The organism is Dyella sp. AD56 (genome assembly GCF_002878475.1).
Classification (GTDB): domain Bacteria; phylum Pseudomonadota; class Gammaproteobacteria; order Xanthomonadales; family Rhodanobacteraceae; genus Dyella.
The window spans coordinates 1-57671 of sequence record NZ_NRDP01000022.1 but is presented as its reverse complement, the minus strand read 5'-3'; the positions used below and the strand labels follow the sequence as shown (position 1 = coordinate 57671).

The 57671-nt window shown below is 62.8% G+C and carries 46 protein-coding genes (1 of these 46 running past the window's edge); 16 read left to right on the top strand and 30 right to left on the bottom strand.

The window, feature by feature from the left end:
• Positions 1–438, bottom strand: the 5' portion of a protein-coding gene (locus DyAD56_RS14125) for a plasmid replication/partition related protein (protein ID WP_102303409.1). 402 nt of this gene lie to the left of the window's left edge; the window shows 438 of its 840 coding nt (coding positions 1–438); it begins with the start codon at positions 436–438; its stop codon lies off the left edge, out of view.
• Between the two features lie 164 nt (positions 439–602).
• On the opposite strand from DyAD56_RS14125, the gene DyAD56_RS14120 reads away from it, so the two are divergent.
• On the top strand, positions 603–1538 hold the full coding sequence (locus DyAD56_RS14120) for a peptidylprolyl isomerase (protein WP_102303408.1): 936 nt from the start codon (positions 603–605) through the stop codon (positions 1536–1538).
• 52 nt (positions 1539–1590) lie between these two features.
• Here the strand turns inward: DyAD56_RS14120 and DyAD56_RS14115 are convergent, their stop codons facing one another.
• Positions 1591–2361, bottom strand: coding sequence for a DUF4349 domain-containing protein (locus DyAD56_RS14115; RefSeq protein ID WP_233202462.1), 771 nt, complete (start codon positions 2359–2361; stop codon positions 1591–1593).
• 163 nt (positions 2362–2524) lie between these two features.
• Here DyAD56_RS14115 and DyAD56_RS14110 point away from each other — a divergent pair, with 163 nt between their 5' ends.
• The 3 genes from DyAD56_RS14110 (at position 2525) to DyAD56_RS14100 (ending at position 6891) form a co-directional block, all read left to right on the top strand.
• Positions 2525–4699: an AsmA family protein gene (locus tag DyAD56_RS14110; protein WP_343125307.1), complete on the top strand. Its 2175-nt coding sequence runs from the start codon at positions 2525–2527 to the stop codon at positions 4697–4699.
• Between the two features lie 55 nt (positions 4700–4754).
• On the top strand, positions 4755–5678 hold the full coding sequence (locus DyAD56_RS14105) for a DMT family transporter (RefSeq protein WP_102303406.1): 924 nt from the start codon (positions 4755–4757) through the stop codon (positions 5676–5678).
• A 97-nt stretch (positions 5679–5775) separates the two neighbouring features.
• The gene (locus DyAD56_RS14100; RefSeq protein WP_102303405.1) at positions 5776–6891 is read left to right on the top strand and encodes a calcium:proton antiporter; all 1116 of its coding nucleotides are present in this window, start codon (positions 5776–5778) and stop codon (positions 6889–6891) included.
• Here DyAD56_RS14100 and DyAD56_RS14095 read toward each other — a convergent pair.
• Positions 6888–7787, bottom strand: a complete 900-nt coding sequence (locus tag DyAD56_RS14095; RefSeq protein ID WP_102303404.1) for a LysR family transcriptional regulator — start codon at positions 7785–7787, stop codon at positions 6888–6890. The two genes, DyAD56_RS14100 and DyAD56_RS14095, sit on opposite strands and share 4 nt — an antisense overlap.
• Before the next feature lie 172 nt (positions 7788–7959).
• Between DyAD56_RS14095 and DyAD56_RS14090 the strand changes: the two genes are divergently transcribed.
• The gene (locus tag DyAD56_RS14090) at positions 7960–8601 is read left to right on the top strand and encodes an NAD(P)-dependent oxidoreductase (RefSeq protein WP_102303403.1); all 642 of its coding nucleotides are present in this window, start codon (positions 7960–7962) and stop codon (positions 8599–8601) included.
• Between the two features lie 55 nt (positions 8602–8656).
• Here the strand turns inward: DyAD56_RS14090 and DyAD56_RS14085 are convergent, their stop codons facing one another.
• The 4 genes from DyAD56_RS14085 to DyAD56_RS14070 all read right to left on the bottom strand — a co-directional run bounded on the left by DyAD56_RS14085 (position 8657) and on the right by DyAD56_RS14070 (position 12445).
• Entirely contained in the window at positions 8657–9277 is a 621-nt protein-coding gene (locus DyAD56_RS14085; protein ID WP_102303402.1) for a cytochrome c, read from the bottom strand.
• Between the two features lie 11 nt (positions 9278–9288).
• Complete coding sequence (locus DyAD56_RS14080) at positions 9289–10275, bottom strand: copper resistance protein B (RefSeq protein WP_102303401.1); 987 nt, start codon at positions 10273–10275, stop codon at positions 9289–9291.
• A complete protein-coding gene (locus DyAD56_RS14075) occupies positions 10272–12005 on the bottom strand; it encodes a copper resistance system multicopper oxidase (RefSeq protein ID WP_102303400.1) in 1734 nt (577 codons plus the stop codon). Before DyAD56_RS14075 ends, DyAD56_RS14080 begins: the two co-directional genes overlap by 4 nt.
• A gap of 83 nt (positions 12006–12088) precedes the next feature.
• Complete coding sequence (locus DyAD56_RS14070) at positions 12089–12445, bottom strand: hypothetical protein (RefSeq protein WP_102303399.1); 357 nt, start codon at positions 12443–12445, stop codon at positions 12089–12091.
• A gap of 607 nt (positions 12446–13052) precedes the next feature.
• Between DyAD56_RS14070 and rlmJ the strand changes: the two genes are divergently transcribed.
• The 3 genes from rlmJ to DyAD56_RS14055 all read left to right on the top strand — a co-directional run bounded on the left by rlmJ (position 13053) and on the right by DyAD56_RS14055 (position 15494).
• Entirely contained in the window at positions 13053–13934 is an 882-nt protein-coding gene (rlmJ, locus tag DyAD56_RS14065) for a 23S rRNA (adenine(2030)-N(6))-methyltransferase RlmJ (RefSeq protein ID WP_102303398.1), read from the top strand.
• An 83-nt stretch (positions 13935–14017) separates the two neighbouring features.
• Positions 14018–14536 carry a Slp family lipoprotein gene (locus DyAD56_RS14060; protein WP_102303397.1) on the top strand — a complete coding sequence of 173 codons (519 nt, stop codon included), beginning with the start codon at positions 14018–14020 and terminating at the stop codon, positions 14534–14536.
• Between the two features lie 49 nt (positions 14537–14585).
• On the top strand, positions 14586–15494 hold the full coding sequence (locus DyAD56_RS14055; protein WP_102303396.1) for a cation diffusion facilitator family transporter: 909 nt from the start codon (positions 14586–14588) through the stop codon (positions 15492–15494).
• Here DyAD56_RS14055 and DyAD56_RS14050 read toward each other — a convergent pair.
• Positions 15491–15889 (bottom strand): VOC family protein, encoded by a 399-nt coding sequence (locus DyAD56_RS14050; RefSeq protein WP_102303395.1) that lies wholly within the window; start codon positions 15887–15889, stop codon positions 15491–15493. The genes DyAD56_RS14055 and DyAD56_RS14050 overlap by 4 nt on opposite strands.
• Positions 15886–16275: an MmcQ/YjbR family DNA-binding protein gene (locus DyAD56_RS14045; RefSeq protein WP_102303394.1), complete on the bottom strand. Its 390-nt coding sequence runs from the start codon at positions 16273–16275 to the stop codon at positions 15886–15888. The genes DyAD56_RS14050 and DyAD56_RS14045 overlap by 4 nt, the downstream gene beginning before the upstream one ends.
• Before the next feature lie 180 nt (positions 16276–16455).
• Here DyAD56_RS14045 and DyAD56_RS14040 point away from each other — a divergent pair, with 180 nt between their 5' ends.
• Together DyAD56_RS14040 and mfd are read left to right on the top strand one after the other, a co-directional pair.
• Entirely contained in the window at positions 16456–17067 is a 612-nt protein-coding gene (locus DyAD56_RS14040; protein ID WP_102303485.1) for a GNAT family N-acetyltransferase, read from the top strand.
• A 117-nt stretch (positions 17068–17184) separates the two neighbouring features.
• Entirely contained in the window at positions 17185–20640 is a 3456-nt protein-coding gene (gene mfd / locus DyAD56_RS14035) for a transcription-repair coupling factor (RefSeq protein ID WP_102303393.1), read from the top strand.
• A 129-nt stretch (positions 20641–20769) separates the two neighbouring features.
• Here mfd and DyAD56_RS14030 read toward each other — a convergent pair whose 3' ends face one another.
• From DyAD56_RS14030 to DyAD56_RS13995, 8 genes are all read right to left on the bottom strand, one after another.
• Complete coding sequence (locus tag DyAD56_RS14030) at positions 20770–21267, bottom strand: DUF3761 domain-containing protein (protein ID WP_102303392.1); 498 nt, start codon at positions 21265–21267, stop codon at positions 20770–20772.
• A gap of 254 nt (positions 21268–21521) precedes the next feature.
• A complete protein-coding gene (locus tag DyAD56_RS14025) occupies positions 21522–21917 on the bottom strand; it encodes an RcnB family protein (RefSeq protein WP_233202432.1) in 396 nt (131 codons plus the stop codon).
• A 253-nt stretch (positions 21918–22170) separates the two neighbouring features.
• Positions 22171–23682, bottom strand: a complete 1512-nt coding sequence (locus tag DyAD56_RS14020; protein WP_158241350.1) for a chemotaxis protein CheW — start codon at positions 23680–23682, stop codon at positions 22171–22173.
• A 14-nt stretch (positions 23683–23696) separates the two neighbouring features.
• Complete coding sequence (locus DyAD56_RS14015; protein WP_102303390.1) at positions 23697–24173, bottom strand: chemotaxis protein CheD; 477 nt, start codon at positions 24171–24173, stop codon at positions 23697–23699.
• The gene (locus DyAD56_RS14010; RefSeq protein ID WP_102303389.1) at positions 24166–24999 is read right to left on the bottom strand and encodes a protein-glutamate O-methyltransferase CheR; all 834 of its coding nucleotides are present in this window, start codon (positions 24997–24999) and stop codon (positions 24166–24168) included. Before DyAD56_RS14010 ends, DyAD56_RS14015 begins: the two co-directional genes overlap by 8 nt.
• A gap of 10 nt (positions 25000–25009) precedes the next feature.
• Positions 25010–26707 carry a methyl-accepting chemotaxis protein gene (locus DyAD56_RS14005; RefSeq protein WP_233202431.1) on the bottom strand — a complete coding sequence of 566 codons (1698 nt, stop codon included), beginning with the start codon at positions 26705–26707 and terminating at the stop codon, positions 25010–25012.
• A 458-nt stretch (positions 26708–27165) separates the two neighbouring features.
• Positions 27166–28440, bottom strand: coding sequence for an alpha/beta hydrolase (locus DyAD56_RS14000; protein ID WP_102303388.1), 1275 nt, complete (start codon positions 28438–28440; stop codon positions 27166–27168).
• Between the two features lie 70 nt (positions 28441–28510).
• The gene (locus DyAD56_RS13995; protein WP_199178977.1) at positions 28511–30154 is read right to left on the bottom strand and encodes a serine hydrolase; all 1644 of its coding nucleotides are present in this window, start codon (positions 30152–30154) and stop codon (positions 28511–28513) included.
• Between the two features lie 138 nt (positions 30155–30292).
• Here DyAD56_RS13995 and DyAD56_RS13990 point away from each other — a divergent pair, with 138 nt between their 5' ends.
• A complete protein-coding gene (locus DyAD56_RS13990; RefSeq protein WP_102303387.1) occupies positions 30293–31084 on the top strand; it encodes a phosphatase PAP2 family protein in 792 nt (263 codons plus the stop codon).
• Here DyAD56_RS13990 and DyAD56_RS13985 read toward each other — a convergent pair.
• The 12 genes from DyAD56_RS13985 to DyAD56_RS13930 all read right to left on the bottom strand — a co-directional run bounded on the left by DyAD56_RS13985 (position 31070) and on the right by DyAD56_RS13930 (position 45872).
• The gene (locus tag DyAD56_RS13985) at positions 31070–31255 is read right to left on the bottom strand and encodes an Ivy family c-type lysozyme inhibitor (protein ID WP_158241349.1); all 186 of its coding nucleotides are present in this window, start codon (positions 31253–31255) and stop codon (positions 31070–31072) included. The genes DyAD56_RS13990 and DyAD56_RS13985 overlap by 15 nt on opposite strands.
• A gap of 23 nt (positions 31256–31278) precedes the next feature.
• Positions 31279–33546, bottom strand: a complete 2268-nt coding sequence (locus DyAD56_RS13980) for a thiamine pyrophosphate-dependent enzyme (protein ID WP_102303385.1) — start codon at positions 33544–33546, stop codon at positions 31279–31281.
• A 112-nt stretch (positions 33547–33658) separates the two neighbouring features.
• On the bottom strand, positions 33659–34153 hold the full coding sequence (locus DyAD56_RS13975) for a hypothetical protein (protein WP_199178976.1): 495 nt from the start codon (positions 34151–34153) through the stop codon (positions 33659–33661).
• Positions 34150–34689, bottom strand: coding sequence for a GNAT family N-acetyltransferase (locus tag DyAD56_RS13970; RefSeq protein WP_102303383.1), 540 nt, complete (start codon positions 34687–34689; stop codon positions 34150–34152). Before DyAD56_RS13970 ends, DyAD56_RS13975 begins: the two co-directional genes overlap by 4 nt.
• Positions 34690–34775: 86 nt before the next feature.
• Positions 34776–35945 carry an acyl-CoA dehydrogenase family protein gene (locus tag DyAD56_RS13965; RefSeq protein ID WP_102303382.1) on the bottom strand — a complete coding sequence of 390 codons (1170 nt, stop codon included), beginning with the start codon at positions 35943–35945 and terminating at the stop codon, positions 34776–34778.
• Between the two features lie 152 nt (positions 35946–36097).
• Positions 36098–37711, bottom strand: a complete 1614-nt coding sequence (locus tag DyAD56_RS13960; protein WP_102303381.1) for an FAD-dependent oxidoreductase — start codon at positions 37709–37711, stop codon at positions 36098–36100.
• A 42-nt stretch (positions 37712–37753) separates the two neighbouring features.
• Positions 37754–38971, bottom strand: coding sequence for a mandelate racemase/muconate lactonizing enzyme family protein (locus tag DyAD56_RS13955; RefSeq protein ID WP_102303380.1), 1218 nt, complete (start codon positions 38969–38971; stop codon positions 37754–37756).
• Positions 38968–40266 carry an MFS transporter gene (locus DyAD56_RS13950; protein ID WP_102303379.1) on the bottom strand — a complete coding sequence of 433 codons (1299 nt, stop codon included), beginning with the start codon at positions 40264–40266 and terminating at the stop codon, positions 38968–38970. The genes DyAD56_RS13955 and DyAD56_RS13950 overlap by 4 nt, the downstream gene beginning before the upstream one ends.
• Positions 40267–40271: 5 nt before the next feature.
• Positions 40272–41696, bottom strand: a complete 1425-nt coding sequence (aldA, locus tag DyAD56_RS13945; protein ID WP_102303378.1) for an aldehyde dehydrogenase — start codon at positions 41694–41696, stop codon at positions 40272–40274.
• A 98-nt stretch (positions 41697–41794) separates the two neighbouring features.
• A complete protein-coding gene (locus DyAD56_RS13940; RefSeq protein WP_102303377.1) occupies positions 41795–42784 on the bottom strand; it encodes a LysR substrate-binding domain-containing protein in 990 nt (329 codons plus the stop codon).
• Positions 42785–42943: 159 nt separating this feature from the next.
• A complete protein-coding gene (locus tag DyAD56_RS13935; RefSeq protein ID WP_199178975.1) occupies positions 42944–44116 on the bottom strand; it encodes a porin in 1173 nt (390 codons plus the stop codon).
• Between the two features lie 142 nt (positions 44117–44258).
• Positions 44259–45872: a GMC family oxidoreductase N-terminal domain-containing protein gene (locus DyAD56_RS13930; protein ID WP_102303376.1), complete on the bottom strand. Its 1614-nt coding sequence runs from the start codon at positions 45870–45872 to the stop codon at positions 44259–44261.
• Positions 45873–46368: 496 nt separating this feature from the next.
• Here DyAD56_RS13930 and DyAD56_RS13925 point away from each other — a divergent pair, with 496 nt between their 5' ends.
• From DyAD56_RS13925 to DyAD56_RS13905, 5 genes are all read left to right on the top strand, one after another.
• A complete protein-coding gene (locus tag DyAD56_RS13925; protein ID WP_102303375.1) occupies positions 46369–47244 on the top strand; it encodes a DMT family transporter in 876 nt (291 codons plus the stop codon).
• Between the two features lie 300 nt (positions 47245–47544).
• Positions 47545–48780, top strand: coding sequence for an efflux RND transporter periplasmic adaptor subunit (locus tag DyAD56_RS13920; RefSeq protein WP_102303374.1), 1236 nt, complete (start codon positions 47545–47547; stop codon positions 48778–48780).
• Between the two features lie 19 nt (positions 48781–48799).
• On the top strand, positions 48800–51907 hold the full coding sequence (locus DyAD56_RS13915) for an efflux RND transporter permease subunit (protein WP_102303373.1): 3108 nt from the start codon (positions 48800–48802) through the stop codon (positions 51905–51907).
• On the top strand, positions 51904–55191 hold the full coding sequence (locus DyAD56_RS13910) for an efflux RND transporter permease subunit (RefSeq protein WP_102303372.1): 3288 nt from the start codon (positions 51904–51906) through the stop codon (positions 55189–55191). Before DyAD56_RS13915 ends, DyAD56_RS13910 begins: the two co-directional genes overlap by 4 nt.
• Positions 55164–56672 carry an efflux transporter outer membrane subunit gene (locus DyAD56_RS13905; RefSeq protein ID WP_233202430.1) on the top strand — a complete coding sequence of 503 codons (1509 nt, stop codon included), beginning with the start codon at positions 55164–55166 and terminating at the stop codon, positions 56670–56672. Before DyAD56_RS13910 ends, DyAD56_RS13905 begins: the two co-directional genes overlap by 28 nt.
• Positions 56673–57395: 723 nt before the next feature.
• Here the strand turns inward: DyAD56_RS13905 and DyAD56_RS24320 are convergent.
• A partial coding sequence (locus tag DyAD56_RS24320; RefSeq protein ID WP_233202429.1) for a hypothetical protein occupies positions 57396–57671 on the bottom strand: 276 nt, incomplete at its 5' end.

Below are 57671 nucleotides of genomic sequence, written 5' to 3'. Positions count from 1 at the left end.
CTTGCCTTTCGCAACGGACGGTGCGTCGGCGGGCTCCTGCACGGCAACGTCAGGCGCTGCGTCGGTTGCGGGCGCAGGTGCTGCATCGTCCTGCGCAGGCTTGGCCCGCGTGCGGCGCTCCGCCAGGATCTCACGCTTGCGCAGCGCCAATACGCCGCGCTGGAAGTCGGACACGCTACGCCGCCCCAGGTGCTGCTCGATCATCCACAGGTGGACGTCTTCCATGGACTGGAAGCGCGTGTTCTGTACCGTGTTGAACGGCAAGTCGTGCGTCTTGCAGATGCCATAGCGGTTATGACCGTCCACCAGCACATTGCCCCACAACACCAGCGAATCGCGGCAGCCTTCGGCGAGCAGGCTGCGCTCCAGCGCCTCGTGCTCGTCGGGAGTGAGCGGGTCGATGTAGGCCTTGAGTTCTTCGTTGACGACGATGTCCATAGAGTCAGGCAAATACGGCAAAGGGGCGGCATTGTAGAGAACCTGCGCCTTTGTTTCGCGGCTTGTGTTGGCGGCCCGAACGTGCGCAGCGCCTCTACCGTCCGGCAGGGGCAGCCACTGGCGGGCTCTGCTACCTTGCAAGCTTTCCGACACGGGGAGATTCCATGCTGCTGCGCCGTTGCCTTGCCCTTGCACTCGCCGTCGCACTGCCCGCCACGGTGGCCGCGGACGAAACAAAGCCCGCACATACGCCATCGCCCAAGGAGCTTCTCGCCAAGTCCCAGCCGCAGGAATGGCGCACGCCCGATCCCCAGAATCTGCTGGTGATGCAGCTCCCGCAGGGCCGCGTGCTGATTGAACTGGCGCCTGACTACGCGCCGTTGCACGCCGCCAACATCCGCACCATGGCGCACGAGCACTATTACGACGGACTCGTCATCGAGCGCGTGCAGGACAATTTCGTCACCCAGTGGGGGGATGCCGCCAACGAGGACGATAGCCACACCAGCAAGCTCAAGCCGCTGGGTTCCGCCAAGGACAGGTTGCCACCCGAATACACGCGCCCGTACGACGCGAAGCTGCCCTTCACTGCCTTGAAGGACGGCGACTTCTACGCGCCGGAAGTGGGCTTCTCCGAAGGCTTCCCGGTGGGGCGCGACAAGGCCCATCAGCAGCAATGGCTGACGCATTGCTACGGCATGGTCGGCGTCGGTCGGGACATTGACCCGGAAACCGGCAGTGGCAGCGAGCTCTATGCCGTGATCGGCCAGGCTCCGCGCGCGCTGGATCGCAACATCGCCGTGGTCGGCCGCGTGCTGCAGGGCATGGAATATCTGTCGGGCCTGCCACGCGGCACCGGCCCGCTGGGCTTTTACGAGAAGCCCGAGCAGCGCATCACCATCCGCTCGGTCCGCCTTGCCGCGGATCTGCCCGCCAGCGAGCGCCCGAATGTCGAGGTGCTACGCACCGACAGCGCAACCTTCTCCGCCCTGGTGGACGCCAAGCGCAATCGCCTCGACGATTTCTATCGCATCCCGGCCGGCAAAGTGGACGTGTGCAGCGTGAACATCCCGGCGCGCGACGCCAAGGCAACGCATTGACGCCTGGACGTCGCCGCTGCAACGGCGGCGACGTTCTTATGAGAACACTTGCTTAGACCGCGCCACGCTCGCGCGACTTGCGCGTCACTTTGCGCCATACCCAGCGCCACGCGAGCGCCAGCACGAAGACCAGCGGAAGGAAGGGAATGGCATAGGCCAGCATCGACAAGGCTGCACGTATGCCTTCCACCAACTGGTCAGTCCAGTCACCCAATGACAAGCCGAAACGCTGGCTGCGCGTCTTGTCGGTGAAATCCATCTGCAGCAGATTGGTGTCGATGCGCCGCTGCTGCTGGGCCGCGGTGTTCTGGAGTTCCTCGCGCTGCACCTGAATCTGCGCGCGTTCGTGGCTGAGCACGATGAGGTCGCTGGTCGATATGTCCTTGCGCTGAGCCAGTTGCTCGACTTGCACGGAATAGGTTTCCAGCAGCTTCCGCTTCTGCTCGGTGTCGTTGACTGCATCGGCGAGATCCTCTGCCCGCGTCTGCCGCCACGCCAACTTGCCGTTCTGGCTGGCCATGCTGCTGAGTGGTTCTACGCCTGACGGCACCACACGCACGGCCAGCGTTCCGTCGTGCTCGCTCTGCTCGAAGCGCAACACGTCGCAAGCGCCGAAACGCGCCGAATCGCAGGCTTGTCGCACGGCCGCCATGCGCGTCGCCATCTGCCCCTCCGGCAGTTCAATGCGCAGGTGATGTTCATAAGCCAGCTTCGCGCCGGCTTTTGCCTTCTCTCCGCCAATCCCCTGAGGCCCCGCTTCCTGCTTGTTCGAACATCCGGCAACCAGCAACACCAAGGCGGCGGCCAGCATCCCATGCTTCATCACGCGCATATTCCTTCCCTGTTTTCTCCAGTCCTGCGCAAAGTAACGCAAATCCTGCCGATATCCGCGCGATGTGCGTGGATATCGTGAACAAGCGCTACGCCCCTACACCCCAAGACCACGCCTTCTTCACCTCTTCGGCCGGCAGGATGCCCCCGACGCCATGAGGGAGCGACGCATGCGGCGGGTTTGGAAAATCGTGTCATGGACTATCGGCGTCTGCCTGGCGCTGATCGTGGTACTGCTGATCGTCATCGCCACCTTCGACTGGAATCGACTCAAACCCACCATCAATGCCCGCGCCAGCGAAACCCTGGGGCGGCCGTTCGCCATCAATGGTGACCTCAGCGTGCATTGGCAGCGTGAGCCACGCGCCAGTGGCATGGAAAGCTGGGTGCCGTGGCCGGAGTTCGTTGCGCAGGACATCCGCATTGGTAATCCCGACTGGGCCAGCCAGCCGCTGTTTGCACGATTGGACGCGCTCCACTTTCGCATTTCGCCATTGCCGCTGATCGCGCATCGGGTGGAAATCCCGGTGCTGTATCTCTCGCAACCCACGATTGACCTGGAGCGCAACAAGCAGGGTCAGGCCAACTGGGACTTCACCCTGCCCGACAGCGGCTCGCCCTCCGCCTGGCAACTCGACCTGCACGCTATAGGCTTCGATCGCGGCCACGTCACGCTCAGCGACGCTGTCAGCAAGAGCGAGCTCCAGGTCACGATCGAGATGCTGCAGCATGCCATTGCCTATGGCGACATCGTGGCCCAGCAATCCACCGACGCACGCGAACAAGCCCGTCGTACCGTAGGCGCTGCGGCGAAAACAGAGCTCGCCAAGGATGCGGACAAGGATGGCAACGAGCCCGGCCATACCAACGCCACCTATCAGTTCGTCTGGCAAGCGGTGGGCAAATACCAGGGTGCGACGGTCGACGGCAACGGCAAGACCGGTGGCGTGCTGGCCCTGCAGCAGTCGGACCAACCGTTCCCACTGCAGGCTGACGTGCATGTCGGCGACACGCACATCGCCATGGTGGGCACGCTCACCGATCCCCTGCATCTGGCCGCACTCGATATTCGCCTGTGGTTCTCCGGCACCAGCATGGCCAAGCTCTATCCACTCATCGGCGTGACTCTGCCCGATACGCCGCCCTATGCGACGGAAGGCCATCTGAAGGCGAACCTGAAGCGCGGCGCCAGCCACTTCTCGTACGACCATTTCCGCGGACGCGTGGGCGGCAGCGACCTGTCCGGCGATCTCACCTTCGATACCGGCGGCGCGCGCCCCAAGCTGTCGGGCAGCGTGACATCGCAATTGCTGCGTTTCGCCGATCTCGCACCACTGATCGGCGCGGACTCCAACGCACAGAAGCAGCAGCGTGGCGATGCCACGTCCCAGCCAGCCGACAAAGTACTGCCGGTCGAGCCGTTCCGCACCGATCGCTGGCAGGCGATGGATGCGGATGTCACCTTCCGCGCTGGCCGCATCGTGCGTGATGCCGCGCTACCCATCAATGCGCTGTCGACGCACGTGATCATGGAGAACGGCGTACTCACGCTGGACCCGCTCGACTTCGACCTCGCCGGCGGCAAGGTGGCCAGCAATCTGCATCTGGACGGGAGCGCCACGCCGCTGAAGGGCACCATTCGCCTCAAAGCGCGTCATCTCAAGCTGAAGGAGCTGTTTCCCACTTTCGAGCCGATGCGGACCAGCTTTGGCGAAATCAACGGCGACGCGGCGCTCGATGCGCGCGGCAACTCCGTGAGCGAATTGATGGGCACCTCCACCGGCGAGCTGAAGCTGCTGATGAACGACGGCGCGATCAGCAAGACCTTGCTGGAAACCGCAGGCCTCAACGTGGCGAACGTGGTGATCGCCAAGCTGTTCGGCGACAAGACGGTGAAGATCAACTGCGCGGCATCGGACCTGGCGGCGACCAACGGGCTCTACGAAACCAAGCTGTTTGTGTTCGACACTGAAGACGCCACTATCCGCGTAAACGGCAACGTCAACTTCGCCACCGAAAAGCTCGACCTGGATGTGCGGCCCGAGTCGAAAGGCTTGCGTATCCTGTCGCTGCGCTCACCGCTTTACGTGAAGGGCACCCTCAAGAATCCCGACGTTGGCGTGCAACCCGGACCGCTGATCCTGCGTGGCGGCGGCGCGCTTGCGTTGGGCATATTCGCTGCGCCGGTTGCCGCCCTGCTGCCGCTGGTGGCCGCCAGCAAAGGTGCCCCGGACAACACGTGCACCACGGTGCTCGAGCAGATGCGCGGATCGTCCAAGGCACGGCCCGCGCCGGTCCCGGTGAAAACCAAAGCGACCCCGGCCCACTGAACCCTGGCTGCAACGCTAGAATGTTGGGCTCATCTCCCTCCCCCGACATCCACGCATGCAACCGGTAACCAAGGCCCGCTGGCAGATCCATTTCTGCGTCCTGTTCTGGGGCTTCACCGCCATCCTGGGCAAGCTGATCACCCTGCCCGCGCTGCAGTTGGTGTGGTGGCGTACTTTGCTGGTGGCGGGCGCGCTGTTGCTGAGCCCGAAGGTATGGCGCGGCCTGAAGGCGATGCCTGCGAAGCTGCGCTGGAGCTATGCGGGCATCGGCGTGCTGGTATCGCTGCACTGGCTGACTTTCTACGCCGCCATCAAGCTCGCCAATGCCTCGGTCGGCGCCACCTGCATCGCCTTGGGCCCGGTGTTCCTGTCGCTGGTGGAGCCCTGGATCGCCGGTCGCAAGTTTGACCCGCGCGAGCTGTTGATCGGCGTTGCCGTGGTGCCCGGCGTGGCCATGGTGGTCGGCGGAGTGCCCATGGACATGCGCATGGGCATCGTCGTGGGTACGGCCTCGGCCCTGCTGGTGGCGCTGTTCGGCGCCTTCAACAAACGGCTGGTGGAACACGGCGACCCACTCACCGTGACCTGTATCGAGCTGGGCACCGGCACGCTGTTCCTTACCCTGCTGGCGCCATTGCTGCCCGGCCCCGCTTTCGTGCTCCCCAGCACCCATGACGCCATCTTGCTGCTGGTGCTGTCGTTCGGCTGCACCCTGCTGCCGTTTGCCCTGGCGCTGGTGGCCCTGCGCCATATGAGCGCCTTCGGGACGCAGATGGTGACCAACCTGGAGCCGATCTACGCCATCGTGCTGGCCATCCTGCTGCTGGGCGAGCAGCGCCAGTTGGACGGCTGGTTCTATGGGGGCGTGGCGGTGATCCTGGCCGCCGTCTTCGTTCACCCGTTGCTCACGCGCAAACAGACACCGCCGTCACAACCGGAACTCCTAGGCACCGCGGAAAGCCACAGTGTGGTTGAATAAAGCGCTGTCGCGGCGAAGTACGCCCCTTCCCACGACACCGGCTGACTAGCGCGCGACGCCGTGCGTCGCTTCGGGATGGTCCGGGGAGGTGCTTGCGATGATATCGGGCGGTCTGCCAAAGCTATTGCGGCGCGAGTGGTTCCTCGCTGTCAGCGTCGTTACTTCCATCGCGTTCCTACTGTTCGGTCCACGCCTGCTCAGCGGGCTGGACCAGCCGCTATGGCTCGCCATCCTTTTCGCATGGCTGTTCGCCGTCATCCTCGGCTCCGCGCTGGCCGTGGTGCGCCATGCGGAACACTTGGGCGAACGCCTGGGCGAGCCTTACGGCACCTTGGTGCTGACGCTGTCGATCACCGCCATCGAGGTGATCAGCATCACCGCGATCATGCTGCACGGCGAGAACAACCCCACACTGGCGCGCGACACGCTATTCGCGGTCACCATGATCGTGCTCAACGGCATGGTTGGCCTGTCCTTGCTGGCCGGTGGCTGGCGGCATCGCGAGCAGCAGTACAACCTGCAGGGTGCCAATGCATACCTTGGGGTGGTCATTCCGCTGGGCATCCTCGCGTTGGTGATGCCCCGCTTCGCCGCGCACGGACTGACCGTACTCACGTTTCCGCAAGAGGTGTTTCTCGCCGTGATCTGCGCCGGCTTGTACCTCGCCTTCCTCGGGCTGCAGACACGACGTCATCGCGCCTATTTCGCCGCAGACAGTGGAGACGAGGAGGAGACGGCGCGTGTACTACACGGTGGCGTAGCGCGCAGCCTGTTGCACGCGGCGCTATTGCTGGCCTACATGGCACCGGTGGTCTATCTGGCCGAGAAGCTGGCCCACCCTGTGGATTACGTGGTGGAAACACTGCACAAACCCGCTGCACTCGCGGGGTTGGTGATGGCCGTGCTGGTTGCCACACCCGAAGGCGTCGGCGCCGTGCGAGCGGCGCGCCGCAATCATATGCAGCGCTCAGTAAACATCTTCCTTGGCTCAGTGCTTTCCACCATCGGGCTGACCATTCCCGCCATCCTGATAATCAGCCATGTCACAGCGCATCCCATTGAGCTGGGGCTGCAACACACGGATCTCGCGATGTTCGTGCTGACCCTTGGCTTGAGTCTCGTCACGTTCTCCAGCGGCCACACCAACGTGCTGCAGGGTGGCGTGCACCTGATTCTTTTCTTCGCCTATTTGTTCTACATGTTTCAGGGCTAAGAGGCGGCGGTGGCAACCGTCTTGCGCATGTGATCGATGAATGCACGCACCTTGGCCGGCGGTTGGCGCCCTGGATACACCGCGTAAATACCGCAATCCGGCAGGCTGTATTGCGCCATCAGCACGACGAGGCGCCCGTCGCGGATGTCATCCGTCACGAGGTAATCCGGCAGCACGCTGACACCGGTGCCGTGGCGTACCAGCGCATGTGTCGCGGTAACGTTGTTCGTCTGTGCCACCGGGCGCATGCGCACCGTGCGGCGGGAGCCATCCGGTGCAGTGAAAGTCCAGCGCAGTGGTGTTGCCAGCAGAGCCAATGCCACCCAGTCGTGCGAGGCGAGATCGGTAATCAGGCGCGGCTCGCCACGTCGCGCGAGATAGCCGGGCGAGGCCACCATCAACTGGCGAAAACTGCCCAAGCGTGCGGAACGTAGATTGGAGTCGCGCAGCCAACCCATACGAATGGCCATGTCGAAGCGCTCGGCGATCAAGTCACTCATGTGATCAGTAAGCACCAGGTCGGCTTGTATCTCAGGATGCACGCGTAGGAATTCTGCCAGCGCCGGAGCCACCACTGCCGTACCGTAATCACCGGTCGCCGTGAGCCGCAGCGTGCCACTGGGTTTCTCCTGGCCTTGCCCCACTTGTGCGATCGCCGCCTCCGCCTCGGCCAGGATACGCACGCAGGCAGCATGGAACGCCGAACCGGCCTCGGTCAGCGCCATACGGCGCGTGCTGCGCGAAAGTAGCGTCACGCCCAGTTCGCTTTCCAGGCGGGCGATGTGCTGGCTCACCATGGCCTTGGTCATGCCCAACACTTCCGCAGCGGCCGTGAATGAGCCTGCTCGCACCAGCGCCACGAACACGGACAAGCGGTTGAGATTGACGTCAGCCATGGGACCATCCTCACTGTTAATCTAAACTTTACAGTGAATTCCCTTTTGGTGCGTTTATCCGCACCTTCCGCAGGCGCATCATGGCTTCCGTTCCCTGGTGCTGGCAGATCTTTCACGCGCTACGCGTCATCGTCCGCCGCACTCCCCTTATCCCCGCTGGAGAGCAACATCCATGAAGATCGCCCTGTTCGGCGCGACCGGCCATGTCGGCCACGCCATCCTCGATGAAGCCCTGGCACGTGGTGCCGACGTCACCGCCATCGTTCGCGACCCGTCGCGACTGGCCAACCCCGATCCGCGCGTGAAGGTCGTTACCGGCGACATCGGCGAGCCGGATTCGTGGCTGGATGCCGTGCGTGGCGCGGACGTTGTCATCGTCAGCATCTCGGCCCGCCGCGACGGTTCGAACGACGCCATCCCGGCCAAGGCCACTGCGGTGCTGGATAACTTGTCCAAGCTCGGCGTGAAGCGCCTGGTGTGGGTGGGTGGCGCCGGCTCACTGGAAACCGCGCCCGGTGTGCGCGTGGTGGACGACCCGAATTTCCCCGAAGCCTGGAAGGCCGAGGCGCTGGGACAGGCCAAGGCGCTCGACGTGTTCCGCCAGCACAAGAGCGACGTGGAATGGACCTATATCAGCCCGGCCGCCCTGCTTGAAGACGGCCCGCGCACCGGCAAGTACCGCGTCGGCGGCGACCAGTTGCTGGTGGACGCCAACGGCAAGAGTCACATCAGCGTGTCCGACTACGCTGTAGCCCTGTTGGACCGCGTCGAGAAGAACGACGCACGCAAGCAGCGCATCACGGTCGCTTACTGATCTAGCGGTGCGGATGGCGACATGCCATCCGCACCGCTTCGTTCAATGCGCGCCGTCAGTGCGCGTGATCATGGTCGTGGCCATCGGCTTCCATGTGGTCATGATCGTGATCCGCCGGCTCGCCCTGCGGATCGCCGTGGTGGTGATGCTCGTGATCACCATGACCGTCGTCAGCCTCCCTGCCGGCCATCGCTTCGAACGCGGCCTGATCCATCGTGGGCAACTGCTTGACGAATGCCACCATGTCCCAGATGGCCGCATCGTCATGACTGCGTCCCCAGGCCGGCATGGCGGTGAGTTTCACACCGTGCTTGATGACCCAGAACGCCTCGGCCGGATCGTGCACCCCGTGCTTGGAGAGATTTGGCGGCTGCGGGTAGAGTCCCTCGCGCAATTCCGTTTGCGTCATTCCCGGTGCGAGATGGCAAGACGTGCACATTTCCGCGTAATGCTCCGCACCGCGACGGATGCGCTGCGGATCGTCGAGATCAGGCACCGTGATGCCTCCCGCATGACGCTCGATGGAGCGGTCGCGCAAGGTTTCGACGACACGCTCAGTCAACGCCCAGTGCGGTCGATCCGCCGCAATGTCGTAGCTTCCGGACACCACAAACGCCGCCGCTGCCGCGGCGGCCAGCACGAGCACAAGCAACACAATAGCTATGGTCTTCTTCATGGCACTCCCCTTCAAAGCCAGATACGCACACCAGCGACCCAGGTCGTTTCCCGTGCGTGCACTTCTGGCACGCCGGGCATGTCGTTGAAACTGCCGAAGCGACGCGTCCAGTTCACACCCACGTAAGGCGCAAACTTGCGGCTGAACTCGTAGCGCAGGCGCATCCCCGCCTCCACGTTCGACAGCCCGGACGAGATGCCGCGTCGCGGATCGTCCTTGCCGTAGAAGTTCAGCTCCACTTGTGGCGTCAGGATCAATCGCTGCGTGAACCGCATGTCGTAGCTGGTTTCCAGCCGCAGCGCGGTGCGCCCTTCCTCACCGACGTAGAACGTCGCCTGTGTTTCGAACCAGTAAGGCGCAAGACCTTCCACGCCGGCTGCAAGCCATTGCCGATCAGGCCCTTGTCCGAAGTCGTGCCGCGCACCCAGTTGCCAATCCCAGAAGCTCGCGAAGGCGTGACTCCACAGTGCCTCCACGCGGCCATCCTGTGTGCCGCTGCTGTCGCGCTCGCCTTCGGTCTTCAGCCACAGGCGGTTGATCGCGTTGCCGTACCAGCCTTCGGCTTCCCAGCTGGTCGCATAGTCACCGGAGGTACTGCGGCTGCGCTCCAGGCGATCGAGCGTGAACATGCCGAGTGATGCGTTGTCGTCCATCTGCATCATCGCGTTCATCTGCGCTGGCGTCATGTCGTGGGGAACGGATTGCGGCGACGGCGGTGGCACGTGGTCGTTCGGGGGCAAGACTTTTGCCTCTGTCCCCGCCATACCGGGCATGCTGCTCATGTCGTGGCCGGAGTGATCCATGGTGGCGTGCTGCGCATCCTCTTTCGTGGGTGCGGCATCATGCTGATCATGCGTAGGTGCCGGTGTGTCAGTGGCCGGCGGCATCACCATGCCGGGCATGTTCTGCATGTTCTGCATATCCATGCTCTGCGCGAACACGGCCATGGGAAGCACGCCAAGGCATGCGGAAATCCAAAGCGAAAGCGATCGGCTCATGCCACCACCACCTCGCGGAACATGCCCGCCTCCATGTGGTAAAGCAGATGGCAGTGATAGGCCCAGCGCCCAAGCGCGTCCGCGCTCACGCGATAGGCCACTTGCTGCGCCGGTTGCACCATCACCGTGTGCTTGCGCGCCTGGAAGTCGCCATTTGGCGATTCGAGCTCGCTCCACATGCCGTGCAGGTGGATGGGGTGCGTCATCATCGTGTCGTTCACCAACACGATGCGCACGTGTTCGCCATGGCGTAGGCGCAGTGGTTCGGCACCCGAATAGCGCTTGCCATCGAACGACCAGAGATAGCGCTCCATGTTGCCGGTAAGCCGCAGCGTGAGCTCGCGATCCACGTTAGGCGAAATAGGCGCATCGACGGCATGCAGGTCCGCATAGGTAAGTACGCGGCGCCCGTTGTCGCGCAAGCCGACGCCCGGATCGTCGAGATTGGTGCGTGGCGTAGGCACGCGCATGTCCACTTCGGGCCCCGTCCTCAAGGGTTCGGTCGGGGTGTCGTGGTGCGACATCGACATGGCCATGCCTGGCATCGCCATCATGTCCATGCCGGACATGTCGTGTCCCATGGCGGCGTGATCCATCGTGCCCATCATGTCGGCCATGCTGAGCAAGGGTCGGCGATCCAGCGTTGGTACGTCCGCCACCATGCCGGCGTGCGGCGCCAGCGTGGCCCGCGCATAGCCGGTGCGATCCATGCTCTGCGCAAAGATGGTCCATGCGCGATCCGCCGACGGTTGCACGATCACGTCATACGTCTCGGCCGTGCCGATGCGAAACTCCTCCACGGTCACCGGCTCGATGGCTTGCCCGTCCGCCGCGACCACGGTCATTTTGAGGCCGGGAATGCGCACATCGAAGAAGGTCATCGACGAGCCATTGATGAAACGCAGGCGGATCTTTTCACCCGCCTTGAACAGGCCTGTCCAGTTGCCGGCTGGCGTACAACCGTTCACCAGGTGCGTATAGGCCACGGAAGAAACATCTGCCAGGTCGGTAGGATCCATGCGCATCTGGTTCCACATGCGCCGATCGGCAAGAGCCTTGGAAACGCCTTCGTTCCCGGCATCGCGCATGAAATCACCCACCGTGCGCTTGCCATAGTTGTAGTAGCCGCTCTGCTTCTTCAGATTGGCGTAGATGGTTTCCGGATCGAGATCGGTCCAGTCATTGAGCATCACGACGTAGTCGCGATCCGTCGGATAGCGCTCGCCCTCGCGCGGCTCAATCACGATCGGGCCGTACAAGCCGGTCTGTTCCTGGAAACGCGAATGACTGTGGTACCAGTAGGTGCCCGACTGGTTCACGGTGAATTGGTAGGTGTATTCACCACCCGCCGGAATACCATCGAAACTCAAGCCTGGCACGCCATCCATATCCGCCGGCAACACGATGCCGTGCCAATGGATGGAGCTGGCCACGTTGAGCCGATTGCGCACACGCAGTGTCACCGTCTCGCCCTGCCGCCAACGCAGCAGCGGCGCCGGCAATTGGCCGTTCACTACGGTCGCCATGCGCTTGCGTCCCGTGAAATCGACCGGTAGTTCACCAATCTCCAGATCGATATGGCTACCGCTCAACTCCGCACGCGGCCCAGCCGCCTGCGCCAGTGCATTGCCGCGCCACAACCCCAGCCCGGCAGCCACGCCACCCAGCACCAATCCTTGTACGAAACGCCGACGCGGCAGCTGAAAGCCGTGCGGTTCCTGCTTGTTCATTGCCTTGACTCCGCTATGCGCGCCCGCGACGCAGACGCATCTAGTCGGCCGACAAACGTCGGCCCGTTGCTATCAACGGAGAATCAGACGACCGGAGGCCGCAAAGGCGGTTCGTAGGCAGGCTGCGGGGTATGTTCCCGGCGCACTTGAACATGACCGCCATCCGCCTGCACGTGCAACACATGCGGCACTATCGATGCGGGCACGCTAGCCGGCGCATGCGTGCAACAGCTATCCGCACTGAGCGTCGACGCATGGGTTGCACCATGGTCCGGTACGGCGTGCTGCATGGCCATCATGCTCATCGCGTCTGCCGCAGGGCAGCAGTCGTCATGACGCGGCATGGACCACGCCACGCTGGACAGCGTCAGCCACGCGCACAGAGCCAGCACCATCAAGGTGCGGCAACGGCGCAGGTGGCGGAACAGGTGGCGGGTCATGAGGTCGAGGATAGTCGTGTGGTGGCGGGGGCTCAACTCTGGAGGTGGCTCCACGCGGTTTGAGGGAGGTTGTCCTGCGAGTGCGATGTGTAGCTCCGCTGCACGAGCCGTCGGCTCGGCGCTTTTGATCGTCGGGCCCCCTGTGCAGCGGTGAGGGGTGGACGATCAGGCCCGCAGGGGGATCGGCAAGGATGCCGATCCCTTTTCGTCGGGGCAGGAGCCCCGTCGAAAAGCCCGGCCGCCCATCACGAACTGGCCGGCTTCGCCGGCCAGCGCCAAGTGGGGGTTCCCTTCTCTTTGGTTACTTTCTCTTAGGCAAGCAAGAGAAAGTGACTCGGCCTCCGGCAGGAGGTCGAAAGCCCGCCGCAGGCGAGCCAGATCGCCGTAGCGCTAAAACCAAACACCGAGGCTCTGGACCCCGGCCTGCGCCGGGGTGACGGCTAAAGGTGAAGCGGTACCGCGAGCACCCGCCCCTCACCCCAACCCTCTCCCCGAAGGGCGAGGGAGTAAAACGGAGGGCCCGTGCCACGCGCCTCCCCGAGAAAAGAAAAACAGAAGCAAGGGACCCCCTCCCCTATAATGTCCCACCTCCCGGCGCCCCCATCCCATGAACTATCGTCACGCCTACCACGCCGGCAACTTCGCCGATGTCCTCAAGCACACCGTGCTGCTCGCGCTAATCGAGGCATTGCAGGCTAAGCCCACCCCGTTCGCCTTCGTCGACACGCACGCCGGCAGCGGTTGTTATGCGCTCGACAGCGTCGAGGCCGGTAAGACGGGCGAATACAAGGATGGCATTACGCGCCTGCTGTTCCCCGATATGCATGGCAGCCATGGCAAGACGGAGCCCCTGCCCCCGCTGCTGCGGCGCTGGCTCGACGCCATCCTACGCGTGCAGGGTAACGAGAGTGGCTTGAAGCTCTACCCCGGTTCACCGCTGCAGGTGGCAAATGCCATGCGCGCCAACGACAGCGCGCAGCTGTGCGAATTGCATCCGGAAGAAGCCACGCGCCTGCGCGATCTGTTTCATCACGATCATCGCGTGCACGTGCACCAGCGCAACGGCTACGAGGCACTGAAAGCGCTGCTGCCGCCGAAGGAGAAGCGCGGTCTCGTGCTGATCGATCCGCCCTATGAAGCACAGGAAGCCGAGTACCGCGTGATCGAGCGGGCACTGAAAGGCGCCCTGCAGCGCTGGCCCACGGGTGTTTACGCCGTGTGGTATCCGATCAAGTTGCGCAGCCAGGTGCAGCCGTTTCATCGCTGGCTGCAGCACTGCGGCGTGCGCCGGGTGCTGCGGGCCGAGTTGCTGGTGCATCCGGATGACTCGCCGCTGCGCCTCAATGGTTCGGGCATGGTGATTCTCAATGCGCCGTGGAAGCTGGACGAGGTACTGCGTGACGCCCTGCGCGCGATGGCACCGCTGCTGTCGCAGGAACATCCCGCGAAGTGGCGACTCGACTGGCTATTGGAAGATAGCGCCGGCTGAACGTGCGAACGAGCTTCCACACGCTGTATACCTTCCGTGCGGTGAGCCCGTTAAGCTCAAATCAGTCCACGGGGAAAGCGGCCATGAAACAGCACGTCACTAACACCCTTCTGCGCAGCGCCATCGCTACCGGCCTGCTGGCGCTGGCGGCCTGTGCACCCGCGCCTATCTACAAACCCTCGCCCACCACCGTAGCGACAACGCCGAACATCGTGGCGCAATCGCCGGGCCAGTACGCCAATGCTGACGTGATCTGGGGTGGCCAGGTGGTCGAGGTACGCAACCTCGCCGATCACAGCGAAGTGGAGATCGTGGGTTATCCGCTCGACGGCTCGCAGCGTCCCAAGCTGGCCAGCAACGGTGGCTGGGGCCGTTTCATCGCCGTGATGCCGGGCTACGTGGAGCCCTTCGACTACCCCACCGGCTCGTTGATTACGCTGGCGGGCCGCATCACCAGCACCCGCGACGGCAAGGTGGGCGAAGCCAACTACGTGTTCCCACTGGTGAGCGTTGCCCAGTCGCACCGATGGACGCCCGATGAAATGAACGCAGGGAAGTCGAACGTGAGCTTCGGCGTGGGTGTGGGCGGCGTCATACGCTGATACCTGGATAGGCGGCTAAACTGCCTTCCTTCGTCCAAGGGAATGCGCGATGTCTGGTCATGCTAATTCGCTGAGGGCGGTCCTGCTCGCCCTCGGTGCCAATTTCGCCATTTTCCTGAGCAAACTAGTCGCCGCGCTGATCACCGGCTCGGGCGCCATGCTGGCCGAAGCGGTGCATTCGCTGGCCGACTGTGGCAATCAAGGCCTGCTGCTGCTCGGCATGCGGCAGGCGGAGCGCCCGCCGTCCGACGAGTACCCGCTAGGTTGGGGCCGCGCGCTGTATTTCTGGTCGTTCCTCGTCGCCATTTTGCTATTCAGCGTAGGCGGCATGTTTTCCATCTACGAGGGCATCCACAAGCTGAGCCACCCGGAGCCGCTGAAGTGGCCGTGGCTGGCCATCGGCGTGCTTGGCTTTGGCGTGGTGGCCGAGTCGATTTCCATGCACGGCTGCCTGAAGGAAGTGAACAAGGCACGCGATGGCCGCAGCTTGTGGCGCTGGTTTCATGAAACGCGTTCCAGCGAGTTGCTGGTGATTTTCGGCGAAGACCTCGCCGCGCTGCTCGGTCTCGCCGTGGCGCTGGTGGCCGTACTCGCCACCATGATCACCGGCAACCTGCTCTACGACGCCGCGGGCACCATCGTGATCGGCGTGCTGCTGGTGGTGGTGGCGGTTGCCGTGGCCAGCGAGGTGAAGGATCTCCTGATCGGCCAGGGCGTGGAGCCCAAGCGCCGCGAGGAGCTGATTGCCTTCATCAACGCGCGCCCCGAAGTGGATGTGGTGCTCAACGTCATCACCCTGCAGATGGGCCCCGACGTGATGGTGGCAGTGAAGGCGCGCATGTCTCCAGCGCCGGACCAGACCGCGCTGGTAGAGGCGATCAACAGCGTGGAGCGCGCCATGAAGGCGCAGTTTCCGGATATTCGTTGGAGTTTCTTCGAGCCGGACATCGCCGACTAAGAGCCGCTCTTGAGCTGCAACAGATCCCACTTGTTGCCATACAGGTCCTGGAACACCACTACCGTTCCATAGGCCTCTTCGCGCGGCGCCTCGCAGAAGGTGGCGCCAGCGGCTTCCATGCGGCGGTAGTCGCGCCAGAAATCGTCGGTGTGCAGCAGCAGGAAGACGCGGCCACCCGTCTGGTCACCCACGCGGGCCGATTGCTGTTGCGTCGTCGCCTTGGCAAGGAGCACGCGGGTCTCGACCGAACCCGGCGGCGCCACGATCACCCAGCGCTTGCCGCCGCCCATGTCGGTGTCTTCGACCAGCGTGAATCCCAGCACGCGGGTATACCAATCGATGGCGTCGTCGTAATCGGCGACGACGAGGGCGATGCTGCCGATGTACTGCTTCACTCGTGCTTTTCCTTTGGGAGCGGCCACTCGCCCAGCTCCGCCTGCAGCTTCTTGGTGAGCCTGGCGCGGACCAGCCCGTAAGCCGTGCGGATGTGCTCGGACAGTTCCTTGGCGGTGAAGCGCTGCGGCTCCACCACGGAGACCCAGCGAGCGCGGGCGAGATAAGGGGACGCGATGATACCCGGCTGATCGGTCAGTTCGAGAAAGCGATCATCCTCGACCTTGAAGGCGATCCGCCCGCCGTCGACCGGCATCACCACGAACATCTTGCTGCCTACGCTGAACACCAGCTCGGCACCCCATTTGATGTCACGGGTCACCCCCGGCCAATGCCCGCAGAGCGCCTCGACCTGGTGAGGGGTGATGCCTTTGGACGCAGCCACCATGGTTTTCACTCTCCCTCAACGCCAACGGGCGCGCTCTGGCGCATTCTGCCCGCAGCGGGCCGGCAGCACCCAACAGCCCACCCAATCCTTCTTCGCGGTGCGACATAGAGCCGCGAAATAGCCCGTCTAGCAAAGCATTTTGTTCATGTTGCACTGCACACAATACGGTAAAGTATGGTCATGACTCCCGCCATCGACTACTCAAGCAACCGCCGCGCACTGGTACCCGTGCGTAGCAACGAGCGCTTCGCCCGCCCTCGCCTGGTTGAGGTGTCCAAATCGCCCAAGGGCGAGCTGGTGCACGCGCATGATGGCCGCGAGTTGTACCTGCGAGGCATCGAACCCAGCGACATGGCTGCGTTGAAGCGCCAGTTCGCCCGTCTCTCGCCAGAGGACATCCGCCGTCGCTTCCTCCATTGCATGTCGGAGCTGCCGGATTCGATGGCGCAGCGCCTGACCCACATCGACCCCGCCGTGGAAACCGCGTTCGTGCTGATGGACGAGACGGTCAAGCCAGCGGAAATGCGCGGCGTCGGACGTATCTTCGTGGACGAAGCCGCCAACAGCGCCGAATTCTCCGTGCTGGTCGAGCGCGACTGGAGCTGTCAGGGCCTGGGCGCCCTGCTGATGCAGCGCCTGGTCGACGATTGTCGCCACCGCGGCCTGAGCGAAATCTGGGGCTACGTGCTACTGGAAAACCGCCCCATGCTCCATCTGTGCAAAGAACTGGGCTTCGTGCGCCGCCTGTCGCCAGACGAGCCTGGCACCACGCTGATCTCGCTACTGCTCTGACCCCAGCGCTCCTGCAGAAACTAGCCACAACCGCCCCGGCCTGTCCGGGGCGGTCGCGTTACACTTGCCCGCTTTCCCGGCGCGGCATGAGGCCTCGCCAACGATAGTTGGGTTCGCATGGCTAATACGATTCCCCACCCGCCCCTGCCCACCACCCCCAAGCAGCGTCGCTTCTGGACGTCGCCGCACGGCTCTTCTCGCGCCCTGCTGGTCGCTGAAGCCGCGCGCACGCACCAGGGGCTGTTGGTCGCGGTGACGCGCGATACCCAACGCGCGAGCGCGCTGGAAGACGAGCTGCGTGTGTTCGCGGGCAACCTGCCGGTGCTGCACTTCCCTGACTGGGAAACGTTGCCCTACGACGTATTCAGTCCACACCCGGACATCGTCTCGCAACGCATCGCCACCCTGTACGAGTTGCCGAATGTGCAACGCGGCGTGCTGGTGGTGCCAATCGCCACGCTAATGCAGCGCATCGCTCCACGTAGCCACATCACCGGCGCGGGCTTGGTGGTGAGGAAGAAGCAAAAGCTCGACCTCGCCGCTGAGCAGCGCAGGCTCGAAGCCGCTGGCTATCGCAACGTGCCACAGGTGGGTGAGCCCGGCGACTTCGCCGTGCGCGGCGCGCTGATCGACATCTTCCCGATGGGCGCCGTCCAGCCGTACCGCATTGAGCTGTTCGACGACGAAGTGGAATCCATCCGCAGCTTCGATCCGGAGACGCAACGCTCGCAGCAGCAAGTGGACCATATCGAATTGCTGCCCGCGCGCGAATTTCCGCTCACGGAGAACGCCGCCAAGGATTTCCGCACGCGACTGCGCGAGCGCTTCCCCATCGACGTGCGCCGCTGTCCGCTCTACCAGGACATGAAGGAAGGCGTGACGCCGGGCGGCATCGAGTACTACCTGCCGATGTTCTTCGAGCAGACGGCCACGCTGTTCGACTACCTCGCCGACAACGCCGTATTTCTGCTCGGCGAAGGCGCACTGGAGTCCGCCGACCAGTTCTGGACGCAGACCGGCGAACGCTACGACCAGCGCGCGCACGACATTGAGCGCCCCGTGCTGCCGCCGGCGGAGCTGTACCTTGCTCCGGAACTGCTGCGCGAACAGCTCAACAAGCGCCTGCGCGTGGAAGTGGTGGAAAGCGGCCACGAACATGCCGTGCCCAGCGGCACGCAACCCGCACCGGAACTGCCGCTCAACCGCAAGGGCGAAGAGCCCGGCACGTCGCTGCGCCACTTCCTGTCGAGCTACCCGGGACGGGTGCTGATCACCGCTGACTCGGCAGGCCGCCGCGAAGCCTTGATCGAACAGCTCGCCAGCGCAGGTTTGAAGCCCGAAACCATCGACGGCTGGCAAGCGTTTCTTACCGGCAGCGACAAGCTACGACTTGCCATCACCATCGCAGGGCTGGAACAGGGCTTCGCGCTTAAGGAACCCGCGTTCACCGTGCTTACCGAGCGCGAGCTGTTCGGCGAACGCGTACGTACCGACCGCAAGCGCCGCCGTGGTGCTGCGCGCGATCCAGAAAGCATCATCCGCGACCTCACCGAACTGACCATCGGTGCGCCCATCGTTCACGTCGACCACGGCGTGGGCCGATACCAGGGCCTGGTGTCGATGGAACTGGGCGGCATGGAAGGTGAGTTCCTCACCATCGAGTACGCCAAGGGCGACAAGCTGTACGTGCCCGTGGCACAGCTCGGTCTGGTCAGCCGCTATACCGGCACCGCGCCCGAACTCGCGCCGCTGCATTCGCTGGGTGGCGACGCGTGGGAACGCGCGCGCCGCAAGGCGGCCGAGAAAGTGCGAGACGTCGCCGCCGAACTGCTGGCCATCTACGCACAACGTGAAGCGCGCGGCGGCGAGTCGATGCCGATCGACCGTCAGATGGTGGAGGAATTCGGTGCCACCTTCCCGTTCGAGGAAACGCCGGACCAGGAACAGGCCATCGATTCGGTGCTGAAGGACCTCGCCGCTCCGCGCGCCATGGATCGCGTGATCTGCGGCGACGTGGGCTTCGGCAAGACCGAAGTGGCGCTGCGCGCTGCCTTTGCCGCCGCCACGGCAGGTCGCCAGGTCGCGGTGCTCGTACCGACCACCCTGCTCGCGCAGCAGCACTACCGCAATTTCGCCGACCGCTTCGCCGACTGGCCGGTGCGCGTGGACGTGCTATCGCGCTTCAAGTCGACCAAGGAAGTGAACGAGGCGCTCAAGCGTCTTACCGACGGGCAGATCGACGTGATCGTGGGCACGCACAAGCTGCTCTCGCCCGAAATCAAGTTCAAGAATCTGGGCCTGGTCATCGTCGACGAAGAACAGCGCTTCGGCGTACGCCAGAAGGAGCAGCTGAAAAAGCTGCGCGCCGAGGTGGATCTGCTCACCATGACGGCCACGCCGATTCCGCGCACGCTGAATATGGCGATGAGCGGCCTGCGCGACCTCTCGCTGATCGCTACCCCGCCGGCGCATCGCATGGCGGTGCGCACCTTCATCGCGCAGTGGGAGCCGGCGCTGGTCCGCGAAGCGTTCCAGCGTGAGCTTCAACGTGGCGGTCAGGTGTACTTCCTGCACAACGAGGTAGACACGATCGAGCGTACTGCACGCGAGCTGGAGGAACTGATTCCGGAAGCGCGCATCGGCATCGCCCACGGCCAGATGGCCGAACGCGACCTGGAACGCGTGATGGCGGATTTCCATCGCCAGCGTTTCAACGTGCTGGTGTGCACCACCATCATCGAAACCGGCATCGACATTCCCACCGCCAACACCATCATCATCAACCGCGCTGACCGCTTCGGCCTCGCACAGTTGCACCAGTTGCGTGGCCGCGTCGGCCGTTCGCACCATCGTGCCTACGCCTACCTCGTGGTACCCGATCGCAAGGCCATGACGGCCGACGCGGAGAAGCGGCTGGAAGCCATCGCCTCGCTGGAAGAACTGGGCGCAGGCTTCACACTCGCCACGCACGATTTGGAAATTCGCGGTGCGGGCGAGCTGTTGGGCGATGAGCAGTCCGGTCAGATTCAGGAAATCGGCTTCGGCCTGTACACCGAACTGCTGGAGCGTGCCGTGCGCGCACTGAAGTCCGGCAAGGTGCCCGACTTTGACCTCAGCAGCGAGCATGAGACCGAAGTCGAACTGCACCTGCCAGCACTGATTCCCGACGACTACCTGCCGGACGTCCACACACGCCTGACCTTGTACAAGCGCATCGCCAGTGCTCGCAACGAGGACCACCTGCGTGACCTTCAGGTCGAGATGATCGATCGATTCGGGCTGCTTCCCGATGCAGCCAAGCAGTTGTTCGCGGTGGCGCAATTGAAGTTGATGTCCACACCGTTGGGCATTCGCAAGTTGGACTTCGGCGCCAATGGCGGACGCATCACCTTCCGCGACAAGCCGGAGGTGGATCCGATGGCGATCATTCGCCTGATCCAGAGTCAGCCGCGCGTGTACAAGCTGGATGGGCAGGACAAGCTCAAGGTGAATCTGGAGTTGCCCGGTGCGACCGAGCGTATTCGCGCGGCGCAGGAAGTGCTGGTGCAGTTGGGCGCGCGGCGGCCGGGGTGAGGGCCGCAAGCACGCGGCACGCAAAGCGCCTCAGTTCTGCTCCCTCTCCCCCTCGGGGAGAGGGAGCCATCCCACGCTCCAAAAAAAGGCCCGCAATCGCGGGCCTTTTTTCGACATCTCATTGCACGCTTACTGCGTACAAGCCTTCCCATGATCCGCGTGATACCCCTTGGCCTTCGCATCGGCTTCGCTCATGTATGCGCCCGCCTTGGTCTTGCCGTACCACTTGTCGCCCTGGCAGTGATAAACCTTGCTGCTGTCGTTTACCCACACCAGGCCCGGACCACCACCCGGCGCCGCGTTAGCCGGCGGCTGCGACCCTGCCGACTTGCTGCTAGTTGCCGCGCTCTTGCTGGCGGGGGCCGCTGCCGGAGCAGCCGCTGGTGCTACGGCGGCGGCGGGAGCGGCGGGAGCTGCTGCAGCAGCCGGTGCGGCGGCCGCAGCGGTGTACCACTCCTTGACGCCCTGGTGACCTGAGCAAGCGCCCTTCTTGGTGGCGTGGTCGGTGTAGCTCCCGTCCTTGCACTGACCCGTCGAGCCAGCGGGTGCGGCGGACTGCTGTGCATACACCGCCGGTCCTGCCAGAAGACCTGCGAGCAAAACTGCCATCAGACCATATGACTTCATCTTCGATCCCTCCTGTGCGAATTCGCCTGCCCCATGGGAAACCTATCCCGCGCGACGGAACGTGTCCCCTGTCCGCGTCATCCGCAACCACGGAATCACCGTCGTTGCGTGACGTCCATTAAGCGCTCAAGCGCCTGCGCGAACACTATGCGCCAGACGCGTGACGCCTTATCACGCTGCCTCAATTGGCGTTCATCTGGCGTGATGTCATTTCGCAAATTCATGCGAATTGAGCTGTGTGGCTGTTGTGCCTCTTAGTGATTGATCACCAGATCGGCGATCACACCGGTGGCCACGGCGACCAGCAGGAAATCACCGGTGTCGCTGCGGATCCACACGTGATCCGGCGGCGGCGGCGCAAGGTGGTACGCGTGGTAATCCACGTAGTAGCGACGGTCGTGGTAGTACTCCTCGGGCACGCGTCCACCCCGGTGGTACCAGCCCTCGTGATTGCCGCGGTCGTGCACGATCACGTAGTCGTGATGATCGCGATCCGGCCCGTGGTCACGGTCATGATCGTGGTCATGCCCTTGACCGTGCTGATCCTGATCGTGCTGATCATGGTGGTCGTCGTACTGAAACGGTGCGGCGGCCACGGTCGTGGAAACCATCACGGCGCCAAGCATCAGTGCGAGCAATGTCTTCTTCATGCGAACTCTCCATCGAATGATGTCGTGGACTCGGACGCGCCCCCAGGCGCACTTCTCCACGACGGCGCCATGATGTGATTCGCAACGATGCACGATGAGTGAATCCGATCGCAAAAACAGCGCGCAAGATCGGCGCAAATTCATGCGTTGAGGCATCGTTTTGTTTTGCGCGATCACACACGCCGGAAAGGAAAAGCCATCCCTGGCCACCCCGTTCCGTTATCGCAGGACAGGGCACGTCCATACCGTTCGCTCAATGCATCGTCCGGCCGCTGAGGCGCTCCTTCAGTGGCGAGGCATCCAGCAGAAGCAACGTGCGTTGATCGGGCAATTCGACCACGTCGCGCATGTCGTTGCGCAACGCCGGGTCGATCTGGTTGCGCAGCACGCCAGGCACACCGAGCTTGTCGGCCACATCGATGGTCACGATGTTCTCGATGGCGTCCACCACCAGGCCGAACTTCTCCTCATCGTTCTCCACTACCAGCACCTTGGCGGCGCGCACGTCCGCGTAGCTCTTCATGCCGTAGAGGGACCGCATGTCGATGATGGTGACTAGCTTGCGGCGGAGGTTGAGGATGCCACGCACATAGTCCGGCGCTCCCGGCGGCTGCATCATGTCGCTGGGGAAGTCGATGACTTCGCGCAATTGATCGATGCGCATGCCCATCAACTGCTCGAGTCGGAACGTGACATAAGTTTCACGCACGCCGCTGCGTCGCTTGCCCTGCCCGCGCTCCGCTGTCGATTCCACTGAGTACAGCTCACGGTGGCCCTGGGTGATGTCGGCGACGGTCGCGTCGCTCAACAGCGCCAGTTCGTCAATGAGCAGGATATCCGGCGCAGCCTCGCGGCTAATGCACCCAGTGAAGAGTGGCGGTTGTTCGGCATGGAACGACGGGATGGCCAGTAGTTCCTCGTCGCGGTAGCTGACGATGCTTTCCACGTCATCCACCAGCAGCCCGAAGTCCATGTCCTTCTGGCGCAGCACCACGATGCGCCGCGCGTCCTCGAAGTCACCCGCAACCGCCGTAGGCGACGCCGTGGACGGCAGGCCGAGGAAGCGGGCGAAGTCGACCACCGGCACGGTGTTGCCGCGCAGGTTGAGCATGCCCAGGCATAGCTCACTGGCGAGCACGGACGAGAGCAGCTCTGGCACGCGGATGATTTCGTGGATGGCTCCCATCGGGAGCGCGAGACGGGTGTCGTTGACGCGAAAAGACACACCCTGGCGGCGCTGTCCCTGCGCCGCGCGCAGACGTGCGGGATCGGACGCCTGTGCGTCGCCCCGCGGCATCGGCATGTCGGGCAGCCGATGCAAGGCATCCACGCTGAGGATCTGCAGGATGCGCTGGCCGCCGTCTAGCTTGAGCGCGCCGCCGATCATCGATGGCGCGCCATCGATGCCGCTGAACATCACCTTCTGTTCGGCCGGCACGCGCAGGATCTCGCCGGTGGCGTCGAACAACAGCCCCACGCGTCCCTGGCGAAACTCGACGATGGCGATCTTGGCGCCTTCGCGCGGTCCCCGTTCCGGGAGTTCCAGCACCTCGCCAAGATGGACGATGGGAATCAACCGACCGCGGAGATTGAACAGGCCAAGCAGATACGACGGCGCCAACGGCACCTGCGTGACGACGGACGGATAGTTCACTACTTCCTGCACGGCCGCCACAGGAAGCACCAGCTCGGTGTCTCCCAGGTGGAACGAACCGAACATCTCAGCGGCATCCTGCCGGACGAGCGAAGCGATCGATGATTCCATGGCCATGCTCCGGTTTACGTTGTGCGGCCAAATGTCCTGACCGCAAATTGGTGTTGCGCGCAATCGATCACGAGCTGGCGACCGCTGTCGCCACCCACGTCAACATGCACGACCTTTATCCTGGTCTCTGCCAGCAGCCGTTGCGCCATGCGCACGTTCTGCTCGCCGATAAGGCCATGCCGAGGCATGACCGCGTGTTGCACCATGCACGCGCCGCCAGCGACCACGGCCTCCACTTCGTCCTGCTCTCTGCGTTCCAACTCCATCATCGTCAGCAGCGAGGGCATGGCACCGGTAACGTATTTGGCACCCTGTCCCGGTTCGCCTTGCGGCGACTCCGGCAACAGGCAATGGGCCATGCCGTAGACGCCACGGCGGCGCCATAGCAGGCCGATGCCCACGCACGAACCTAGGATGGCGCGCAGCACGTCGGTGCCGCGGCCGATCCGCACTTCGCACATACGCACCTGGATGTCCTGCCCGTCAGGCATGCGCGCGCTCCTGGCGGCGATAGACCAGTGGCTGTTCAAAATCGAAACCCACGTTGAGCCGAGTCAGCGATTCGGATTCGCCAATGATCAGCACGCCGCCGGGCGCCATGGCGCGATGCGCGTTCTCCAGCACATGGCGTTGCCCTTCCTCGTCGAAATAGATGAGGACATTGCGCAGCATGGTGATGTCGAAACGGGCGGCACCATCCAGGCGCTTGTGCAGATGGTGTTCACGAAACACCACATGCGCTCGCAAGGAGGGTGACGCCAGATAACCGTCGCCGCTTGGCTGGAAGTATCTGTTAAACAATTCCGGCTTCGCGCGCTTCAGCCCTTCGATGCTCTTGCCTTGGTAATGCCCGGCCTTGCCAGTCACCAACACGTGGCTCGCGATGTCGGTGGCAAGGATCTGATACTTGAACGCGGGGTGATGCTCGCGGAACTCCTCGCAGAGCATGGCCATGGAGTACGCCTCTTCACCGGTGGAGGCGGCCGCGGACCAAAGCTGCAAGGTGGCCCCGCGATGCACCCGGAACCACTCCGGCAGCAAATGCTGCTGGAAGTGTTCCCAGATGCGTGGCGTACGGAAGAACGACGTCTCGTTGGTGGTCACCAGGTTGATGAAGGCGCCCACCTCTTCCGGCTGCGCCTCCAGTACCGCCAGGTAATCACGGTAGCGGCAGAGTTCCAGTGCCTGCAGGCGGCGCCGTAGACGCCCCTGCAGCAGGGTCCATTTCCTGTCCGCCATATGGATACCGGTATGGCGTTGCACTTTGTCCAACAGGGCACGCTGGGTGCCTGCGTCAATCTCGTTCTCGATGTCCACGACCGACTCCTCAGACGACGAAACGCTGCACCATCCGGTTCAGTTCCTCCGCACCCTGCGTGAGCGAGGTGGTGGAGCGCGCGATGGTGTCGCACGACGCTGCCGATTTCTCGGTCTCCTCGGCGACCTGCTGGATGGCCGTGCTCACTTCGCGCGCAGCGACCAACTGTTCGTCCGCACCGCAGGAGATTTCGGAGATGGCCTGTGTGGTGCGCCCCACTCCCGCGACGATCTTCTCGAACGCTTCGCCGGCCTGCTTGGAGATTTCACTGCCCTGCGCCACCCGCTTCACCGATTCATTGATGAGCTTGGAGATTTCCTTGGTGGCCTGCGAGGAACGCTCTGCCAGCTTGCGCACTTCGTCTGCTACCACGGAGAAACCCAGACCGTGTTCGCCGGCACGCGCTGCCTCGATGGCGGCATTGAACGCCAGCAGATTGGTCTGGCTAGCGATCTCACCGATCACCTTGATGATCTCGCTGATGTCTTCGGACGACTTGTTGATCAACTCCATCGCTTCGATGGAACGGGTGATCGCCTTGGCGCCTCGCTCAGCCTCTTGGTGCGTGTCCTTGGCAAGCTGGTCGGCGCTGCGCGAATTGGTGGCGATGGAATTGATCGAGGCAGTGAGCTCCTCAATCGATGCATTCATCTCCTCCACGGTGGCACCGAGTAGTTGCGCACCGCTTGCCACGGTGCTGGCACGGCCGGAGATGTCCTGTGAGCTGCCGGAGAAGCTACCCGCCGAGTCGACTACCTTGCCGATCACGCTGCGCAAGTCGCTCATCATCTGCTGGATGCCATCGGCGAGCTGGTCGATGGGTTCGCTGCCTTCCACGCGCACTTCACCCGTCAGGTCGCCTTCCGCTGCCTTGCGCACGGTCTTGAGCAACGCCTCGACCTTGCGCTGATCATCGGCGGCGCGCAGCTTCACGCTCTCTTCCAGCTCCACTTGTGCGGTGACGTCGGTGGCGAACTTCACCACCTTGGACAGGCGGCCGTTGCCGTCGTAGATCGGGTTATAGGTGGCCTGGATCCAGATCACGCGACCGCCCTTGCCCAGGCGCTTGTAGCGCCCCGCATCGAACTCGCCGCGATTGAGCTTGGCCCAGAAGTCCGCATAAGCCGAACTGGCCGTGTAGCTTTCTTCGCAGAACATGCGGTGATGGCGACCCTGGATTTCGTCCAGCTCGTACCCCAACGCATTGAGGAAGTTGTCGTTGGCGGCCAGCACGTGGCCGCTCAGATCGAATTCGATCATGGCCTGCGCCTTATTGATGGCGTTGACCTTGCCTTCGTACTCGGCCTTTTCCTGACGGCTGGCGGTGACGTCGGTGGCGAACTTCACCACCTTGTACGGCTTGCCGCTCTCGTCGAAGACTGGGTTGTACGAGGCATTGATCCACACCTCGCGCCCGTCGCCACCGATGCGTTTGTACTCGCCGCGATCAACGATGCCCTTGCCGAGGTTCTCCCAGAACTTCTTGTACGCAGCGCTGGCGGCGTAAGCGGGTTCGCAGAAGATGCGGTGATGCTGGCCGCGGATATCTTCCAACGTGTAGCCGAGCGCGTTGAGAAAATTGTCGTTGGCGTGGAGGATCTTCCCTTTCAGGTCGAACTCGATCACCGCCTGGACCTTGTTGAGCGCTTCGTTGACTGCACGCAACTCATGCGGCTCAAGCTGCATATCCGGTGTCTCTTTACCCATGGCCCCTCTCCATCGTTGGTAAAAACGCAGACCGAGAAATCGGTGCGGGAGAGGACCGGATGCGTTGTACCAACGACGCCAAGGCCTGCCACCACGTGCCCGGCATCCCGCGCGGGCACGGTAAGCAACCTCTATGTCCTCCCCCTGCGTTGAGGGATATCGGCGTGAGGGGGAGCTGCCTTTAGGGGCAAATTTCCGCGAAAAATCCTTGGCTTCTGTGAGTTTCGTGAGAAATCGGCATGGATCGATTCAGCGGGTAGGCGCGGCCTGCCATTTGAATCGAGATAGTGTGACAGGCATCGCAAAATGGGAGCGCTCGCTCTTTGCGCATCTGTCGAACGGCCGATGGCTTACGGCGGAGCCTGTTAACGCTATTGGCGTAGCCCGCGTTACGCGTCTGGCGGCTAAAAAGCCCCCAGCGCGGGCCACGCCAAAGCGTTACCAAGCCATCACCCATGTCACGGGATACGTTCGCCCGTGCCGTACGGCGGCTTGTCGCTCTGGCGGATCCAGTCCGCCAGCAAGCGGAAATAGCCGTCCGTGATGCGCGTGACATGATGGGTGCCGTCGGTGTCCTGGGTGAACTCGTACATACCGTGGTCGGTGTGCGGGTACACGTAAAGGTCGATCGGCTTGCCTTCGCGCTTCAGCCCCGTCAGGCGCTCGCGGGTGAGGGCTTCAGGCGCGTCCCGGTCCTCGCCGGCAAGCACCCATAGCTGGGGAATATCCAGGGCCCGGATTGCCGCGACGGCGTCGTAATGCCAGTCGATGTTGAGATTGTCGTAGCGCGGCGCACCGGTACGACGCAGGTCCGCTTCGTCTTCTGCCAGCAGCTCGCCGGTGTATTCGCCTTCGATAGTGTGCAACCAGGGCTCGCTGGCGAACTTGCGCTTCACGGCGGCGAGCTGCTCATAGCCGGCCGTGAAGTGCGAGGCCATGACGGCACCGGTGGCGTCGGTGACTTCGCGCACACGGGCGATGGCGGCCGCGTCGTAGCCCTTTTCCTGCATCTCTACCACGGCCTGCTGCTGGTCTTCTTCCAGCGGCGTCATCACCAGGCCAAAACCCACCTCGACAAAATCGGCGTGCGCAAGGGCCGCCGCGCGCGGCGCTACCCATCCACCCTGACTGCCGCCGAAAAAGCCCGCGCGCGAATAGCGACCCGCGGCGAGCTTGCGCGCCTCTTGCAACGCCGCTGCGGCGTCGTCGGCGAGCAGTTCGAAGCTCTGCGTGTAATCACCGCCAGAGCCGCCGGTGCCACGCTTGTCGTACGCGAACACAGCCAGGCCCTGCGCCGCGAACATATAAGGGTAGTAACCGCCGATGGCCGGTGTCTTCTCGGAGCCATGCACGAACACTACTAACGGCTGCTTGCCTTTCGACTGTGCGGGCTCGATCAGCATGCCGGCGAGCTCGGTGCCGTGGCTCTTGAAACGCGTAGGTGTCTCGCGCAGCGTCCATGCGGGCTGCGTGGCGTAGTGCCCATCATCCTGGCGCACGCTCACCGCACCCTGCTCGCAACGCACGGGCGCATTGGGCGCATTGACGTTGCCGCGCCGACCATCGAGAAAGGTGTAACGCTCTGGCGCTTGCGCGCCATCCCCTGTTGGGTTGGAGATCACCACGGGTGGCTTGCCGGTTTCCCCATACACGCCGTAACGACAAGATGGCGATGCGGCCAAACTGGCGCCGGCGAATGACAGGCACAGCAAACCTGCAACAACGTGCTTCATGGGGGTACCGCTCCGTGGTGGGGACGCCGCCACTATAGGCAGCGCCCCTATGCAGCGCCCCTGCTGTTGGTCAGGGCTTGCCTTCCTTGACCGGAGCGAGACGAAGATCCTGGAAGTCGAAGCTGAAGTCAGTCAACGGCGACACGGGCTCCATGCGCACCTCACGCACCTTGCCGTCAGCATCGAGGGAGTAACTGACGAAGGCGTCTGCATTGAGTGCGCGATCATCCCAGCGCACGATGAAAGTGTCGTGCTGCCACGGCGTCATGGTGCCTACCAGCTGCGCGGTCTTGGAGAACGTCATGCGCAGCTTGCCGCCCTGCTGGCTCACCACGATGTCGCCATACCAGGGATCGCGGAAGGTACCGGCATAACCCGGCAGCGAGAGCGACGGCTTGCCACCCTTGTCGCGCGCGGCCTCATGCATCTTCCAGCTGTCGTCGGCGTTGCCTTCGGACTTCTTCACCGCGGCAGCGTACGCAGCCACCCAGTCGGTCTTGTCCTTGCCCAGATAAGCATCGAGCACGCGATAGGTGACAGCGTTGAATGCGGCACCCGATTCCTGGTTGGTCAGCACCACCACACCGAGGTTGAGCTCAGGCACCAGCGTCACGCGTGACACCATGCCCGGCCAACCACCGGTGTGCCACACCAGTCGCTGGCCCTGGTAATCGGAAAGGAACCAGCCCTCGCCGTAGCCCGCAAAATTGGGACGAATGGCCTTGAGCTCCGGCACCGGCGGCTCTGAAATCTTCATCGGCGTGAGCATCGACCACATCTGCTTCTGGCTGTTCGTGGAGAACAGCGGCTTGCCGTCGGGCAGCGTGCCACCGGCAAGCTGCACGTTCATCCATTTGGCCATGTCATGCACGCTGGCATAGATGCCGCCCGCGCCAGAGTTGTTCGACCAGGCCATCGGCGGCACGGGCTTCAACTCGGTGAAGTTGAACTTGGCGTGGCCCATGGCCACGTCCATGCCGGGCTTGAGCTGCGACATGTCGATCAGTGATTCGTCCATGCCCACCGGGGCGAAGATGCGATGGGTGATGAAGTCCGTATAGCTCTGCCCCGACACTTGCTCGATCACCAGCGTGGCGACCGCGAACAGGATGTTGTCGTAGGCATAGGCACTACGGAAACTGGTGGCGAGCGGCACATTGCGCAGGCGTTGCACCACGTCCTTGGTGGAGTACGAGGTCGGTGGCCAATACAGCAGATCGCCCGCACCAAGACCCAGCCCGCTGCGATGCGCCAGCAGATCGCGAATGCGCATTTCGCGCGTCACGTACGGATCGGACATCTGGAACCACGGCAGATGATCGATCACGCGATCATCCATGTTTAGCTTGCCTTCCTCGGCCAGCATCTGCAGCGCAGCGGCGGTGAACGCCTTGGTATTGGAGGCAATGGCGAACCGCGTGCGTGCGTCCACCGCTTCCGGCTTGCCCAGTTCGCGCAGGCCGTAGCCTTGTTCCAGCACGACATGCCCGTCCTTGACGATGGCCACGGCGATGCCCGGCACGTCGAACTGCTTGCGCACGCTGTCCACGTAGGCGGAGAAGTCCTGCAACTGCCCCGGCAACGCGGGCTGTGCCTGACTGGTTGCGGCCGCAGGCGTCACCGGTGCCGGCGTCGTCTGCGCCCATACCGGCGCGGTCAGGAACAGCAGCGCGCAACAACCCGCCACGCGTGGGGAAAGGGTTCGCAGAAACATTCGGCAACTCCACAACGGCAAAGACCACCACTATCGAGGCAAAGCGATTCCTGATCCAGCACTGAAAGTCACGCCGCGTAGCATCTCGACGCCGTGCGCCTCAGCACGGATCATGCAACGTTGCATTGAGGAGTTTGCATGAACGACTTGGCCGAATGGATCGCCACCCACGCCCTGCCCGTCTGGGCGGCCCTGTTGATAGCCGCCCTTTTGGTGGGCGACGTGGCATGGCAATGGAATCGCCAGCATGGCGAACGAACCGCGGCGGTCGGTGGTCGGCCTGTCGCTGTCCGCGGCGTCACCGCCTTGTTCCTGCTGGTGTCGATGGGCCTGTTGTTCGCGGCTATCGCTGTGGCGCTGAAGGAGGAAGCCACGCGCTGGCTGCCCTCCTTCGACCAGTCGTTGGCCGAAGACCTGCACAGCAGCATGCAGCCCGGTGTGTTGAGAGCGGTGGCTGCCGTGTCCCATCTAGGCGATCTGGGTTCGGTGGCAGCCGCGACGGCAGTGATCCTCGCTGTCCTGCTGCTGCGCAGGCATCTGCGACTGGCGACCTGCTGGGCCATCGCCATGGTGGGTATCGTGCCGATCAACAGCGGCCTGAAGGCGCTGTTCCAGCGTCCGCGTCCGCTGGACAATCACGGCTTCATGGTCGAACACGGCTGGAGCTTTCCCAGCGGTCACGCATTCGGCGCCATCGTGTTCTACGGCATGCTGGCCTACGTGCTGCTCCGCCTGCTGCCCCATCGCTGGCACCGCTGGGTGATTGCGGGTGCCGTTGCGATGGTGGGCGTGATCGGCCTGAGCCGGATCGTGCTACAGGTCCACTACTTCAGCGACGTCATGGCCGGTTATGTAAGCGGCATGGCATGGCTGGCGGTGTGCCTTGGCGGTGCTGAGTGGTGGCGGCTGCGTACCTCAACGCAACCGTAGGAGCACCATATTGGCCGGATCGTTGCTGTCCGCATTGTTCGCCGCGCAGGGCTTGCGCCGCGCGAACAAGCCGGACATGGCGCGTGTGCTTTCGTCGTAGAGAATCAGGATGCGTTCGGGCGGACAGTCATGCGGCTTGCAAGCGGCGGCCAGCAAAAGGCGACGTCGCACGAGCGACGCCGCCATACCATCGGTCAGGCCAGCTTACGAGCCGCAGCCACCACATCGGCGTCGCCCGGCAACACCAGCAAGGCCGCGCCGGCAAGTGGCGTGTAGGTATCCTCACCCACCACGCGTTCCAGCGGCGTGGCGCCAGAGCCGCCTTCCACGATGGCGGTAATGATGCCCTCGCCCACGCCTGCGCTGCGACGACCTTCGTCCAGCACGATGATGCGTTTGGCCGACTTTGCCTGCGCTGCGATAAAGCCATTGTTGAGGGGCGCGAGCCAGCGTAGATCCACCACACGCACCTTCCAGCCGAGTTCGGCTTCGATGGTGCGTGCCGCACGTAGCGACATCGTCACGCCGTTGCCGAAGGTGAATACCACAAGATCGTTGGCCGCTTCGTTGTAAATGCGGCCTTCGCCCAGCGGCATGGCCTCGCCCGGCGCGGGGTAGGCAAACTGCCACTGACCATCGCCGGCGTCATACAAATCCTTAGTCATGTACAGCGCAATGGGTTCGAGGTAGGCGCACACACGCCCATCGACCTTGGCCAACGCCGTCATCGTGCGCAACATGGTCGCTGCGTCGTCGCCGCGACTCGGGCAACCCACAACGAGCCCGGGGATATCACGCAGTGCAGCGATGGAATTGTCGTTGTGGAAGTGGCCGCCGAAACCCTTCTGGTAACCCAGACTGGCCACGCGCATCACCATCGGGTTGCGATACTGGTCGTTGGAGAAGAACTGCAACGACGCCGCTTCACCGCGGATCTGGTCGCAGGCGTTATGGAAGTACGCCAGGTACTGAATCTCGGGCAGCGGCAGCATGCCCATGTTGGCGTAGCCCTGTGCCAGACCCAGGATGATGGTCTCGTCCAGCAGCGTGTTGAATACGCGGCTGCCCTTGAAGGCTTTCTGCAAGCCCTTGGTGACGGTGTAAACGCCACCCTTCTGCGCCACGTCCTCGCCGAACAGCAGCGACTCGGGATACTTGGCCATGATGTCGTGCAACGCCTGACCGATCTGGATGGCCAGATGACGCGGCGGCTGTTTTTCCGGCAGCTTCTCTTCGCTGCCGAAGGCGGCGACACGGCGCTCCTGGTAATCGATGCGCTCGGCTTCGGCCTTCACCGCGTCGGGCGTGTACGGCGCCAGCGGCTTCATCACTTGCTCAAGTGTGCTCAGGCGCGGACGGCGGTCTGCATCTTCGGCGGCCTCGAAGCAACGCTTGCGGGTCGCTTCGTTCAGCGCGAGCAGCGATTCCTTCGTGTACAGGCCGGATGACAGCGCGATCTCTGCCGAACGCAGCAACGGGTCGGTCGCTTCGACGGCAAACAGTTCTTCCACACTGCGCCATTCGATCTCGAAATCGGTGCCGGCGTGGCCCATCACGCGCGTGGTGCGCAGATGCAGGAAGGTCGGGCGGCGCGTGGTGCGGCAGTGCTCCACCGCCTGCTGCACCTGTGCATAGCCGCCGGCGAGATCCAGGCCATCGGCATAGAAATAGTCGAGATCAGCACGATGACGGAAATTGTTTGCCACCCAGCCGCTCGGCGTCTTCACCGAAATACCGATGCCGTTGTCCTCGCACACGTAAAGCACCGGCGCGGGCAGCTTCTGGTAAGCCGTCCAGCCCGCGGCGTTGAATGCGGTCTGCGCGGTAGCGTGATTGGACGACGCGTCACCGAACGAGCAGATGGCGATACTGTCCTCAGGGATCGGCAGCGTGTGGCCGATACGGCGCGCCTGTTCGATAGCAACGGCCGTGCCCAGTGCCTTCGGCAAATGCGAGGCGATAGTGGACGTCTGCGGCAACACCCAGAGCGGCTTGCTGCCCCACACTTTGTGGCGACCACCGGAGGCGGGATCATCCATGCTGGCGGCAAACGACAGCGCCGAATCCATCACCGGATCCATGCCGGGTAGTTTGCGGAAGCGCTCGGCCATGAAGCCGCCGGAACGGTAATGCAGGAAGGCCGGGTCGGTATGGCGCGTGAGGCGCGCAACCATGGCGTTGCCTTCATGGCCGCTGGAGCCGATGGTGTAGAACACCTTGTTCTGCACGCGCAGCACGCGCGCCATCAGGTCCAGGTGACGGCTGATCAACTGCGACTCCAGCAGTTCGCAGAAGCCCCGCGCGTTGAGTTCGCTGCCCGGCAGCACCGGCGCGTCATCACCACCGGGCCGATGTACTTCGCCCTGCCAGAGCTGCACGAACTCGGTGAAGTTCTGGTCGACGATCTCGGCGCGATTGAAACCCTTGTGGCGTCCCGTGAGGGAGTACGGAATGGCGGTCATGATGTCTCGTCAACAAGCAGCCGCGAGGCGGCAATCAGGGGATTATTGGGTTGCTGGCAACACACGCGCCAGTACGGTGCGTTGTGCGATTCAGGCAGGCGTGCATTTCGCTTCAATCCACTATCCGAAGCGGCGAGGAGGAAAGCTTGCGCAAGAGTGTCGCCCGCTGGAGATCCTTGTCGCGCCCGAAGCTTTCAAGGATACGAATCTGGTCATCGACCGACGGCACCGGCACGGCGAGCCCGTTCAGGCCCACCAGTGTCAAGCGTCCGGCCTTGACCGGATGCCAACCGTCACCCTGGTTGAGCTCCAGCCCGCCCATCACCTCGACGGGCATACCTGGAAAACGGAAGCGGGCGAAATGCGAGCGGAAACGTTCGGCGCCCGCCGGCTCATAAACGTGCTCGCGGCGGTCAGCCCATAGCGCCATCAAGGCATCGGCGTCTGCGTGCGATACCAGTAGATCCACGTCCGCCACGGCGACGTCAGCGCCGGCCAGCAACGCGGCAGCACTACCGATCACGCACCAGGGTTCCGCGCAGTGCACATGCAACTCCGGCACGATCTCGGCCAGGGTGGCGTACAGGGCGGGCGTGACGTGACTCACGTGCGCCGCTTCCACTCGTCGCGGGTTTGTCCCCAGATCTCGATGGGGACGTCCTGGAAGGGTTCCGGCAGACGACCAGGGCCCCGCAAGCGCGAGCCAAGTTTCGCCGCCAGGGCCTGCGACGGTGCGTTAGCCGGATCGATGTTGTGGATAACATCGTCCCAACCAAGATGGTCGAAGGCCCAATCCATACAGGCGGCGGCGCCTTCCAACGCATAGCCCTTGCCCCATGCAGGCCGCGCAAGGCCCCAGCCGACTTCGCGGCCCGGCCAGCCTTCGGGAAACCACGGCCCCATGCGGCCAACCCACTGCCCCGTGTCTTTCTCGATCACCGAGAACATACCGAAGCCCTGAATGGCCCACGAGCCGACCATGGTAAGGAAACCACGCCATGCGACCGCGCGCGGCTGTTGCCCGCCAATGAAGCGGGCGGATTCGGCATCGGCCATGTTGGCGGCCCAGCCATCGAAGTCCTCGGCCTGCGGCGGGCGCAGGATGAGGCGGTCAGTCTCGATATGGATGTCTTGCCAGCTCATTGGAATCTCGGCGGAAGCATCTAACCTCCCTCACCGTCATCCCGGCCTGCGCCGGGATGACGAGCATGAAAGTCTTCGCGTACTTCTCAGAACGCGTTGATACCCGTCAGCTCACGGCCCACCACCAACTGATGCACCGTCTCGGTGCCTTCATAGGTGATGACCGATTCCAGGTTCAGCGCGTGGCGGATGGCGACGTGCTCGGTGGTGATGCCTGCGCCGCCGAGGATGTCGCGGCACTCGCGCGCGATGTCGATGGCCATGCGGCAGTTGTTCCACTTCGCCAGCGACACCTGCGTCGGCTGCATGCTGCCGGCGTCCTTCAAGCGGCCGAGCTGCAACGAGAGCAGCTGTGCCATGGTGATGCGACGGGCCATCTCGGCCATCTTGATCTGAATGGCTTGGTTGGAAGCCAGCGGGCGACCGAACAGGATGCGCTCCTGCGTGTAGTTGAGCACCTCCTGCAGGCAGGCCTGCGCAGCGCCGATCGGGCCCCAGGTAATGCCGTAACGGGCCTGCGTGAGGCAACCCAGCGGACCCTTCAAACCCTTGACGTTCGGCAGGCGGTTGGCTTCTGGCACGCGCACATTGTCGAAGAACAGCGCCGACGTCACCGACGCGCGCAGGCTCATCTTTTTATGCACTTCCTGCGCGGTGAAGCCCTTGATATCGGTCGGCACGATGAAGCCCTGGATGCCGTCCTCCGTCTGTGCCCACACAATGGCGATGTTCGCGACGTTACCGTTGGTGATCCACATCTTGGCGCCGTTGATGACCCAGTCGCCGCCGTCTTTCTTGGCGTGGGTCTTCATGTTGGCCGGGTCGGAACCGCCATGCGGTTCGGTGAGGCCAAAGCAACCGATGATCTCGCCCGCCGCCATCTTCGGCAGGTACTGCATTTTCTGCTCTTCCGTGCCGTAGGCGTAGATCGGATACATGCACAGCGAGCTCTGCACGGAAGCAAAGCTACGCAAGCCCGAATCGCCACGCTCCAGCTCCTGGCAGATCAGCCCGTAGCTGACACCGTTCATACCGGCGCAGCCGTACTTCTCGGGAAGCGTGGCACCCAGCAGGCCCAGGCTGGCGATCTCCGGAATCAGTTCATTGGGAAAACGGCCCTGGTCGAAGCAATCCCCGATGATCGGCAGCACGCGCTCGTCGACGAAGCGGCCGACGGCGTCCTGCACCATGCGCTCTTCGTCGGTCAGGAGGGAACGAACGTCGTAGAGATCCAGCGGGTTCAAACGGGATGCCATAGAAATTCCGGAGACGACCTAAGGGAGTCAGCCATTCTAGCTATGCCTCCCGCTCCGGTCACGTCGCTGGGCAACATCCACAAACCATTGTCGCAAAAGGGATTGCTATCCCTTTCCCGGTTTTTAGCGCCCGCTTTCGGCTACATCCCGACTCAGCCAGAATCGCGAAGGATCAGCGACGCCCCCCTCTCAGCCACCATCATTGTGGCGGCATTGATATTGCCGGACGTGATATTCGGGAAGATCGACGCGTCAACCACGCGCAAGCCATCAATACCGTGCACTTTCAAATGCTTGTCCACCACTGACGTGGCCGGGTCCGCGCCCATCGCACATGAGCCGCACAGGTGGTAGATGGAGCCGCTGTTCTCGCGAAAGTACGCGAGCATCTCGGCATCGTTCTGCACCTGCGGACCCGGCAAGGTTTCTTTCACCGTGATCGAGCGCAGCGCCTCGGTCTGCATGATGCGACGGATCAACCGACTGCCCTGGATCACCTCGCCAATGTCCTTGTCGGTGCTCAGGTAGTTGGGATCGATGCGTGGCGCATCTTCTGCATGGCGCGAAGCAATCCGCACGGAGCCACGGCTCGTGGGGCGACACGGATTGAAGCAGAGAAGAAAACCCGAATACGGCTCAGGCACGATGGTGGCCTTGCTGCTCTTGGGTATCTGGTACGACAGTGGATTGAAATACAACTGCAGGTTAGGTGTGCTCTCTGCGCCGTCACCACGGAAAAAACCGCCCGACTGGTTCACGCTCATCGCCAGGGGCCCCTTGTGGCCGAAGAGGTACTGAAGGCCTGCCTTGATCTGCCCTACCTTCGAGCGCAGCTCATCATTGAGCGTCGGCACGTTCGCCATGTAGTAGTAGCTGGCGCACAGATGATCCTGTAGCCGCTCGCCCACGGCCGGCAGATGTTGCACGAGGGGAATGTCCAAAGCCTGCAAGCGCGTAACATCGCCGATGCCAGACAACTGCAGGATCTGTGGCGAGCCAACCGCACCCGCGCATAGGATCACTTCGCGACTCGCCCGAAAGTCCAGCACCATGCCCCGCTGCCTGACACGCACACCAGTGACTTTTCGCTCACCGTTGAAAAGAAGGTGTTGCACTGACGCATCCGTCTCCACGCGAACGTTGTTGCGCTTCATCGCGGGATGAAGACAAGCAGCGCCGCTGGAACTACGCACGCCATGACGCGTATTGAGGTCGTAGATGCCGGCACCTTCCATCTGCGGACCGTTGAAATCGTCGCTGCGCGGAAAGCCCAGTTCATCGCAGCCATCGAGGAACGTATCGCAGATCGGATGCGTCTTGCCACGCATGGAGCTGATGTGGATCGGGCCATCGCTGCCGTGATACGCAGTATCGCCCAACGGATGGGTTTCCAGCTTGCGGAAATACGGCAACACATCCTGCCAGGACCAGCCGTCGTTGCCGTTCGCCGCCCAATCATCGAAATCGTGCGCCTGGCCGCGCACATAGATCATCGCGTTGATGGCGCCCGAGCCACCCAGCACCTTGCCGCGAGGCGCGTAGAGTTTGCGGTTACCGAGTGCGGGCTGCGGCTCGGAGTAGAACATCCAGTTATAGGTCGGGTTGTAGTACAGCTTGACGAAGCCGCCCGGCATCTTGATCCAGGGCGAGTTGTCCTTGCCGCCGGCCTCGAGCACAAGCACGGAATGACGACCCGATTCGCTCAGGCGATCGGCAAGAATGCAACCGGCAGAGCCGGCGCCAACAATGATGTAGTCGTAGGTCATGAGCAACGAATGAGTGGTTTCAACGAAGGCGAACGTGCGGTATCAGCCCCGCGCTGGGGCGTTTTCCTTGACGTCAACGGGATCGGCGGCCATCTGCAGGTGCAGGCGCTCACCGGTGTACGGCGAATGGCGACGCACGACGTCCATATTCAGCTCGATGCCGAGGCCCGGCTCCGACGACGGAATGATGTAGCCGTCCTCCCACTGCAAAGGCTTCTTGAGAATCTCCGCGTGGAAGCCGTCCCATGTGCCGATGCTTTCCTGGATCAGGAAATTGGGCGTACACGCGGCAAGCTGGAAGCTTGCCGCCGCACCGACCGGACCGTTGTAGAGATGAGGCGCAATCTGCACATAGAAAGCCTCGGCCATGCTCGCGATTTTCTTGCCCTCGAGCAGGCCGCCGCAGCGACCGACGTTCGGCTGCAGAATGGATGCACCACCCGCCTGTAGCAACTTGAAGAATTCATATTTGGTGGTGAGCCGCTCGCCAGCCGCAATGGGAATGGAAGTGCCGCGGGCGACTTGTGCCATGGCTTCTTCCTGCCCTGGTGGCACCGGCTCCTCGAACCAGAGCGGGTCGTATTTCTCAATGCGTTTGGCGAGACGGATGGCAGATGACGGAACCATCTGCCCGTGCGTGCCGAAGAGCAGATCGCAGCGATCGCCGACGGCATCGCGGATCTTGCGGCAGAACGTCTCGCACCTCGCCAATACTTCCAGCGAAAGCTGATGACCCGAGAACGCGGAGTACGGGCCCGCAGGATCGAACTTAACTGCGGTAAAACCCTGTTCCATCGCGCGCACGGCATATTCGGCCGCAAGGTCCGGATCGCTGTAGTCGTACTCGCCCTCACTGTTGACGGGATAGAGATAGGTGTACGAACGAAGACGTTCGTGGACCTTGCCCCCCAGCAGTTCGTAGACAGGTTTGTTCGCGGCCTTGCCGATGATGTCCCAGCAGGCCATTTCCAGGCCGCTGACGACGCCCATCATGGTGAGGTCGGGACGCTGGGTGAAACCGCTGGAATACGCGCGCCGGAAAAAACGTTCGATGTGGTGGGGGTCCTGATCCAGCAGATAGCGCGAGAACACGTCCTCGATCACAGGCACCATGGCTTTCGGATGAAAGGTGGCCGCGTAGATCTCACCGACGCCTTCAATGCCATCATCGGTCTTCAGGCTTACGAACAACCAGTACATGCCGCCGATGTGCGGCGGCGGCACGGCAACGACATGCGTCTGCAGGGAGACGATCTTCATGCGCAGTTCCTTCTGTCGATACGCTTCTTCAAGGCCACCGCGGCCAACACGCCCATCGAGCCGATGGCGAACACGTAGCCGAAGTACAGGCGATAACCCAGCATTCCTGGGAAAGTCTCGGTCAGCCATCCGTTGATGAGCGGTAGCAGCACGTCAGGCGAATAGCCCACGACGGAAATGATGCCGATGGCCAGCCCCGTGATGCGGCTGGGAATGGCGCATTGATCGAGGATGGCCCAGTACAACGCGCGAATGGTGTAGGTCACCAATCCAATGAGAACGGCCAGGATTACGACAAGCAGCGTGACATGCAGTGCGGGAAGAAAGATCAGCCCGAGCATGCCTACGGAAGCCAGTGCTAGCGCGTACGTCAGCACACGCAGATTGCTGAAGCGATCGCCCAGCCAACCACCGCCGATACCGCCGATGGGTCGCATCCACAGTTTGATCGTGGTGACCACGCCCGCCATCGTCGCGGACAGACCGAGCCCGTCCTGCGTCAGATAGGCGGAAAAACTGTAGGTTGCCCAGAAGAAGTGATAGCCACAAAACACGATGGCCGTGACCAGCCACAGTTCCGGCATGCGGGTCAGCTGCTTCAGGTCTTTCAGCAAGTTGGCGTCCGCCGGCTTCTCGTCCTTTGTCGCGGACGACTCAGGGCGCGGCGGATCGCGCAACAAGCACATGACGATGCCAAGCACCAGACAGGTAATGGCGTAGAGCAGAATGACGTGCTCAAAACCTTCACTTGTCGATTCGCCACCGCTGGTCGTCGCACGCGCGAACATCCAGATCGCGATAGTGGCCAGCAGGGCCTCCACCAGGCCCCGGCCACCATCGAGCACGCCGAAGAATCGCCCCTGCTCTTTCTCGCCAGCCAGCCAGCCAACCCGCTTGAGCAGCGCCGCCCAGAATGTCAGGCCGGTCGTGATGCCAAAGCCCGAGAAGATGATGAGCAACACGTGGAAATTTGGCAGCGTGGCATACCAAAGCGCCAGCAATCCGGTACCTAGGAGCGACACGCTGATCAGCAGGCGGGGCGATACGCGATCCGCCAGCCAGCCGCTAGGCAGGTAGCTGACCATGAATGCCACGCCCAGTATCGAATACAGATAGCCCAGCTGCGTGTTGTCGATGCCCAGAGCCAGCATCATGCTGTTCTGGTACACCTGACGCAGATACAGCACCGGATAAATGGCGCCCGCGGCGAGTACCAGCACCACAAGCTGGGCGTAACGCTGGACGTTTTTATTGGAACCTTCGCGGGTTGCCTTTGCGTTGATGGGCATGTCCATGGCGATCAGTGCTTCATCACCACAAGACGCGTCTGCGTGAACTCGAGCATGCCGTGCTTGCCGTCGTCGCCACCCAGCCCTGAGCGCTTCCAGCCCGCGTGAAAACCCTGGTAGGGATCGGCGGGCGTGCGGTTCACGTACAGCTCGCCAGCCTCGATATGGTTGGCGACGCGAAGCGCAGCGCGGTAGTTCTCGGTATAGAGCACCGAAGACAGTCCGAATTGATGATCGTTCGCCATGCGCAAAGCGTCGTCCAGCGAGGCGTACCGCAGTACAGGAAGTACCGGGCCAAAGGTCTCCTCTTGCACGATCTCCATGTCCTGCCGGCAGCCGCTGAGCAACGTGGCGGGATAGAAGTAACCCGGCCCCTCGGGAAGAGTGCCTCCGGTTTCCACCACGGCGCCCTCGGCTACCGCGCGCAGGACTTTGGCGTGGACGCCATCACGCGCAGGGGCGCTGACCAGCGGTCCCATGTATCGGGCATCCTCGGCGCGATTGCCGATGCGGATGGCGGCAAACTTCGCCTTCAGCAGGGCGAGAAAATCGTCATGCACGCTCTCGTGCACGTAGACGCGCTCGATGGCGGTGCAAAGCTGTCCGCAATGAGTTGTCTTGGAAGCCACGATGGCGTCTGCTGCCCGTTCCAGGTCGGCATCGGCCTCGATGATGGCGGGCGTCTTCCCTCCAAGCTCCAACGAGGGCTTGGCAATATTGGCCTTGCAGTAGTCGAGCACGGCGCGTCCCGCGCGAACGCTGCCGGTCAAGGTGATCATCGCCACATCCGGCTGAGTACAAAGGACCTCGGCCTGCTCGTGCTCCATCGCCACGATATTGATGGTGCCGGCGGGCATGCCCGCGTCCTGCGCGGCGCGCGCGATGTCATACGCACTCAACGGCGTGTGATTGCTCGGGCGCACCACCACAGTGTTGCCTGCAATCAGCGCGGGAGCGATCTTCCGCAGGAGCGTGTATACCGGATAGTTGAACGGGATAAGGCAGGCCACCACGCCCAGCGGTTCACGCTGCAACAGGATCGTTTCGTCCGTGTTGTCGCTCGGAATGACCTCGCCCTCGATGCGACGGGCCCATTCGGCGTGATAGCGCACAATCTCCGCACCGTAGATGGCTTCGCCGGTGGCATCCGCCACGCTTTTGCCTGACTCCATCGCCAGTGTGTGGCCCACGATGTGGGCATGCCGCTCGATGGCGTCCGCAAAACGCCGAAGCTGGTTTCCGCGCTCGATGGCGGGAAGTCGTGCCCACATGCGCTGGGCCTGCGCCGCAGCGTGCACCGCCTGACGTACCTGCAAATCGCTTGCCGCATCGACGCTACCCGCGTGTTGACCGGTAGCGGGATCGGTGACGTCGATGCCGGCATCTGAGCCTGCATCCACGAAGTGACCGTCAATGAAGTTCTTCTCGTTGCGCATGGTGCGTCAATTCCTCCGGCTTCGCGCCGATGTCGGCGGCAAGATTCCAGAGTGATTCAGGGCGACAAGACGCTACAAACGATTAATTCGCCAAGCCATCATTCAAAAAAGGAATGGTTTTCGCCCCACAGCGCGAGGCCTGCGTAGTCGCGTGCATCCCCGGTGATTACGCGCTGCCCCTTTGGTGACTCACAGGGCATCCCAATCTCACCGTAAAGCCATGCACGGAAGTGCTCTATCGCGGGATTGAGGGGCTGCCCCTGCCGCGCGACGAACCAGTAGGACTGATGCCCCTCTACTTGCGTGCTGCGAAATTGCACAAGCCGACCATCCGCCAGCTCCTGCTCCACCATGTGGCGGTCGGCGATGGTGATGCCGAGGCCGTCCACGGCGGCGCGAATGGCCATGTCCAGCAGATCGAACTCGTAGCCCTGGCTGATATCGACCTCGCCCATACCGGCCGCGTTGAGCCAATGGGACCAAGTCATATAGCGCCTGTCGTGCGATGCCAACACATGCAGTAGAGGGAGGCCTTGCAGATTGGCCTGCGAGGATGGACACCTGCGCAACAGCTCGGGCGAGCATACGGCGATGTGTTGTTCGTGCATCAGCAGCGATCCATCAACATCGCTCCATTCGCCATTGCCGAAACGGATGGCGCAATCGAGCTGACCCGATTCGTTGAGCGTGTCGCGTAATGCGCTGGTGATCGACAACTCCAGGCGGGGGTGCCGCTCCTTGAAGCGCCGGATACGCGGCAGCAACCAGCGGATGGCAAACGTCGGCGGTGCATTGATGTGCAAACGGGTAGGCTGCAGCCTCTGCTGGATACCACGCACGGCGATTTCGATGCGATCGAACGAGTGCTGCAACGCTCCCAATAGTGCGCGGCCGGCATCCGTCATGTGAAGCTGGTGATGGCAGCGGATCAGCAAAGCTTCGCCCAGTTGATCTTCCAGCTGGCGAACCTGCCGACTGACCGCGCTCTGCGTGACGTTCAACACTTCCGCAGCACGCGTGAAGTTGCCCAGCGTGGCGGCCACTTCGAATACTTTCAACGCGTTGAGCGTGGGCATCTTGCGCTTCATGGGGCTTTCCTTGGACGGTCGCGGCTACGCGCGCCTGAGCCGAGGAAGTCGGCGGCGCAGCAGCGGCAGGTTATGCCGGTCGATGCTACCGGCCGGCGACGCCCCGCCCCATCGGATAGATCCCAAAAGCGTCGGCGCAACCCGGCGCGCCACGCACGATCAGAAGTAGTAGCCGATGTTCATGTAGAACTGGCCCGTCCAGCGATCCGTACCGCCCGCAGCGAGGCTCTGTGTGTAGCTACTGCCTCCAAAATACGGATCGTTGCGGCCGTTCAGCCATTCCACGGCGATCCAAAGCTTCTTTACCGAGAACGACGTGCCAAGGATGAATCGCTGGCTGTCGTTGAACGAACGCTGCGATTTTTCGTAGTAGTTGTACGTCGCATAGGTCTTCACGCCCGAGAACCAGCCGCCGAGAAAGCTCCCCGGCCACGCGTAGCTGAGGCTGCCGATATAGAGGTTACCCCGACTCGCGATGTTGAACGTGCCATCGTAGCCACCGTAAGTCACGGTGCTGTTGTCGAGAGGATTCCGCGGCGACATCTGGATACGCGTGTATTGCAACTCGGTGCTCCACGGTCCATTTGCGCCTGAATAATGCAGCGCGTAGGCAATGCGATGCCCGTTGTCTGCCGTATCCCGGTTGTACAGCTTCGATACCAGGGCCGATGCGCCAACCTCGCCTTCCCAGGCGCCTAGCGTGGTGGTGCGCGCCAATCGCGCCATCACCATGTCGCGCTCCACGTTACGGCTGCCACCGTCAACATAGCTGTCGGCAGGGGTCGGCACGATGGAATAGGTGGTGCCGTTGCTGCTGCCATGACCCGATGGCGCGGGGCGCGCGTAGTACCCACCCTGGAAGTTCCAACGCTCACCGGCCTGCACGTACTTGGCACCCAGCTCCCACAGGTCCTCAAGGCCGAGCGCGTTGCCCAGCGTCTCGTAGAACGTGTCGCTGTAGAGCGGCTGCAGGCCGAACGGCACCTTGTTCAGGCCAACCTGCACCTGGCGTTCCGGATCGAACTTGTAGCCAATCCACGCGTATTCCATAAACTGCAGATTGCCAAACTGCTCCATGTACTGGAACGGGTAGTGATTGCCGTAAAAGCGATAACGCGCGGCGCCTTCCCAACTGTCTGAGTCGTACTTGGCGCTCAGCATGAGCGTATCGAAGCCGATCTCGTGTATGTCCCGACTGCCATCCTCGTCAACGCGGACGCGAATGGCGCCGCCAAGGTCGAGGTTGTCCGAGACCTGTACCGCGTTGGCATTCCCCAGGCAAACCATCCATGTGACGGCAGCCAGCACGACGAGACGACGTGCAACTTCCATAGCGAGATTCTTCCTGATACGGGAAACCGATGCGGCAAGCCGTCGTCAGAACGGGGCCACGGGAGTGAAAAAACTATTCATCCCCACAGGCAGGCGCAAACGACAAAAAGTCAGGCTTGCCCCGACTTTTTGTCGCCGTATCTTAGGAGCCGTCGCGCAGGATCAGCGACGCGCCCTTTTCCGCCACGATCATCGTGGCCGCATTGATGCTGCCGGAAGTGATGTTCGGGAAGATCGACGCATCAACCACGCGCAAGCCAGGCACCCCATGGACCTTCAGAGACCTGTCCACGACCGACCTCGCCGAATCGGAACCCATCGCGCAAGTACCACACAGATGATGAGTGGAATCGCATGTTTCACGGAAATAGGCGAGCAGGTCGGCATCGCTCTGCGCTTGCTGCCCCGGCCTGATTTCTCCAGCGGTGATGGCGCGCATCGCCCTGCTCTGTGCGATGCGGCGGATCAGGCGACTGCCCTGAACGGCCTCCTCGACGTCCCTGTCCGTACTGAGGTAGTTCGGGTCGATACGCGGCGTGTCTTCCGCCCGCCCGGAAACAATATGCACCGCCCCCCGACTGGTGGGGCGGCACGCATTGAAGCTGAGCCGGAACCCCGGATACGGTTCACCCGCATTGGTGCCGCCATGGCCCACCGAAACCAATGGAGCTAGTGGGCTGAAATAGACCTGCACATTCGGAGTCGACTCGGTGTCGTCACCACGGAAGTAACCACCCGCCTGAACCAGGCTCATCGACAAGGGCCCGGTGTGGCTAAGCGCATATTGCAGGCGCGCCATCATTCGTCCGAACCATGACCGCGGTCCTGTGCCAGCCATCGGGATGTTCGCGAGGTAGTCGTAACTGGCGGAAAGATGGTCCTGCAGGTGTTCTCCCACCGAAGGCAAATGATGGACTGGGGAAATACCAAGGTCACGCAAGCGGGAAACATCACCGATGCCCGACAACTCGAGAATCTGCGGCGATCCCACCGCACCCGCGCATAGAATGACTTCGCGACGGGCGTGGAAGTCCAGTGGCATGCCGTGCCTTCTCACACGCACACCGGTCGCCCTTCTTTCGCTGTCGAAAAGCAAACGGTCCACGGTCATATCCACTTCCACGCGCAGATTGTTCCGCTTCATCGCTGGACGAAGGCTGGCCTTGGCACTGGAACAACGTTCGCCTCGATGGACACTGAGGTCGTAGATGCCTGCGCCCTCGACGTGGCCGCCATTGAAATCGTCGCTTCGCGGATAACCCAGTTCGTCACAGCCAGCGAGAAAACTATCGCAGACCGGGTGCGCCTTGCCTCGCATGCGACTGATGCGGATCGGACCATCGCCACCGTGATAGACCGTATTGCCCAACGGGTGCGTTTCCAGCTTGCGGAAGTACGGCAATACGTTATGCCAGGACCAACCGTCGTTACCTGCAGCCGCCCAGTCATCGAAATCGCTGGGCTGCCCGCGTAGATAGATCATCGTGTTGATGGCACCCGATCCGCCCAGACCCTTGCCACGCGGCGCGTACAGTTCGCGCCCACCAAGCGCAGGCTGCGGGGCGGAATGGAACATCCAGTTGTGTGCGGGATGGCGGTACAGCGTCGCGGCGGCGCCCGGCATCTTGATGGCGAGCGCACGATTTTTGCCACCCGCCTCCAGCACAAGCACGGAATGACGCCCTGATTCGCTCAGGCGATCCGCAAGGATGCTGCCGGCGGAACCGGCACCAACGATGATGTAGTCGTAGGTCATGGGGCACGCAGGGCAGAGGTATTCAACGGAACCGAGGGAATGCATCCGCGGCCAGCGCGCAAGGCGGGCCGACTTGATGACGTGAGGCGGCGAGCAGGTGCGTCCTGTCCATCGAGGAGTCATGCAATCGACACCGCATGCCCCTTCATCACGATCAGCAACAGAACCTGTACGTCTCAGCGAAATCGTACAAGTTGAGACATAGCTTGTTGCATAGGAGCATTCTGAAATACAGGGCGCGAACTACGGTGTGCTGCGCCTTGGCGCGCAGCTGATGCCCTAACAACGGCCCCGAAGAGCAAGCTCGTGGGGAAAGACGCAGAACAATCCCCCATGGGGTACCCAGCCCGCCATATCGCATCAGAAGAACCCTGCTTCAAAGTCGCGACGGCCAGAGCCGGCTGTGTGTAGGGGCTGGACTATGGGACTATACCCATCGCCTTCTTCCGCCCGGCCAGCCACATCACGCCTTGACGGGCCACTTCCCGGGATCTGCATGTTCAAAGGTGTTCTGCTCGGCTTCGCTTGCTACGCCGCTTACGCGATCAGCGATGCTTTCGTGAAATCGCTACACGGCACGTTGCCTGCCTACGAGGCAGTGTTCTTCGGTGCCGTGTTGATGCTGAGCGCCCTGCCCTTCATCCGGAATCCCGGTGACCGCTACATAGACGTGTTCCGTGCGCGCAAGCCGCACCTTTGGTGGATCCGCGCCATCACCGGTGCCATCTGCAACATCTCGGCGGTGATCGCCTTTACTGCCCTGCCCATGGCGGAGGCATTCGCGCTGATCTTCCTGCTGCCGATCTTCGTGACGCTGCTGTCTGTGATCTTCCTTAAGGAGCACGTGGGCTGGCGACGCTGGTCAGCGGTGATCGTGGGCTTTATCGGCGTACTGGTGGTGTTGCGGCCAGGTTTCCGCGCACTGGGCGTCGGGCATTTCGCCGCCATGACCTGTGGGCTGTCTGGAGCGGTGTCCGTCGTTGCGCTGCGTATGGCGGGGCCCCATGAGAAGCGCATCAGCCTGTACGGCGCTGGTGTGGTCGGGCCGTTGGTCAGTGGCGGCGTGCTGATGCTGTCGCATTTTGTCTGGCCGGATCTACACCAGTGGTTCCTGCTGGCGGGCTACGGCCTGCTTGCCGGCCTCGCTGGCGTGCTGCTGATGCTTGCCACGCATCACGCGCCCGCCAATCGCATTGCGCCCACACAGTACAGCCAGATGCTCTGGGCCATCTTCTTCGGCTACTGGCTATTTGGCGACCGGCTGGACTGGCCCATGCTGATCGGCATCGCGCTTATCCTCGGTTCCGGCCTGTTCACCTTGGTGCGCGAAGAGAAGGTCACCGGCTGGTGGAAGCGCGCGCGCATGGTATGACCATCCCGCAGCATGGCCATGGCCATCCACATGAACAATGTTTAATGAAAAAAAGCTAACCGGACGAGCCCTGTCGTGAGGCATCACTCGTCCGTGACAGCGCTTGTGCCATGAGTTTTCCGGCCTTTTACCCCACGGTGGCTGGGGTATGGGGGCTTGTCGCCAGGGTCAACCACAAGGACAACGGATCGTTAGAGATCCGTCGACAACGTTCCTACCGCCGCATGGTCGCGTACCGGTTGCAACGAGAACGATCCGACTTTGTTTGTCTTGTGAATTTGAGCTGCTGGGAGATGGTGCATGAGTGCCGATACCGCCCGAACATCTGGGCACCCTCGTAGGAAGCGTGGCGTACTGATCGCGGCCGTGATCATCGTGCTCCTGGTGGTGTTGATGGTGATTCACATCCTCACCGGGCAAAAGGCCAAGACCGGCCAGCCTGCGCAGGTGGTGAGCGCGGCCACCGCCCATGTTGGCGACATGCCGGAGATGCTCACCGCGCTGGGCACTGTGACGCCGGTCGCCACGGTCAACGTGCAGCCCCAACTGAGCGGTTACCTGACGGCCGTGGGTTATCAGGAAGGCCAGGACATCGAGAAGGGCCAGTTCCTCGCGCAGATCGATCCGCGCCAGTACGAAATCAACAAGCAGCAGGCCGAGGCGCAATTGGCAAAGGACCAGGCCACCCTGGACCAGGCCCGCGCCGACCTCGCCCGCTATACGCAGCTGCATGAGCAGAAGTCCATTGCCGAGCAGACCTACACCGACCAGAAATTCACGGTCGCCCAGGCGGAGGCCGCAGTAAAGGCGGACAAGGCCGCCATCGCGCAGGACGAGCTCGACCTCATCTACTGTCACATCACCGCGCCGGTGGCCGGCCGGGTGGGTTTGCGGCTGGTGGATCCGGGCAACTACGTCACGCAGTCGACCTCGCCGGGTATCGTCGTCATCACGCAGATGAAGCCGACCACGGTGCAGTTCACCGTGCCGCAGAACTCACTGGGCCAGGTGCTGCAGCGGGTGAACTCGGGCGCCAAGCTGCCCGTCACCGCGTACTCCAGCGACAACAGCAAGCAGATCGCCGCCGGCACGCTCTACGCGCTGAGCAACCAGATGGCGACGAGCACGGGCACGGTGACGCTGCGCGCGACCTTCCCCAACGATGACGAGTCGCTGTTCCCCAACGAGTTCGTCAACGTGCAGATGCTGGTGGATACCTTGCAAAAAGTGGTGCTGGTACCTACACCCGCCGTGCAGAGCGGCGCGCCCGGCAACTACGTGTATCTGGTCAATGCCGACCAGACGGTCTCCGTGCACAAGGTGACGCCCGGCCCCAGCGACGGCAAGTTCACGGCGATCCTGTCCGGCCTCGATGCAGGCCAGCAGGTGGTGACGGATGGCATGGACCGCCTGAGCGATGGTGCCAAGATTCGCGTCGCCCAGGCGCAGCCCGCCGGGGCAAGCAGTACAGGCGCACCGGCCACCACGCATGGCGGCAAGCATTCGCACGGTGCCTCCGCCAGCAGCTCGTCGTGAGCCTTGGGCGCGTAAATCGATGAATATTTCCCGCCTGTTCGTACTCAGGCCGGTAGCAACCTCGCTGCTGATGATCGCCCTCGTGCTGGTGGGCCTCGTCGCTATGCGGTTCCTGCCGGTGTCGTCACTGCCCAACGTCGATTACCCGACGATCCAAGTGCAGACGTTCTATCCCGGCGCCAGCCCATCGGTGATGGCCACCACGGTCACGGCGCCACTGGAGGTGCAGCTGGGCGAGATCCCTGGCCTGCAGCAGATGACCTCCAACAGCTCCGCTGGCGCGTCCATCATCACGCTGCAGTTCGACCTGTCGCTCAACCTCGACGTGGCCGAGCAGAACGTGCAGGAGGCCATCAACGCCGCCAACAGCCTGCTGCCTTCGGGCCTGCCCGCGCCACCGACGTACGCCAAGGTGAATCCCGCCGACCGCCCGATTCTTACGCTGGCGGTCACATCCAATTCCATGTCGCTGCCGCAGCTGCAGGATGTGGCCAACAATCGCCTCGGCGCCAAGATCTCGCAGGTACCGGGCGTGGGCCTGGTCACGCCGGCCGGCGGCAATGTACCGGCCATCCGCATCGAGGCCGACCCCAAGAAGTTGGCGGGCTACGGCCTGAATATCGATGATCTGCGTTCGCTGATAGCCAACGTCAACGTGAGTCAGCCCAAGGGCAACTTCGACGGCCCCGATCTCGATTACACGATCAACGGCAACGACCAGATCCAGAACCCGCAGGATTACCTCGACACCGTCATTTCCTATCAGAACGGCGCACCGGTCTACCTGCGTGACGTGGCACGGGTCACACAGGCCGCACAGAACACCGAACAAGGCGCGTGGTTCAACAAGACGCAGGCGATCGTGCTGAACGTGCAGCGGCAGCCAGGCGCGAACGTGATCGCCACCGTCGACCAGATCATGAAGCAGCTGCCGCAGCTGGAATCCACGCTGCCCGCAGGCATGAAGGTGGACGTGGTCAACGACAGTACGGGCGTGATCCGCTCATCGGTGAGCGACGCCGCGTTCGAGCTGATTCTTGCCGTGGTGCTGGTGGTGCTGGTGATCTTCGTGTTCCTGCGCAACGTGCCGGCCACCATCATTCCCAGTATCTCGGTGCCCGTGTCGCTGATCGGCACGCTCGCGCTGATGTACGAGCTCAACTACTCCATCGACAATCTGTCGTTGATGGCGCTGATTATCGCCACTGGCTTCGTCGTGGACGACTCGATCGTCATGATCGAGAACATCGTGCGCTACCTGGAGGAAGGCAAGACGCCACTGGAAGCGGCATTGGAAGGTGCAGGACAGATCGGCTTCACCATCGTGTCGCTGACGGTGTCACTGATCGCTGTGCTGATTCCCCTGCTCTTCATGGGCGGCGTGATCGGCCGCCTGTTCAGCGAGTTCGCCGTGACGCTGGCGGTGACCATCGTGCTATCTGCCGTGGTCTCGCTCACCCTGGTGCCGATGCTGTGCGCGCGCATTCTCAAGGCCCAGAAAGACCGCCACCCAAGCCGCTTCGAGCGCATCAGTGAGGGCTTGTTCGATAAGACGCTGGCCGCATACAAGCGAGGCCTGCATTTCGTGATGGCCCACCAGTTGGCTACGCTGCTGGTGTTCTTCGGCACGCTGGCTCTCACCATCGTGCTCTACGTGGTCATTCCCAAGGGCCTGTTCCCGGTGCAGGACGTGGGCGTGCTGCAAGGCATCAGCGTGTCGGACAACTCGGTGTCCTACGGCGCCATGGTTGACCGCCAGAAACTGTTGGCTGATGCCATCCTGCAGGATGAGGACGTCGCCAGCCTCACCTCCTACGTGGGCATCGACGGCACCAATACCACGCTCAACAACGGGCGCTTCCTGATCAACCTGAAAGCGAGCGATGACCGCTCATCCACCGCCGAGGAGATCGCACGCCGCATTCAACAGGAGGTGACGACGGTACCCGGCATCCACCTGTACATGCAGCCCGAGCAGGACCTGACGCTCGATACCACCATCTCGCCGAACCAGTACCAGTTCGTACTGCGCGGACCGAACCAGCAGGCCTTCCAGCAGTACGTGCCCGAACTGATTTCGCGCATGAAGAACATCAAGTCGATCACCGACGTCACCAGCGACCTCAACAACGACGGCCTTGCGGTGAACGTGCAGGTGAACCGCCAGTTGGCGGCGCGCTACGGCATTACCTCGGCGACCATCGACAACGCGCTGTACGACGCGCTGGGCCAACGCATCGTCTCCACTATTTTCGAGCAGGCCAGCCAGTACCGCGTGATCCTGGTGGCGAAGCCGGAAAGCATCCCCACCGTGGAATCGCTGGGCGATCTGTACCTGCCCAGCCAGACGGCCAGCAGCGGTCAAGTGCCGCTCAAGGGCATCGCGGACATCCAGGTCACCAAGTCCCCGCTGGTCATCAGCCACCTGTCGCAGTTCCCGGCCATCACAGTGTCGTTCAACCTCGCCAAGGGCGCATCGCTCAGCAAGGCGGTGAAAGAGGTGAACGATGCCGAGCAAGCCATGCATCTGCCCTCGTCCATCACCTCGACCTTCCAGGGCGCGGCGCAAGCGTTCCAGGATTCGCTGTCCAGCGAGGTTTACCTGCTCATTGCCGCCCTGGTGGCCGTCTACATCGTGCTGGGTGTGCTGTACGAGAGCTTCATCCACCCGGTGACGATTCTCTCCACCCTGCCCTCCGCCGGCATCGGCGCCCTGGTGGCGCTGATGATCGCCGGTAGTGATCTGGATGTGATCGGCATCATCGGCATCGTGCTGTTGATCGGCATCGTGAAGAAGAACGCGATCATGATCGTGGACTTCGCCCTCGAAGCCGAACGCGAACACGGCAAACCAGCGGACGAGGCCATCTTCGAAGCCTCGCTGCTGCGCTTCCGCCCGATCCTGATGACGACCCTCGCCGCCATGCTCGGCGCCATGCCGATGCTGCTTGGCACGGGCACGGGTTCAGAGCTGCGGCGCCCGCTGGGCCTCGCGATCATTGGTGGTTTGCTGCTCAGCCAGTTGCTCACGCTGTTCACCACGCCGGTGATCTATTTGTACTTCGATCGCCTCGCGCAACGTTTTGGCCGTAAGCGTTCTGAGGCGGCCGACGGGGAAACCGCGTGAACATCCCCGGCGCATTCATCAAGCGGCCGGTAGCGACGACGCTGCTGGCCGTCGCCATCCTGCTGTCGGGCGTGCTCGCGTATTTCCGCTTGCCCGTGGCGCCGCTGCCTAACATCACCTTCCCGGTGGTGGTGGTGCAGGCAAGCATGGCGGGCGCGAGTCCCAGCACCATGGCTTCTACGGTGGCCGAGCCGTTGGAGCGGCGTCTGGGGACGATCGCGGACGTCACCGAGCTGACCTCCACCAGCACCGTCGGAACGTCGCAGATCGTCATCCAGTTCGGCCTCAACCGAGATATCAATGGCGCCGCGCGCGATGTGCAGGCGGCCATCCAGGCATCGCGCGCGGACCTGCCGACTACGCTGCGCAACAACCCGACCTATCGCGAGTACAACCCGGCCGACTCGCCGATCATGGTGCTGGCGCTCACCTCCAAGACGCTGACTCGCGCCCAGCTTTACGACTCGGCCGACTCCGTGATCCAGCAGCAGCTGTCCCAGGTCGATGGCGTGGGACAGATCACGCTGGGCGGCAGTGCATTGCCGTCCGTTCGCGTGGAGCTGCAACCCGACCAGCTCAACAGCTACGGCATTGGCCTGGAGGACGTACGTGCCGCCATCAGTGCGGCCAATGCCGACAGCGTCAAGGGACACATCGACCAGGACGGCCAGCGCTACGAAGTGCTGTCCAACGACCAGATCAACAAGGCAGCACCGTATCGCGATCTCGTCGTCGCCTACCGCAACGGCTCGGCCGTACAGCTGCGCGACGTAGCCCAGGTGCTCGATTCGGCCGAGAACGTCCGCAACGCCGGCCTCTACAACGGGAAGGATGCGGTGCTGGTCATCGTCTATCCGCTACCCGGCAGCAACATCGTCAAGACCGTCGCGCAGATCAAGAAGTCGCTGCCCTCCATCGAGGCCACTCTTCCCCGCAATGTCCACGTGGGCGTTGCCGTGGACCGATCGCAATCGGTCAATGCGGCGGTGAACGACACCGAGCGCACGCTGTTCATCGCCATCCTGCTGGTGATCGGCGTGGTGTACGTGTTCCTGCAGTCGCCGCGCGCCGTGTTAGTGCCGGCCGTGGCGTTGCCCTTGTCCATCATCGGCACCTTTGGACCGATGTACCTGCTGGGCTACAGCATCGACAACCTGTCGCTGATGGCGCTGACCATCGGCACGGGTTTCGTGGTGGACGATGCGGTGGTGGTGCTGGAAAACATCGTGCGCCACGTGGAATCGGGCATGGACGTGCGTGAAGCCGCGACGCTCGGCAGCGCCGAGGTCAGCTTCACCGTGATATCCATGAGCCTGTCGCTGATCGCCGTGTTTCTGCCCATCCTTCTGATGCCCGGCATCGTAGGCCTGCTGTTTCACGAATTTGCCGTAACGCTGTCCATCGCGATCCTGCTGTCGCTGGTGATCTCGCTCACGGTGACACCGACCATGGCGGCGTACACGCTCAGCCGCAAATCGTTGCACTCGAAAGCGCGCTGGGCGGTGTGGTACGAGCGCCAGTTCGACCGCTTTCGGGAGGCCTATTCGCGCTCGCTCACGCTCGTTCTGGATCACGCCTTCGCAGTGATCCTGACCCTGATCGGCTTGATCGTGTTGAACGTGGTGTTGATCCGCCTGGTGCCGTCCACGTTCTTCCCCGAACAGGACAACGGCATCTTGATGGGCCAGATCATCGCCGACCAAAGCATCTCCTTCCAAGCGATGGAAAAGAAGCTGGCGCAACTGCAAGACATCGTGCAGAAGGACCCGGCTGTGGCCTCCGTCGCGGGCTTCTCCGGCGGCCGTGCGCTCAACACCGCCAATGTCTTCATCGAGCTGAAGCCGCTGGCCGAACGCAAGATCTCCGCCGCCCAGGTGGTAGACCGCCTGCGTCCCAAGCTCAACGCAGTCTCGGGCGCCAAGCTGTTCCTTCAGGCGGCGCAGGATCTGCACATCGGTGGGCGGCAATCGGCATCGGAGTATCAATACACGCTGACCAGCGACGATCCCGAGGCGTTGTACACCTGGGTGCCTAAGCTCATTACGGCACTCGGCAAGTACCACGACCGCATCACCGACGTGAACTCCGACTTGCAACAGAACGGCCTGCAACTCTACGTATCCGTGGACCGCGCCACAGCGGCCCGCTACGGCTTCGCGCCCAACCAGATCGACAATGTGCTGTACGACGCCTTCGGCCAGCGCACCGTGTCCACGGTCTACAACCAGCTCAACCAGTACTACGTGGTGATGGAAGTCGCGCCGGAGTATTGGCAGTACCCGCAATCGATCGAACGTATCCGCTTCAGCACGGCTGCCGGCAACCCCAGCGGCACGCAGCAAACGCAGATGTCCGGTGCGCTGGTCAGCGGCACAACCTCGACGACCACAGCCAACGCCAGCACCAATACGCGCAATGCCAACGCTGAGGCCAACCAGCTCACCAATGCCATCTCCAACTCCAAGGGCGGCAGTTCCAGCGGCAGCGCGGACAGCACCGCGTCGGAAACCATGGTGCCGTTCCCTGCGCTCGCGTCGTACGTGAGCAACCACACAGCGACGCAGGTGAATCACCAGGGCGGACTTGTCGCCGGCACCATCTCGTTCAACCTGCCACCGGGCGGCTCGCTGAGCAACGCACTGGCCGCTATCAGCGAAGCTGGGCAGGAGCTGGGCATGCCCGCATCGATCCACGGATCGAGCGCTGGCGCAGCACAGGTGTACGCACAATCGATGGGCACCATGCCGCTGCTGATTCTCGCTGCGCTGGCCGCCGTCTATATCGTGCTGGGCATTCTGTACGAAAACACCGTGCATCCCATCACCATCCTCTCCACCCTGCCCTCTGCCGGCATCGGTGCAACGCTGGCCCTGCTGATCTTCGGCACGCCGTTCTCGGTGATCGCCATGATTGGCATCATCCTGCTGATCGGCATCGTGAAGAAGAACGCCATCATGATGATCGACGTGGCCATCCATCTGCAGCGCGACGACGGGCTGGAACCCAGAAAGGCCATCCATGACGCCGCCGTCGTGCGACTGCGTCCGATCATGATGACTACCGCTGCCGCCGTGCTCGGCGCTGTGCCGCTAGCCATTGGTATTGGCCAGGGTGCTTCGCTGCGCCAACCGCTGGGTATCACGGTGATGGGCGGTTTGATCCTGAGCCAGGTCTTCACCCTCTACACCACGCCGGTGATTTACCTCTACCTCGACCGCCTGCGCGCACGGCTTGCGCAGTGGTCGGAAAGCCTGCCGTGGAACCGATCGGACGCAAGCGCATGAACAAGAGTCTGCCCTCCTATTCCAAGCTCTTTTCCCGTCACGCTCTCGCCGTCTCGATGACGGTGGCGCTCAGCGGTTGCATGGTAGGCCCCGACTACCATCGTCCCGACGTGAGCACGCCCACGCAGTTCAAGGAGCTGCCTGGTTGGACCGCTGCCACGCCCGCCGACGACGTCGCCAAGGGCGACTGGTGGAAGGCTTTCAACGATCCGCTGCTCAATGAGCTGGAGCCGCAGGTGTCGGTATCCAACCAGACGGTGGCGAAGAGCTACGCCGATTACCAGGCCGCCATGGCCGACGTACAGGTGGCGCGCAGCGCATTGTTTCCCACCATCGGCATCAGCGGCTCGGGCAGCAAGCAACGCACTGCCGCAGGCAATGCGGGCAGCGGCGTCGAGCACCTGCGCCCGGTCAGTACATCCGGCTCGCTGGAAGGTAACGTGAGCTGGGCACCTGATCTGTGGGGCAAGGTTCGCCGCACCGTCGAAGAGAACAAAGCCACCGCGCAGGCCAGTCAGGCCACGCTGGCCAATGCCACGTTGTCAGAGCAAACCGCGTTGGCCACGGCCGTGGTCGACCTGCGCGTCACCGATGCCAATATCGACCTGCTGCAGAAGACCGTCGACGCGTACAAGGAATATCTGCGCGTGGTGGACAACCAAGGCAAGGCCGGCACGATCGCGCCGTCCGACGTCATCACTGCTCGCACGCAATTGGAGAACGCGCAATCAAAACTGATTGCGCTCGGTGTGTCGCGCGAACAATACGTGCATGCCATTGCGGTGTTGGTTGGCAAAAATCCAGAAGAACTCGACATCCCGCACAACGCCACCCTGCCAACCTTGCCGCAGGTGCCGACAGGCGTACCTTCCACGCTGCTGCAGCGCCGGCCGGACATCGCCGTGGCCGAGCGCCAGATGGCTTCGGCCAATGCGGCCATTGGCGTCGCTATCGCCGCGTATTACCCGTCCATCTCGCTATCGGGAGCGGACGGCTTTTCGCAGTCGCCCCTGGCTGGGTTGCTGCATGTCGCCAACCATGTGTGGTCGCTTGGCGCCGACGTGAGCGAGACCATCTTCGATGCTGGCGCCCGTCACGGCCAGGTAGCCGCCGCACGGGCCACCTACGAATCCACCGTCGCCAATTACCGCGGCACCGTACTCGCGGCGTTCCAGAACGTGGAAGATGATCTCTCCGGAGTCAGGATCCTGGCACAACAGGCGCAGGTGCTGGATGCCGCGGTGAAAGATGCCACGCGTGGTTCGGAGATCGCTTTCAACGAGTACCAGGCAGGCACGGTCGACTACACCACGGCGGCGACAGCCCAGGCTACGCAACTCAGCACCGAGCAGGACGCGTTGAGTGTGCAGCAGCAGCGGTTGTTGGATGCGGTGTCGTTGATTGGTGATCTTGGTGGTGGTTGGTCGGCGGATGAGTTGGCGCACGCACCTGCGGCGGCGGTATCGAAGGTTGTGGAGTGACGCGGTATTGATGGTTGGCCTCGTGAGGGGCGGGTACTGGCTTGGAATGCGCGGCGCCCCTAGTTCTGCTCCCTCTCCCTTACGGGGAGAGGGTTGGGGTGAGGGGTCAATCTAGCCTCACTCCTTCATCTAAGCCGTCATCACGCGCGGGCAAAGATCTCGTGTCGTCAGTAGTCGGCTGTCGCCTCGTGCGTTACCGCGATCTGGCCGCTTACGCAGCGGGCGTTTCGATCGTCTGCCGACGACGCGAAGCTAGTCCCGTGGGACGCTCGAGTCACTTTTCTTTGTTGGCCCACGCACGCGCAGGAGCGCGTGCGAACGGCGAAGCCGGCCCGAAGGGCGGAGGGCAGGATGCCCGGAGTAAAGAAAAGTAACCCAAAGAAAATGGCCGTATAGCCAACGCCTGCAGCATTACCTTGGAATAAGCCCGAACGCTCGAGGCAGTTTGCTGCTGGGCCACCTTCGCCGCTACACAGCGGGTACTTCGGAACGCTTCGCAACGCGCCGATGCGGAGAGGACTTAAAGCAGCCTTCGCTACGCTTCCCGATCGCTGAGGTTAGGGAAAGATGACGCTACGCTTTCCTACCGCAGCGGCTAGATAAAAGGAGCGCTACGCTTTCCCACCACTGGGGCAAGGTAAAAGGGACGCTACGCTTCCCGGCCGCTGTCGAGAACTCGCCACACAACGACATCGTCTTTCTCTTCTGCCTTGGCTTTGTGCTCTAGAGGAGGAGCAACGCGACCTGCCGCGACGCAATGTGCAGCGCCGCTGCACGAGCCGTCGGCTCGGCGCTTTTGACCTTCGGGCCCCCTGTGCGGCGGTGAGGGGTGGACGAAAAGGCCCGCAGGGGGATCGGCAAGGATGCCGATCCCTTTCGCCAGGGCAGGATGCCCTGGCGAAAAGCCCGGCCGCCCCTCACGAACTGGCCGGCTTCACCGGCCAGCGCCAAGTGGGGGGTGCCCTTTCTTTGGGTTACTTTTTCTTTGGGCAAGCAAAG

Excerpts from the sequence above, each read along its gene's own strand:
- DyAD56_RS14120 (WP_102303408.1), top strand. The coding sequence starts at position 603 with ATGCTGCTGCGCCGTTGCCTTGCCCTTGCACTCGCCGTCGCACTGCCC.
- DyAD56_RS14115 (WP_233202462.1), bottom strand. The coding sequence starts at position 2,361 with ATGAAGCATGGGATGCTGGCCGCCGCCTTGGTGTTGCTGGTTGCCGGA.
- DyAD56_RS14110 (WP_343125307.1), top strand. The coding sequence starts at position 2,525 with ATGAGGGAGCGACGCATGCGGCGGGTTTGGAAAATCGTGTCATGGACT.
- DyAD56_RS14105 (WP_102303406.1), top strand. The coding sequence starts at position 4,755 with ATGCAACCGGTAACCAAGGCCCGCTGGCAGATCCATTTCTGCGTCCTG.
- DyAD56_RS14100 (WP_102303405.1), top strand. The coding sequence starts at position 5,776 with ATGATATCGGGCGGTCTGCCAAAGCTATTGCGGCGCGAGTGGTTCCTC.
- DyAD56_RS14095 (WP_102303404.1), bottom strand. The coding sequence starts at position 7,787 with ATGGCTGACGTCAATCTCAACCGCTTGTCCGTGTTCGTGGCGCTGGTG.
- DyAD56_RS14090 (WP_102303403.1), top strand. The coding sequence starts at position 7,960 with ATGAAGATCGCCCTGTTCGGCGCGACCGGCCATGTCGGCCACGCCATC.
- DyAD56_RS14085 (WP_102303402.1), bottom strand. The coding sequence starts at position 9,277 with ATGAAGAAGACCATAGCTATTGTGTTGCTTGTGCTCGTGCTGGCCGCC.
- DyAD56_RS14080 (WP_102303401.1), bottom strand. The coding sequence starts at position 10,275 with ATGAGCCGATCGCTTTCGCTTTGGATTTCCGCATGCCTTGGCGTGCTT.
- DyAD56_RS14075 (WP_102303400.1), bottom strand. The coding sequence starts at position 12,005 with ATGAACAAGCAGGAACCGCACGGCTTTCAGCTGCCGCGTCGGCGTTTC.
- DyAD56_RS14070 (WP_102303399.1), bottom strand. The coding sequence starts at position 12,445 with ATGACCCGCCACCTGTTCCGCCACCTGCGCCGTTGCCGCACCTTGATG.
- rlmJ (WP_102303398.1), top strand. The coding sequence starts at position 13,053 with ATGAACTATCGTCACGCCTACCACGCCGGCAACTTCGCCGATGTCCTC.
- DyAD56_RS14060 (WP_102303397.1), top strand. The coding sequence starts at position 14,018 with ATGAAACAGCACGTCACTAACACCCTTCTGCGCAGCGCCATCGCTACC.
- DyAD56_RS14055 (WP_102303396.1), top strand. The coding sequence starts at position 14,586 with ATGTCTGGTCATGCTAATTCGCTGAGGGCGGTCCTGCTCGCCCTCGGT.
- DyAD56_RS14045 (WP_102303394.1), bottom strand. The coding sequence starts at position 16,275 with ATGGTGGCTGCGTCCAAAGGCATCACCCCTCACCAGGTCGAGGCGCTC.
- DyAD56_RS14040 (WP_102303485.1), top strand. The coding sequence starts at position 16,456 with ATGACTCCCGCCATCGACTACTCAAGCAACCGCCGCGCACTGGTACCC.
- mfd (WP_102303393.1), top strand. The coding sequence starts at position 17,185 with ATGGCTAATACGATTCCCCACCCGCCCCTGCCCACCACCCCCAAGCAG.
- DyAD56_RS14030 (WP_102303392.1), bottom strand. The coding sequence starts at position 21,267 with ATGAAGTCATATGGTCTGATGGCAGTTTTGCTCGCAGGTCTTCTGGCA.
- DyAD56_RS14025 (WP_233202432.1), bottom strand. The coding sequence starts at position 21,917 with ATGAAGAAGACATTGCTCGCACTGATGCTTGGCGCCGTGATGGTTTCC.
- DyAD56_RS14020 (WP_158241350.1), bottom strand. The coding sequence starts at position 23,682 with ATGGAATCATCGATCGCTTCGCTCGTCCGGCAGGATGCCGCTGAGATG.
- DyAD56_RS14015 (WP_102303390.1), bottom strand. The coding sequence starts at position 24,173 with ATGCCTGACGGGCAGGACATCCAGGTGCGTATGTGCGAAGTGCGGATC.
- DyAD56_RS14005 (WP_233202431.1), bottom strand. The coding sequence starts at position 26,707 with ATGGGTAAAGAGACACCGGATATGCAGCTTGAGCCGCATGAGTTGCGT.
- DyAD56_RS14000 (WP_102303388.1), bottom strand. The coding sequence starts at position 28,440 with ATGAAGCACGTTGTTGCAGGTTTGCTGTGCCTGTCATTCGCCGGCGCC.
- DyAD56_RS13995 (WP_199178977.1), bottom strand. The coding sequence starts at position 30,154 with ATGTTTCTGCGAACCCTTTCCCCACGCGTGGCGGGTTGTTGCGCGCTG.
- DyAD56_RS13990 (WP_102303387.1), top strand. The coding sequence starts at position 30,293 with ATGAACGACTTGGCCGAATGGATCGCCACCCACGCCCTGCCCGTCTGG.
- DyAD56_RS13980 (WP_102303385.1), bottom strand. The coding sequence starts at position 33,546 with ATGACCGCCATTCCGTACTCCCTCACGGGACGCCACAAGGGTTTCAAT.
- DyAD56_RS13970 (WP_102303383.1), bottom strand. The coding sequence starts at position 34,689 with ATGAGCTGGCAAGACATCCATATCGAGACTGACCGCCTCATCCTGCGC.
- DyAD56_RS13965 (WP_102303382.1), bottom strand. The coding sequence starts at position 35,945 with ATGGCATCCCGTTTGAACCCGCTGGATCTCTACGACGTTCGTTCCCTC.
- DyAD56_RS13960 (WP_102303381.1), bottom strand. The coding sequence starts at position 37,711 with ATGACCTACGACTACATCATTGTTGGCGCCGGCTCTGCCGGTTGCATT.
- DyAD56_RS13955 (WP_102303380.1), bottom strand. The coding sequence starts at position 38,971 with ATGAAGATCGTCTCCCTGCAGACGCATGTCGTTGCCGTGCCGCCGCCG.
- DyAD56_RS13950 (WP_102303379.1), bottom strand. The coding sequence starts at position 40,266 with ATGGACATGCCCATCAACGCAAAGGCAACCCGCGAAGGTTCCAATAAA.
- aldA (WP_102303378.1), bottom strand. The coding sequence starts at position 41,696 with ATGCGCAACGAGAAGAACTTCATTGACGGTCACTTCGTGGATGCAGGC.
- DyAD56_RS13940 (WP_102303377.1), bottom strand. The coding sequence starts at position 42,784 with ATGAAGCGCAAGATGCCCACGCTCAACGCGTTGAAAGTATTCGAAGTG.
- DyAD56_RS13935 (WP_199178975.1), bottom strand. The coding sequence starts at position 44,116 with ATGGAAGTTGCACGTCGTCTCGTCGTGCTGGCTGCCGTCACATGGATG.
- DyAD56_RS13930 (WP_102303376.1), bottom strand. The coding sequence starts at position 45,872 with ATGACCTACGACTACATCATCGTTGGTGCCGGTTCCGCCGGCAGCATC.
- DyAD56_RS13925 (WP_102303375.1), top strand. The coding sequence starts at position 46,369 with ATGTTCAAAGGTGTTCTGCTCGGCTTCGCTTGCTACGCCGCTTACGCG.
- DyAD56_RS13920 (WP_102303374.1), top strand. The coding sequence starts at position 47,545 with ATGAGTGCCGATACCGCCCGAACATCTGGGCACCCTCGTAGGAAGCGT.
- DyAD56_RS13915 (WP_102303373.1), top strand. The coding sequence starts at position 48,800 with ATGAATATTTCCCGCCTGTTCGTACTCAGGCCGGTAGCAACCTCGCTG.